Source organism: Achromobacter aegrifaciens (assembly GCF_902859735.1).
Lineage (GTDB): Bacteria > Pseudomonadota > Gammaproteobacteria > Burkholderiales > Burkholderiaceae_B > Achromobacter > Achromobacter aegrifaciens.
Genome location: NZ_CADIJY010000017.1, coordinates 56,490 through 100,272 on the forward strand (window position 1 = coordinate 56,490; position 43,783 = coordinate 100,272).

General features: G+C 65.8%; 38 protein-coding genes, 1 rRNA gene and 1 other RNA gene (1 of these 40 running past the window's edge). 9 read left to right on the forward strand and 31 right to left on the reverse strand.

What is annotated here, in order from left to right; genetic code table 11:
- Window positions 1-549, reverse strand: partial view of an AMP-binding protein gene (locus HV766_RS27190; RefSeq protein ID WP_054457581.1) — the start only. It extends 1,152 nt beyond the left edge of the window; only the first 549 of its 1,701 coding nucleotides appear in the window; the start codon lies at window positions 547-549; its stop codon lies off the left edge, out of view.
- A 75-nt stretch (window positions 550-624) separates the two neighbouring features.
- On the opposite strand from HV766_RS27190, the gene HV766_RS27195 reads away from it, so the two are divergent.
- Window positions 625-1,821 carry a M20 aminoacylase family protein gene (locus HV766_RS27195; protein WP_054457582.1) on the forward strand — a complete coding sequence of 399 codons (1,197 nt, stop codon included), beginning with the start codon at window positions 625-627 and terminating at the stop codon, window positions 1,819-1,821.
- Window positions 1,822-1,824: 3 nt separating this feature from the next.
- On the opposite strand, the gene HV766_RS27200 is transcribed toward HV766_RS27195, so the two are convergent.
- Window positions 1,825-2,718, reverse strand: coding sequence for a LysR family transcriptional regulator (locus tag HV766_RS27200; RefSeq protein ID WP_054457583.1), 894 nt, complete (start codon window positions 2,716-2,718; stop codon window positions 1,825-1,827).
- A gap of 120 nt (window positions 2,719-2,838) precedes the next feature.
- Here HV766_RS27200 and HV766_RS27205 point away from each other — a divergent pair, with 120 nt between their 5' ends.
- The 4 genes from HV766_RS27205 to pagP all read left to right on the forward strand — a co-directional run bounded on the left by HV766_RS27205 (window position 2,839) and on the right by pagP (window position 6,607).
- Window positions 2,839-3,924 carry a YeiH family protein gene (locus HV766_RS27205; RefSeq protein WP_054457584.1) on the forward strand — a complete coding sequence of 362 codons (1,086 nt, stop codon included), beginning with the start codon at window positions 2,839-2,841 and terminating at the stop codon, window positions 3,922-3,924.
- A 105-nt stretch (window positions 3,925-4,029) separates the two neighbouring features.
- Complete coding sequence (locus tag HV766_RS27210; RefSeq protein WP_054457585.1) at window positions 4,030-4,440, forward strand: acyl-CoA thioesterase; 411 nt, start codon at window positions 4,030-4,032, stop codon at window positions 4,438-4,440.
- A gap of 10 nt (window positions 4,441-4,450) precedes the next feature.
- Window positions 4,451-5,923 carry a magnesium transporter gene (gene mgtE, locus HV766_RS27215; RefSeq protein WP_175182176.1) on the forward strand — a complete coding sequence of 491 codons (1,473 nt, stop codon included), beginning with the start codon at window positions 4,451-4,453 and terminating at the stop codon, window positions 5,921-5,923.
- Between the two features lie 129 nt (window positions 5,924-6,052).
- Window positions 6,053-6,607 (forward strand): lipid IV(A) palmitoyltransferase PagP, encoded by a 555-nt coding sequence (gene pagP, locus HV766_RS27220; RefSeq protein WP_054457587.1) that lies wholly within the window; start codon window positions 6,053-6,055, stop codon window positions 6,605-6,607.
- 13 nt (window positions 6,608-6,620) lie between these two features.
- On the opposite strand, the gene HV766_RS27225 is transcribed toward pagP, so the two are convergent.
- The 3 genes from HV766_RS27225 to HV766_RS27235 form a co-directional block, all read right to left on the reverse strand.
- Window positions 6,621-7,232, reverse strand: a complete 612-nt coding sequence (locus HV766_RS27225; RefSeq protein WP_054457588.1) for a gamma-glutamylcyclotransferase — start codon at window positions 7,230-7,232, stop codon at window positions 6,621-6,623.
- 160 nt (window positions 7,233-7,392) lie between these two features.
- On the reverse strand, window positions 7,393-7,851 hold the full coding sequence (locus tag HV766_RS27230; RefSeq protein ID WP_042796425.1) for an Lrp/AsnC family transcriptional regulator: 459 nt from the start codon (window positions 7,849-7,851) through the stop codon (window positions 7,393-7,395).
- 83 nt (window positions 7,852-7,934) lie between these two features.
- Window positions 7,935-8,717, reverse strand: a complete 783-nt coding sequence (locus HV766_RS27235) for an SDR family oxidoreductase (protein ID WP_054457590.1) — start codon at window positions 8,715-8,717, stop codon at window positions 7,935-7,937.
- Between the two features lie 181 nt (window positions 8,718-8,898).
- Here HV766_RS27235 and HV766_RS27240 point away from each other — a divergent pair, with 181 nt between their 5' ends.
- Window positions 8,899-9,441 carry a cysteine dioxygenase family protein gene (locus HV766_RS27240; protein WP_175182177.1) on the forward strand — a complete coding sequence of 181 codons (543 nt, stop codon included), beginning with the start codon at window positions 8,899-8,901 and terminating at the stop codon, window positions 9,439-9,441.
- Here the strand turns inward: HV766_RS27240 and HV766_RS27245 are convergent.
- The 6 genes from HV766_RS27245 to HV766_RS27270 all read right to left on the reverse strand — a co-directional run bounded on the left by HV766_RS27245 (window position 9,422) and on the right by HV766_RS27270 (window position 17,747).
- Window positions 9,422-11,116 (reverse strand): thiamine pyrophosphate-binding protein, encoded by a 1,695-nt coding sequence (locus HV766_RS27245; RefSeq protein ID WP_082401227.1) that lies wholly within the window; start codon window positions 11,114-11,116, stop codon window positions 9,422-9,424. The genes HV766_RS27240 and HV766_RS27245 overlap by 20 nt on opposite strands.
- A gap of 62 nt (window positions 11,117-11,178) precedes the next feature.
- Window positions 11,179-12,165: a tripartite tricarboxylate transporter substrate binding protein gene (locus HV766_RS27250; RefSeq protein WP_054457592.1), complete on the reverse strand. Its 987-nt coding sequence runs from the start codon at window positions 12,163-12,165 to the stop codon at window positions 11,179-11,181.
- Window positions 12,162-12,917: a GntR family transcriptional regulator gene (locus HV766_RS27255; RefSeq protein ID WP_054457593.1), complete on the reverse strand. Its 756-nt coding sequence runs from the start codon at window positions 12,915-12,917 to the stop codon at window positions 12,162-12,164. Before HV766_RS27255 ends, HV766_RS27250 begins: the two co-directional genes overlap by 4 nt.
- Before the next feature lie 198 nt (window positions 12,918-13,115).
- Complete coding sequence (locus HV766_RS27260) at window positions 13,116-13,835, reverse strand: VOC family protein (RefSeq protein ID WP_175182184.1); 720 nt, start codon at window positions 13,833-13,835, stop codon at window positions 13,116-13,118.
- 13 nt (window positions 13,836-13,848) lie between these two features.
- Window positions 13,849-16,584: a preprotein translocase subunit SecA gene (gene secA / locus HV766_RS27265; RefSeq protein ID WP_175182178.1), complete on the reverse strand. Its 2,736-nt coding sequence runs from the start codon at window positions 16,582-16,584 to the stop codon at window positions 13,849-13,851.
- A gap of 191 nt (window positions 16,585-16,775) precedes the next feature.
- The gene (locus HV766_RS27270; protein ID WP_054457596.1) at window positions 16,776-17,747 is read right to left on the reverse strand and encodes a M23 family metallopeptidase; all 972 of its coding nucleotides are present in this window, start codon (window positions 17,745-17,747) and stop codon (window positions 16,776-16,778) included.
- A 127-nt stretch (window positions 17,748-17,874) separates the two neighbouring features.
- Here HV766_RS27270 and HV766_RS27275 point away from each other — a divergent pair, with 127 nt between their 5' ends.
- Window positions 17,875-18,282, forward strand: coding sequence for a DciA family protein (locus HV766_RS27275; protein ID WP_082401228.1), 408 nt, complete (start codon window positions 17,875-17,877; stop codon window positions 18,280-18,282).
- 301 nt (window positions 18,283-18,583) lie between these two features.
- Here the strand turns inward: HV766_RS27275 and lpxC are convergent, their stop codons facing one another.
- The 16 genes from lpxC to rnpB all read right to left on the reverse strand — a co-directional run bounded on the left by lpxC (window position 18,584) and on the right by rnpB (window position 37,649).
- Entirely contained in the window at window positions 18,584-19,507 is a 924-nt protein-coding gene (gene lpxC, locus HV766_RS27280; RefSeq protein ID WP_008160097.1) for a UDP-3-O-acyl-N-acetylglucosamine deacetylase, read from the reverse strand.
- 240 nt (window positions 19,508-19,747) lie between these two features.
- Window positions 19,748-20,932, reverse strand: a complete 1,185-nt coding sequence (ftsZ, locus tag HV766_RS27285) for a cell division protein FtsZ (RefSeq protein WP_054457598.1) — start codon at window positions 20,930-20,932, stop codon at window positions 19,748-19,750.
- Between the two features lie 189 nt (window positions 20,933-21,121).
- On the reverse strand, window positions 21,122-22,348 hold the full coding sequence (gene ftsA / locus HV766_RS27290) for a cell division protein FtsA (RefSeq protein WP_006217473.1): 1,227 nt from the start codon (window positions 22,346-22,348) through the stop codon (window positions 21,122-21,124).
- A gap of 4 nt (window positions 22,349-22,352) precedes the next feature.
- On the reverse strand, window positions 22,353-23,177 hold the full coding sequence (locus HV766_RS27295) for a cell division protein FtsQ/DivIB (RefSeq protein ID WP_054457599.1): 825 nt from the start codon (window positions 23,175-23,177) through the stop codon (window positions 22,353-22,355).
- 12 nt (window positions 23,178-23,189) lie between these two features.
- Window positions 23,190-24,140: a D-alanine--D-alanine ligase gene (locus tag HV766_RS27300; RefSeq protein ID WP_054457600.1), complete on the reverse strand. Its 951-nt coding sequence runs from the start codon at window positions 24,138-24,140 to the stop codon at window positions 23,190-23,192.
- Window positions 24,137-25,543: a UDP-N-acetylmuramate--L-alanine ligase gene (murC, locus tag HV766_RS27305; RefSeq protein WP_054457601.1), complete on the reverse strand. Its 1,407-nt coding sequence runs from the start codon at window positions 25,541-25,543 to the stop codon at window positions 24,137-24,139. The genes HV766_RS27300 and murC overlap by 4 nt, the downstream gene beginning before the upstream one ends.
- Window positions 25,540-26,616, reverse strand: a complete 1,077-nt coding sequence (gene murG / locus HV766_RS27310) for an undecaprenyldiphospho-muramoylpentapeptide beta-N-acetylglucosaminyltransferase (RefSeq protein WP_054457602.1) — start codon at window positions 26,614-26,616, stop codon at window positions 25,540-25,542. The genes murC and murG overlap by 4 nt, the downstream gene beginning before the upstream one ends.
- The gene (gene ftsW, locus HV766_RS27315; RefSeq protein ID WP_175182179.1) at window positions 26,613-27,806 is read right to left on the reverse strand and encodes a putative lipid II flippase FtsW; all 1,194 of its coding nucleotides are present in this window, start codon (window positions 27,804-27,806) and stop codon (window positions 26,613-26,615) included. The genes murG and ftsW overlap by 4 nt, the downstream gene beginning before the upstream one ends.
- On the reverse strand, window positions 27,803-29,335 hold the full coding sequence (gene murD / locus HV766_RS27320) for a UDP-N-acetylmuramoyl-L-alanine--D-glutamate ligase (protein WP_175182180.1): 1,533 nt from the start codon (window positions 29,333-29,335) through the stop codon (window positions 27,803-27,805). Before murD ends, ftsW begins: the two co-directional genes overlap by 4 nt.
- Window positions 29,332-30,501: a phospho-N-acetylmuramoyl-pentapeptide-transferase gene (gene mraY / locus HV766_RS27325; RefSeq protein ID WP_042796413.1), complete on the reverse strand. Its 1,170-nt coding sequence runs from the start codon at window positions 30,499-30,501 to the stop codon at window positions 29,332-29,334. Before mraY ends, murD begins: the two co-directional genes overlap by 4 nt.
- Window positions 30,491-33,346 carry a bifunctional UDP-N-acetylmuramoyl-L-alanyl-D-glutamate--2,6-diaminopimelate ligase MurE/UDP-N-acetylmuramoyl-tripeptide--D-alanyl-D-alanine ligase MurF gene (gene murF, locus HV766_RS27330; RefSeq protein WP_175182181.1) on the reverse strand — a complete coding sequence of 952 codons (2,856 nt, stop codon included), beginning with the start codon at window positions 33,344-33,346 and terminating at the stop codon, window positions 30,491-30,493. The genes mraY and murF overlap by 11 nt, the downstream gene beginning before the upstream one ends.
- The gene (locus HV766_RS27335) at window positions 33,343-35,073 is read right to left on the reverse strand and encodes a peptidoglycan D,D-transpeptidase FtsI family protein (protein ID WP_054457606.1); all 1,731 of its coding nucleotides are present in this window, start codon (window positions 35,071-35,073) and stop codon (window positions 33,343-33,345) included. The genes murF and HV766_RS27335 overlap by 4 nt, the downstream gene beginning before the upstream one ends.
- Window positions 35,070-35,360 (reverse strand): cell division protein FtsL, encoded by a 291-nt coding sequence (gene ftsL, locus HV766_RS27340; RefSeq protein ID WP_054457607.1) that lies wholly within the window; start codon window positions 35,358-35,360, stop codon window positions 35,070-35,072. The genes HV766_RS27335 and ftsL overlap by 4 nt, the downstream gene beginning before the upstream one ends.
- Window positions 35,360-36,454, reverse strand: a complete 1,095-nt coding sequence (gene rsmH / locus HV766_RS27345) for a 16S rRNA (cytosine(1402)-N(4))-methyltransferase RsmH (protein WP_054457608.1) — start codon at window positions 36,452-36,454, stop codon at window positions 35,360-35,362. The genes ftsL and rsmH overlap by 1 nt, the downstream gene beginning before the upstream one ends.
- A gap of 7 nt (window positions 36,455-36,461) precedes the next feature.
- Window positions 36,462-36,890 carry a division/cell wall cluster transcriptional repressor MraZ gene (mraZ, locus tag HV766_RS27350; protein ID WP_006226256.1) on the reverse strand — a complete coding sequence of 143 codons (429 nt, stop codon included), beginning with the start codon at window positions 36,888-36,890 and terminating at the stop codon, window positions 36,462-36,464.
- Between the two features lie 354 nt (window positions 36,891-37,244).
- Window positions 37,245-37,649, reverse strand: an RNA gene (gene rnpB, locus HV766_RS27355) — RNase P RNA component class A.
- A 133-nt stretch (window positions 37,650-37,782) separates the two neighbouring features.
- On the opposite strand from rnpB, the gene HV766_RS27360 reads away from it, so the two are divergent.
- Window positions 37,783-39,609 carry an ATP-binding cassette domain-containing protein gene (locus tag HV766_RS27360; RefSeq protein ID WP_175182182.1) on the forward strand — a complete coding sequence of 609 codons (1,827 nt, stop codon included), beginning with the start codon at window positions 37,783-37,785 and terminating at the stop codon, window positions 39,607-39,609.
- Window positions 39,610-39,706: 97 nt separating this feature from the next.
- On the opposite strand, the gene pyrC is transcribed toward HV766_RS27360, so the two are convergent.
- Both pyrC and HV766_RS27370 read right to left on the reverse strand, forming a co-directional pair.
- Entirely contained in the window at window positions 39,707-40,771 is a 1,065-nt protein-coding gene (pyrC, locus tag HV766_RS27365; protein ID WP_054457610.1) for a dihydroorotase, read from the reverse strand.
- Window positions 40,772-40,782: 11 nt separating this feature from the next.
- Window positions 40,783-41,976: a M20 aminoacylase family protein gene (locus HV766_RS27370; protein WP_054457611.1), complete on the reverse strand. Its 1,194-nt coding sequence runs from the start codon at window positions 41,974-41,976 to the stop codon at window positions 40,783-40,785.
- 147 nt (window positions 41,977-42,123) lie between these two features.
- On the opposite strand from HV766_RS27370, the gene HV766_RS27375 reads away from it, so the two are divergent.
- On the forward strand, window positions 42,124-42,402 hold the full coding sequence (locus HV766_RS27375) for an SWIB/MDM2 domain-containing protein (protein ID WP_006217453.1): 279 nt from the start codon (window positions 42,124-42,126) through the stop codon (window positions 42,400-42,402).
- Window positions 42,403-42,849: 447 nt separating this feature from the next.
- On the opposite strand, the gene HV766_RS27380 is transcribed toward HV766_RS27375, so the two are convergent.
- Window positions 42,850-43,215, reverse strand: coding sequence for a DUF4870 family protein (locus tag HV766_RS27380; protein ID WP_013391517.1), 366 nt, complete (start codon window positions 43,213-43,215; stop codon window positions 42,850-42,852).
- A 237-nt stretch (window positions 43,216-43,452) separates the two neighbouring features.
- Window positions 43,453-43,565, reverse strand: a 5S ribosomal RNA gene (gene rrf, locus HV766_RS27385).
- Between the last annotated feature and the right edge of the window lie 218 nt (window positions 43,566-43,783).

Consider the following 43,783-nt stretch of genomic DNA (forward strand, 5'->3'; position numbering starts at 1 on the left):
GCGGGCGCCATCGATCTGCCACGCGGGCACGATCTTCTTGACATAGCGCGCGGCCAGGTTGACCAGCGGCGCCTTCAGGCCGCCGAGCAGATCGCCCGGACCGGTCACGACGATATGCTTGAGCTGCCCGCGATCCGTGACGCGCTGCAAGGTGTGCGCAAAATTCTCCAGGATGACGATGGCCGACGCGCCGCTGTCCAGCAATTGGCGCTGCAGCTCTTCGGCGGTGTAGAGCGGATTCACGTTCACCACCACCAGCCCCGCGCGCAGCGTGCCCAGCATGCTGACCAGATAGGCGGGCACGTTGGGCATCATCAGTGCCACGCGCTCGCCCTTGGACAGGCCGACGCTTTGCAGCCAGCTGGCGAACGCCTGCGCGTGCGCATCGAGTTGCGCATAAGTGATGTTGCTGCCCATCGCGGTGCACGCGATGCGCGAGGCGTACTGCTTGCAGGCCCGGTCCAGCAAGTCAGTCAGGGAGGCATAACCGTCTGTCGATATCTCCGCCGGAACCCCCTGCGGATAATGGGCAAGCCACGGACGCGTCATGGTATTTGTCTCCATTAAATTGGTTTTTGATTGATGATACCCTTGTTGCGTTCCCTTTTTTCGCCCGAGAGCCCCATGAAACTGCTCGAACCCATCGTCGCGTGGCATCACGACATTTCCAAGATCCGACGCGACATCCACGCGCATCCCGAACTGGCGTTCGAGGAGTTCCGCACCGCCGATGTGGTGGCGGCGAAGCTTGAAGAATGGGGCATCGAAATCGACCGCGGCCTGGGCGGCACCGGCGTGGTCGGCATCATCCGCGGCAATCTGCCGGGCGACCGCGCCGTGGGCCTGCGCGCCGACATGGACGCGCTGCCCATGCAAGAAGCCAATACCTTCGAGCATGCCAGCACTAACGCCGGCAAGATGCACGCCTGCGGCCACGACGGCCACACGGCCATGCTGCTGGCCGCTGCGCAATATCTGTCGCAGCACCGCGATTTCGCCGGCACGGTCTACGTGATCTTCCAGCCCGCGGAAGAAGGCGGCGGCGGCGCCAAGCGCATGATCGACGACGGCCTGTTCAAGCGCTTCCCCATGGAAGCGGTATTCGGCATGCACAACTGGCCCGGCATGAAAGCCGGCCAGTTCGGCCTGACCGCCGGCCCCATCATGGCTTCCAGCAACGAGTTCTCCATCATCGTGAAGGGCAAGGGTACCCACGCCGGCATGCCCAACCTGGGCATCGATCCCGTCATGGCGGCCGTGCAGCTGGCGCAATCGCTGCAGACCATCATCACGCGCAACCGCAATCCGCTGGACGCGGCAGTGCTCAGCATCACGCAGATCCACGCCGGCAGCGCCGACAACGTCGTGCCCAACCACGCCGAATTGCGCGGCACGGTGCGCACCTTCACGCTGGACGTGCTGGACCTGATCGAACGCCGTATGGAAGAGATCGCGCGCCACACCTGCGCAGCGATGGACTGCGAAGTGCAGTTCACGTTCCAGCGCAACTATCCGCCGACCATCAACCACGCCGAGGAAGCCGCGTTCTGCGCCGACGTGCTGCGCGACATCGTGGGCGAGGCCAACGTCAACGATCACGTGCAGCCCACCATGGGCGCGGAAGACTTCGCCTTCATGCTGCAGGAACTGCCGGGCTGTTATGTGTGGATCGGCAACGGCACCGGCGAACATCGCGACAGCGGCCACGGCCTGGGCCCCTGCATGCTGCACAACGGCAGCTACGACTTCAACGACGAACTGCTGCCGCTGGGCGGCACATACTGGGTCCAGCTGGCGCTCAAGCGCCTGGCCAAGGACTGACCCTCAAACGCCGTCCGCCGCCCCGACCGCCAGGCACATCGCCAGGAAGCGTTCGGCGGCGCGGGCGGCCGCGTCCGCGTGCGGCACCAGGATGCTCAGGGTCCGCGTCAGCGGCTTGGGCAACAGGCGCAAGGCCGCCAGCGCGCCATCCTCATGGCGCATCGACATGACGGACACGAAGCCCACGCCCAGCCCGGCACGCACTGCCTGCTTCACGCCCTCCACGCCGGCCAGCTCCAGCCCCACGGACGGTGCCAGGCCCGCATCCGCAAACGCACGCTCCACCAGCCGGCGCACGCCCGAACCGGGTTCGCGCATGACCAGCGCTGAAGCCGCCAGATCGCGCAGCGTGACCGCCCCCTTGCCGGCCAGCGCGTGGTCCGCACGCACCACCGCCACCACTTCGTCCTGCCGCCAGGCATGCACGGCCGTGTCGGCGGGCAGTCCTGCGGGCACGTCGCCCTCGATGAACGCCAGGTCCAGGGCCGGCAGGCGCTCGACGATTTCGCGCGTGTTGCCGTCCGACAGATGCAGGCTGACCGCCGGGAAGGCCAGGCGGAAATCCGCCACCAGGCTGGGCAGCAGGTAGCTGGCGGGGGTGGTGCTGGCGCCCAGGCGCAGATCGCCGGTTTCCAGCCCGCGCCAGGATTCGCGCACCGCCTGGGCCTGCCGGTACACCTGGCGCAGCTGGCGCGCCTGCTCGGCCAGGCGCTCGCCGGCTTCGGTCAGCGCGATGCCGTGGCCGCTGCGGCGGTACAGGGGTTCGCCGAACCATTCCTGCAGCATCCGTAGCTGGCCGGAAACGGCAGGCTGGGACAGGTTCAGCAACTGCGCTGCGCGGCTGATATTGCCGGCGTCGGCCACGGCGGCGAAGGTAAGCAGCTGGTCAGGAGTCATGGTCGCTAAATTATCAGAATTCCTGATATTACATATCTGAAATAAAGATTTTTCAAATAGTAGGCGGGAAATTAATATTTCGTGAAGTTATTTAGATATGCCTCCGCCAAAAGGCCAGCCATGAGTACCTCTTCCAGCACCGCCGTCCCCCTGCCCGCCACCCCGGCTTCGCCCGCCGCCACTCCCGCCGCTACGCCGTGGCGGGACAAACTCAACGGCGTACTGTTCGTCGGCCTGATGGCCGCCGCGGTGATGCAGCTGGCGGACCTGCCCGCGATCCGCCAGTTGGGTTTCTCGCCGCTGGTCGTGGGCATCGTCTGCGGCATGCTCTACGGCAACTTCCTGCGCGGCACCATGCCCGCCGACTGGGGCGCGGGCGTGAACTTCACCGCGCGGCGCCTGCTGCGCATCGCCGTGGCCTTCTACGGCCTGAACATCAGCATCCAGCAGATCGCCGCCGTGGGCCTGCCCGGGCTGGCGGTTTCGGTGGCGGTAGTGGTGGGCACCCTGCTGCTGGGCACCGTGGTGGGCCAGCGCCTGTTGGGCCTGGACCGCGACACCGCCATGCTCACCGCCGCTGGCAGTGCCATCTGCGGCGCCGCCGCGGTGCTGGCCTTCGAGCCCACGCTGCGGGCCGCGCCGCACAAGAGCGCGGTGGCCGTGGCGACCGTAGTGCTGTTCGGCACCTTGTCCATGTTCCTGTACCCGGTGCTCTATCACGCGGGCTGGCTGAACCTCGACACCCAGGCCCTGGGCATCTATATCGGCGGCACCATCCATGAAGTGGCCCAGGTCGTCGGCGCAGCCAGCAATGTCGATCCCGCCACCACCGAAGTCGCCACCATCGTGAAGATGACCCGCGTGGCCCTGCTGGTGCCGGTCCTGCTGATCCTGGGCATGTATCTGCGCAGCGCGGCCTCGCATGCCGGCGGCCAGGGCAAAGGCGCCAAGCTGCCCATTCCCTGGTTCGCGGTGGGATTCCTGGTGCTGGCCATCATCAATTCGCTGAACATCATCCCCGCCGATGCCGTCGCCGCCATCCGCCGCCTGGACGTCTTCGCCCTGACCATGGCCATGACCGCCCTGGGCATCGAAACCCGCTTCGCCCAGATCCGCAAGGCCGGTCCCCGGGTGATGGCGCTGGGCCTGATCCTGTACCTCTGGCTGCTGGTCGGCGGCTACGGCATCGTCAAGCTGGCAGCCTGATCCCCGGCCCGCCGCGCCCAAGGCAGCGGCGGGCTTTGCGCATGCACGCCGCTGTCTCGTTTTTCCTGCATAATCGGCTGGTTCCCTAGCAGTGGAGTCGGCCGCATGACCTCCAGCACCAAAACCCCGTTTACGACTTTGCCCGCCGATCGCGACGCGGTATTGCGCGTCATGCCGATGCCGGCGGACGCGAATATCCACGGGGACGTCTTTGGCGGCTGGATCATGTCCCAGGTCGACATCGCCGGATCCATCCCCGCCGCGCGCCGCGCCGCCGGACGCGTGGCCACCGTGGCGGTCAACGCCTTCCAGTTCAAAGAACCGGTGTTCGTGGGCGACCTGCTCAGTTTCTACGCAGCCATCATCAAGACCGGCACGACGTCGGTCACGGTGTCCGTCGAGGTCTACGCGGAGCGCCAGCGGCTGGACGCCGAGATCGTCAAGGTCACCGAGGCCACGCTGACCTACGTCGCCACCGACGAAGCCCGCCGCCGCCGTCCCCTCCCCACTCTTTGAGCCGTAACGCATGACGCAGTCCGCCGCCGCGCAGAAACCGCCCGCGACGCCCCGCCGCCTCGACCCGGAAGACGCCCAACACGCCCTGGCGGAAGTGCAGGAACGCCTGCGCCGCCAGCAACTGGTTGCCGACCTGGTGCATCGCCAGGAGGAAGGCGACTCCAAGGCCTCGCTGGTCGAGGACCTGGTGCACCGCCAGCACGAGGCCGAACTCAAGACCCTGCTGGACGGATTGCATCCGGCCGACATCGCTTTCATCCTGGAGTCGCTGCCCAAGGACGAACGGCAAGCCATCTGGAAGCTGGTCAGCCCCGAGCACGACGCGGACGTGCTGCTGGAAGTCGAAGACTGGGTGCGGGAATCGCTGATCGAGGCGATGGACCGCCAGGACCTGGTTGCCGCCACCGGCAACATGGACGCCGACGAGCTGGCCGACCTGGCGCCCGACCTGCCGCCCGACGTGGTGGCCGAAGTCCAGAAGGGCCTGACCGAAGAGGAACGCGCACAGCTGCTGGAAGCCATGGGCTATCCGGAAGACAGCGTGGGCGCGATCATGGACTTCGAGATGGTCCGGGTGCGCGAGGACGTCACGCTGGAAGTGGTGCTGCGCTACCTGCGCCGGCTGCACGAACTGCCCGACCACACCGACCAGATCTTCGTGGTGGACCGCCAGGACAAGCTGCAGGGCATCCTGCCGCTGTCCAAGCTGCTGGTCAGCGAGCCCGAAACCGAAGTGCGCGCCGTCATGAACTCGGACTTCCTGGCGCTCAACCCCCTGGACTCCGATGCTGACGCCGCCGGCGCCTTCGAACGCTACGACCTGGTCTCCGCGCCGGTCATGGACGACCAGGGCCGCCTGATCGGCCGCGTGACCATCGCCGACGTGGTGGACGTGATGCGCGAAGACTCGCAGGAGCAGGCGCTATCGCGCGCCGGTCTGCAGGAAGAGGATATCTTCGCGCCGGTGTCCACCGCCCTGCGCAACCGCGCCCCCTGGCTGCTGTTCAACCTCTGTACCGCCGCCACGGCATCCTTCGTGGCCTCCCAGTTCGAAGGCACGGTCAGCCAGATCGTCATTCTGGCGTTCCTGATGTCCATCGTGGCCGGCATCGGCGGCAACTCTGGCAACCAGACCATGACTCTGATCATCCGGGCCCTGGCCATGGGGCGCATCACGGGCCGCAACCTGTGGCAGCTGGTCAAGCGCGAACTCTTCGTCACCCTGATGGTGGGCCTGTGCGGCAGCCTGGTGGCGGCCCTGTTCGCCTGGGTCATCTCGCACTCGGTGTCGATCGCGCTGGTGATGATGGCCGCCATGGTCTGCAACATGCTGGTCGGCGCGTCGGTCGGCGTGCTGGTGCCGATGGTGCGCGCCCGCTTCGGCAAGGATCCTGCGATGGGTTCTTCCGTGCTCCTGACCTTCGCCACCGATTCGCTGGGCTTCTTCATCTTTCTGGGCCTGGCCACGATTTTCCTGCTGTAGTTCGCATACAACAGCAGGAAAAATCCGCTTCCCTCTGGCGACGCCCGCTTGACAGCTAGCTGACAGGGTGAAAGACGACTGTTCCATTACAGTAATGGGATTGTCATCTCCCCCTTTTCAGCGCCCACAATGACCGCAAGATTCCGGGCGGCAATCCTTTGCCTGCTGCTCGCCACCTTCGCCGCCACCGCCCAAGCCTGTGACAGCATGCCCTCATGGGCCAAGTCCGCCTGCAACCGCCTGGACCAGATCTGGACCGAAGGCGGCAATGACCTGTACTTCACCGGTTATTCCTGGCACAACCGGGCCACCTACAGCAAAGAGAAGATCGACAGCTTCAACGAACTGGCCTGGGGCGGCGGCTACGGCCGCAGCATCTACGACGAAGATGGCGACTGGCAAGGCCTGTACGCCATGGCCTTCCTGGATTCGCACAGCAAGATCGAGCCCATCGCGGGCTACGGCTTCCTGAAGATCGGACGCGTCAGCGAAAACGTCCGTCTGGGCGCGGGCTACACCGTCTTCCTGACGGCGCGCCACGACATCATGAGCTATGTGCCGTTTCCCGGCATCCTGCCGCTGGTGAGCGCCAGCTATAAGGACACGATGCTCTACGCGACCTACATCCCGGGGTCAGCTGGCGCGGGCAACGTGCTGTTCATGTTCGGCCGCTGGCACTTCTGACGCACCCCAGGCCTCAGAAGACCTGCCCCAGCCTGCGCACCAGATCGCCCAGGCGCCAATCGTCGATGCCATGCGCGCGCAAGGCTCTCTCGGTTTCCACGACATAGTCCAGGCACGGCCCCGAATGCCCCACGGCATTGCGCACCGACGCCAGCAGACGGTCGTCGCTCAGGCCGGCCGCGTATTCCTGGCAGGCCCGGTTCAGCAGGAACACCAGCCCGCGCACCGGCGCGGCTTCGGTATGGCAGGTGAGCCAGCGCGGCGTGTAGGCGCCAGTGACCATTTCCCGGCGCCACAGCGCCTGGAACACCGCAGGCACGTCGCAGGCGGCAATCTGGAAGGCGACGCCGCGGCAGCAGCCGCCGCGGTCCAGGCCAAACACCAGGCCAGGATTGTCGGGCGAGCCGCGATGGTCGTGCGACCACAGGCACAGGGACCGGTGGTAGCCGCGCACAGTCGCCAGCCGCCGTTCGCGCCAGGTGAAACCGGGATGCCATATCAGGGAGCCGTAGGCGAACACCCACAGGTCGTCGACGCCGTTCCAGCCGCCCAGCAGGTCATCCACCGAAAGCGCGCGCCGCGAATTTTCCGTACCGGCGCAGCCGGCGGGTACTGCCAACGACATAGGGTCCTCTGATATCCCGATTTGTCCCATGATGGGAGTGGGGAGTATCCTACGCCGTAGCCCGCGCAAAAGAATTGCGTGATGGGGGCCGGCCGGCAGGCCGAATGGAATTTGCATCCCCGCCGCCCCCTGCCATGGAAAAAAAATTGCGCGCGGCCGCCTATACCGCGTCCAGCGGCAATTCCGTGGTGCTTTTGATGACTTCCATCGAGAAGCTGGCGCTGACGTCCAGCAGGTCCACGGCGGCGATCAGACGCCGGTAGAAGCGGTCATAGGCCGCCATGTCCTCGACCACGACTTTGAGCAGGTAATCGACGTCGCCCGCCATGCGGTGGAACTCCACCACGTTGGGCAAGGCCATCACGGCATTGATCAGGCTCTGCGTCCATTTCTCGTTGTGCTGGCTGGTCTTGATGGAGACGAAGACCGTCAGGTTCAGGCCCAGCGCGCAGGGATCCAGCAAGATGGCGTTGCGGGCGATGACGCCGTCATCCTTCAGCTTCTGGATGCGGCGCCAGCAAGGGGTGACGGACAGATGCACCTGCTCGGCAATCTCGGCGACCGAACAGGTGGCGTCCTTCTGCAGCAAGGCCAGTATCTTGATGTCCGTCTGGTCCATGGGTTTCCTTGGCTGGATCGGCCCCAATGTTGCCTGTTCCGCCTGCCCGCGTCCAGCCTGCGCCCCCCCCGGGGCGCCGGACTTCAGTAGGTCCCGGGGTAGCCGCCGCCGTCGATCAGGATGTTCTGGGCGGTCATGTAGCCGGCCTGCGCGGAACAGACATAGGCGCACAGGGCGCCCAGCTCCTCGGGCTGGCCATAGCGGCCAGCCGGGTTGGCGCGTCCGCGCTCGTCCCAGAGCTGTTCGAAGCTCTTCCCGCCGGATTGCTCCAGCATGCCTTGTATGTGCCTGACCTGCGCATCCGTGGCGAAGGCGCCAGGCAGCAGGTTGTTGATGGTGACGTTGTGGCGCACGGTCTGCCGCGCCAGACCGCTGACGAAGCCGATCAGGCCCGAACGCGCGCCGTTGGACAGGCCCAGCTCGGCGTGCGGCGCCTTCACGCTGCGCGAGACGATGTTCACGATGCGCCCGAAGCGCCGTTCGATCATCCCGTCCACGACCCGCCGGATCATGTCGATGGGCCCCAGCATCATGCTGTCCAGCGCGGCGATCCAGTCGTCGTGGCTCCAGTTGCGGAAATCGCCCGGCAGCGGGCCGTCCGCATTGTTGACCAGGATGTCCGGATGGGGACAGGCGGCCATGGCCGCATCCCGCCCGTGCGCCTGCGTCAGGTCGGCCGACACCCAGCCGACTCCTATCCCGGTCTCATGCGATATCTCGGCCGCGGCCTGCTCCAGCGTGGCCGGGTTACGTGCGGCGATCGTCACCGCCACGCCCTCGCGCGCCAGTTGCAGGGCGCAGGCCCGGCCCATGCCGCGGCTGCCGCCGAATACCAGTGCCGTCTTGCCGCTGATCCCCAGATCCATGCCTGACTCCCCTGTCATTGCGCTGCCCGGCGCAGCTTTGCGCCAACGCGGACCAGTATAGGAGCGCGCAGCTGCCGGGCGGAATGGAATTTTTTTCCAATCTGCGGCCCTGGCGCGCCGAATTTGGCAAAGGCATTCCAGCGCAAGCTCCTACCATGGAAGCTCTGCCCGGAGGCCTGCCATGTCTTCCATCCAACTCGCCGGCGGCGACCTGCAATCGCTCTGCGCATCGGTGCAGTCCGCCCAATTGAACGCCGCGCGCGCCCTGCTGCGCGACCTGGCCGCCAGCGTCGCCAACGCCGGCGACATGCTGCAGAACCTGCCCGCGGAACTCCGCGGTGGACGGGCCGAGTCCTACAGCCGCCATATCGCCTACGCCGACCCGCATGGCGCCTTTACGATGGCCTACCTTATCTGGCGTCCGGGACAGTTCAGCCCGGTGCATGGCCACAAGACCTGGTGCACCTACCAGGTGCTACAGGGCAAACTCACCGAAACCCACTACCGCTGGGATCAGGAATCCGCCATCGCCCAGGCCTGCGGCACGGTGATCCGCCGCCCTGGCGACATCGTCACCGCGACGCAAGGCCTGCGCCAGATCCACCGTCTGGGCAATGCCGGCCCGGACATCGCCGTATCGCTGCACATCTACGGCGTGGCCCGGGACGACCTCTGCACCGGCGTCAACCACCTGGTCGACAGCGTCAACCCATCCACTGGCTGACCGGCGCGGCCGCGTCCTGCAAGGGCTGCGCCACCACGTCGATCAGCGCCGGGCCGTCATGCTCCATCGCAGCCTTGATGGCGGCATCCAGCTTGGACGGATCCTCGACTCGCCAGGCCTTCACGCCATAAGCCTCGGCGATGCGGGCATGGTCGGTGCGGTTGAAGTCCACGCTGTAGTAGCGCTTGTCGTAGCCCGCCTTCTGGCTGGCCTTGATCCAGCCATAGACGGAGTTCGAGAACACCACCATCAGCAGCGGCGCCTTGTGCCGCACGATGGTTTCCAGTTCGCCCACCGTGAAGCCGAAGCTGCCGTCGCCCATCACCGACACGCACTTGGACTGCGGCCGGCCCACCCAGGCGCCCAGGGCGGCCGACATGGAGAAGCCCAGCGCACCGTGGGCGCGGTTGGTGATGAAGTGCCGGCCGGGGCGCGACACGTCGTAATAGGCGGAAAAATACGGGCAAGGCGTGCCGGGGTCGGCGCAGACCACCGCGTCGTCGGGCAGCAGGCGGTTCAAGGACTGCACCACGCGCTCGGGGCGGATGGGCGCGTCCAGGCTGTGGGCCAGCGGCTCCAGCTGCGCGCGGCGCGCCTCCTTGGCGCGGCCGGCCAGCACCGCGCCGTCGGCGGCGTCGGACGGACGGTGCGCCAGGCGCGCAGCCACCTCCACGCCCAGGGCTTCCAGCGCCAGCTTGGCGTCGCCCACCATGCCGACCTCGGTCAGGTAATTGGCGCCGATCACCATGGGATCGATGTCGATGTGCAGGATGGGCACGTCGCGGTTGGGGAAGCGCCAGTGCTCGGTCGAGGTGGAGCCCGCGCGGCAGCCGACGAACAGCACCACGTCGGCCGCGGCCACCACGTCGCGCGTCGCCATCACGCCGCCGTTGGAGCCGACCACGCCCGCATTCAGGGGATGGGTGTCGGCCAGGCTACCCTGCCCGCTCACGGTCACGCAGACCGCGGCCTTGAGCGATTCAGCCAGCTCCTGCAAGGCGCCGCTGGCGCCGGCGATGACCACGCCGCCGCCGCAGATGATCACCGGCGCCCGCGCGCTGACCAGCCGCTGCGCGGCGCGCGCGACGTCCAGGGGATCCGGCGCGTAGCGCATGGACGGGAAACGCCCGTGCTCGGGCTGGGCCCAGACATCGGACGCGTCCACCTGCTGCTTCATCACGTCGTACGGAAAGCACAGATGGGCCGCGCCAGGCTTGCCGGTGGTCATGGCGCGGAAGGCCGCGCGCACCATGCCGGGAATCTGGTCCGCGCGGTCGATGGTACGGTTCCACTTGGTCAGTGGACGGTACAAGGCTTCCTGGTCCAGCTCGGTCAGCGGGTACTTGCCGCGCGAGCCCACCGCCACGTCCGAGGTAATGCCAAGGACCGGAATGGACGATTCGTTGGCCTCCACCAGCCCGGGCAGCAGATAGGTCGCGCCGCCGCCGCTGGGGCCTTCGCACACGCCGACCTTGCCGGTCACGCGGGCATAGGCATCCGCCATGTAGCCGGCGCTGCGCTCGTCGCGCGTCAGGATGTGCTGCATGCCGTGGTCCAGACGGTACAGCGCGTCGTAGAACGGCAGGCTGGTGTCGCCGCACAGGCCGAATATGTGCTTGACGCCGTTGTGCTGCAGCATGCGCACCATGGCTTCGGCGCCGGTCATGTTTTCCATGTCATCTCCACTTGTGTTGCACGCGTCGCGGCCGGGCGCCTCAGCGCCAGGCCGCGAGCCGTTCAGTTGTCCAGATTGATGTTGCTGCTCTTGATGAAGGCGCTCCACCGGTCGTATTCCGACTTCACGTAGGCATCCAGCGCCGGGCCGTCGGAGGCCACGATCTCAAAGCCCGCGTCGGTCACTTTCTTGCGGATTTCCGGGTCGGCCAGTACGGCCTTGAAGTCGGCCGTCAGCTTTTTGACGGTCGCTTCCGGCGTGCCCTTGGGCGCGAACATGCCGCTCCAGGAATAGGCGACAAAGCCGGGGAAGCCGGATTCCGCCACGGTCGGCACGTTGGGCAGATCCGGCAGGCGCTTGTCGCCCGCCACCGCCAGCGGCTTGATCTTGCCGGCCTGGATCTGGCCGCGCAGCGCCGCGAAGCTCAGCCAGGTCATGCTGGCCTGGCCTCCCACCACCGCCTGGATGGCCGGTCCGCCGCCGCCGTACGGCACGTGCAGCAACTCCACCTTCGACAAGCGCTTGAGCTCTTCGGGCGCCAGATGGTTCAGCGAACCCACGCCGGTGGATGCGTAGTTGAACTTGTTGGGCGGCTGCTTGGCGGCTGCGGCCAGGAACTCCTTCAGGTTGTCCCCCGGCACGCCGGGATTGGCGCCCAGCACCAACGGGAAGCGCACGGTCTGCGAAATGGCGACGAAGTCCTTGAATGTGTCGTAGGGCAGCTTGGGCTTCACGGCGGGGTTGATGCCGTGGTTGTCGAAGCTGACCAGCAGCGTGTTGCCGTCGGGTTCGGCGCGCGCCACAAAAGCCGTGGCGATCTGGCTGGCCGCCCCCGGCCGGTTCTCGACCACGACCGCGCGGCCGCCCAATTGCTGAGACAGGCGTGGCTGCAGGATGCGCGCCAGGATGTCGGTGCTGCCTCCGGGCGGATACGGCACGACCAGCACCAGCGGCCGCTCTTCGGCCGCGGCCGGTGCGGCAACGAAAGCCCCCGCCGTAGCGGACAGCATGCATAGCGCAGCCAGTCCGCGCTTTATCCCGTGATTCATAGCTTTTCCCCTGCTTGTATGGTGTTGGCCGGCGCTGCCGTGGCGGGTTCGGCCTGGTCCCGCATGTAAATCGTGGAAAAACCCGTACGTATGACGTCGGTGATCTGGTCCAGGCGGCGGCCGATATGCGCGCTCATCAGTGCCGGCAAAGCGTCGATGTCACGCCGCTCCAGCGCCTCGACGATGCGCAGATGCTCGCCCTGGGTATGACTGCGGCGCCCTTGCAGCATGTCGATCCAGCGCACGAAATGGATGCGGGCGTTGACGCTTTCCAGCGCGCGCACGAACTCCTCGTTGCGCGAATAGCGCGCCAGCGTCAGGTGAAAGGCCTCATCGAGTTCCAGCAGGCGGGTGGCGTCGCTGTCCTCGGGCACGTCGCGCGAACGCTCGACGAATTCCCGCAGGCTTGCCAGCTCCTGGTCGGTGGCGCGCTCGCAGGCCGCGCGCACGATGCCCGCCTCCAACACTGCGCGGTATTCGTAAAGGCTGTGGATCTGCTTGGCGTCGAGCAGGCGGGCGATGAAGCCCCGGTTGACCGAGCGGGTCAGGAAACCTTCGACCATCAGCTGGTTCAGCACCTCGCGCAGCGGCGTGCGGCTGACGTTCAGCCTGCGGGCCAGCTCGACCTCGTTGATGCGCTCACCTGGCTTGAATTCGAAGCGCACGGCCATCGCCTTGACCGCGCCATACAGCTCGGCCTGTGCTTCCTTGGTGCGCGCTGCAGGCCGGATTGCGACTGAGGGTTGCGTCATGCCGGATCACCTGGTCGGTTGGATCGTCGGGAATGAACTGCATACTAAAGTGCATACACTTTACCCAACAACCCCGGGTTTCCCCGGAAGCGGGCTCTTGCCAGCCGCGCTCACCATGCCTTTCGGGACAAAAAAAAGCCCGCAACGCGGACGTTGCGGGCGATTTTGTCCTTGTCAGCGGCATCTGCCGCCTGGCGCTTACAGGCCGGTATCCAGCGTGTAATGCGCGCCGTCCTTGTTTTCCAGAGTCAGCGTCGACAGCGTAGGCCCCGCCGCTGCGGCATCCTGGCTCACATGGATGCGCAGGTTGGCCAGCGGCACATCCCAGCCACCGCTGGCGGCTTCGGCCTGCACGCCGGCCACCAGCGCCAGGCGCTCGGCGACCGCGCGCGCATCGGGCGCGCGGGCATCGATGCGCAGCAAGCTGCGCGCGCCGTTGGGATGCGCCATGAGTTCGGGCGACCACACGCATTCGGGCGTCAGATGGCGACAGAAATACATGCGGATGCCGGGCAAGGGCTGCTCGGCGAAACGCACGGTGTGGAAACGGGCCTGGACTTCCTGGCCGTCCAGCATGGCGGGACGGCTCAGTTCCTGGACGGGATTGACGGCAAAACCTGCCGCCAGCAGGCGCTCGCGGGTGGCTTCGGCGTCATGGGTGCGGAACACCAGCGCCTCCAGCCCGAACGGGGAATCAGCGATTTCCTTGCGCTCCGGCGGCGCGCCGGGCGGCCAGCCCAGCAATTCGACGTACGTGCCTTCCAGCACGATCAGGCGGTTGCACGACCCCAGGTTGTGCACCGCCTTGTCGCTCAGGTGAAAACCCTGGCGCTCGAAATGCGGGGCCAGCGCATCCAGCCGGTCGCGCACCATGACCACGGCATGGTCGAATTCAGTGCGGCCGACGGAATGCAGCATCATGGCTCCTGGATCAGACGAGCTTGCCGTGGCACTGCTTGTACTTCTTGCCGCTGCCGCAAGGGCACGGGTCGTTGCGGCCGACCTTGGGCAAGGCATTGCGCACGGGCTGCGCACCGCTTTCCGGTTCAGACTGGGCCAGCGCTTCGTCGTAGTCGGAATGGTGGTATTGCACGTTCTGCACGTGCGGCTGCGCCGCTTCGGCTTCGGCCTGTTCGACCTGCTCCTGCGACTGCACGCGCACCGTCATCAGCACCCGGACCACGTCGTCGCGGATGCGATCCAGCATGCCCGAGAACAGCTCGAAGGCTTCGCGCTTGTATTCCTGCTTGGGGTTCTTCTGCGCATAACCGCGCAGATGGATGCCCTGACGCAGGTAGTCCAGCGCCGACAGGTGTTCGCGCCAGTGCGTGTCGATCGCCTGCAGCATGATCGAACGCTCGAACTGCGACCACGATTCCGTGCCCACCTGGTCGACCTTGGCCTGATAGGCCTCGCGCGCGGCGCTCACCACGCGTTCGCGCAGGTCGTCGTCGGTCAGGTTGGTTTCCTTTTCCAGCATTTCCGTCAGCGGCAGCTGCACATGCCAGTCAGCCTCCAGCGCCTTCTGCAGCGCCGGCACATCCCACTGTTCTTCCACCGATTCCGGCGGCACGTAGGTGTTGAACATCTCGGTCACGGCGGCGTCGCGCAGGTTCTGCACGGTGGCGCCCACGCTGGCGGCTTCCAGCACGTCATTGCGCTGCGAATACAGCACCTTGCGCTGGTCGTTGGCGACGTCGTCGTATTCCAGCAATTGCTTGCGGATGTCGAAGTTGCGGCCTTCCACCTTGCGTTGCGCAGTCTCGATCGAACGCGTCACCATGCCGGCCTCGATGGGTTCGCCCTCGGGCAGCTTCAGGCGTTCCATGATGGCGCGCACGCGGTCGCCCGCGAAGATGCGCATCAGCGAGTCTTCCAGCGACAGGTAGAAGCGCGACGAGCCCGGATCGCCCTGGCGGCCCGCACGGCCGCGCAACTGGTTGTCGATACGGCGCGATTCGTGGCGTTCGGTGCCGATGATGCGCAGGCCGCCGGCGGCCTTGACCTGCTCGTTCAGCGGCTTCCATTCGGCGCGCACCTTTTCGATGCGGGCGCTCTTCTCGGCATCGGACAGCGATTCGTCGGCGCGGATCAGGTCGACCTGCTTGTCGACGCTGCCGCCCAGCACGATGTCGGTGCCGCGGCCCGCCATGTTGGTGGCGATGGTGATGTGGCCAGGCTTGCCGGCCTCGGCGACGATCTCGGCTTCACGGGCGTGCTGCTTGGCGTTCAGCACTTCGTGCGGCAGCTTGGCTTTCTTCAGCAGGCCCGACAGCAGCTCGGAGTTCTCGATGCTGGTGGTACCCACCAGCACCGGCTGGCCGCGTTCGTGGCAGTCGCGGATGTCTTCGAGGATGGCGTTGTACTTTTCGCCGTCGGTCTTGAAGACCTGGTCGTTCTGGTCCTTGCGGACCATGGGCTTGTTGGTCGGGATGATGACCGTTTCAAGCCCGTAGATTTCCTGGAATTCGTAGGCTTCCGTGTCGGCCGTGCCGGTCATGCCGGACAGCTTTTCGTACATGCGGAAGTAATTCTGGAACGTGATCGACGCCAGCGTCTGGTTCTCGTGCTGGATCTTCACGCCTTCCTTGGCCTCGACCGCCTGGTGCAGGCCGTCGGACCAGCGGCGGCCCACCATCAGGCGGCCGGTGAATTCGTCGACGATGACCACTTCGCCGTCCTGCACCACGTACTGCTGGTCGCGGAAGAACAGCGTGTTGGCGCGCAGCGCCACCATCAGGTGGTGCATCAGCGCGATATGGCGCGGGTCGTACAGCGATTCGCCTTCCGGCAGGATGCCCAGGCGCGACAGGATGCCTTCGGCGTTTTCGTGCCCGGCTTCGGACAGGTAGACCTGCTGGCTCTTTTCGTCGACCCAGTAGTCGCCTTCGGGTTCCGGCTCCTGCGGCTTCGGCTCATGCGCCATGCGCTTGAGCAGCGGCGGCACCGCGTTCATGCGGACGTAGAGTTCGGTATGGTCTTCGGCCTGGCCGGAGATGATCAGCGGGGTACGGGCTTCGTCGATCAGGATCGAGTCCACTTCGTCGACGATGGCGTAGAACAAGCCGCGCTGGCGACGGTCTTCAACACGGTATTCCATGTTGTCGCGCAGGTAGTCGAAGCCGAACTCGTTATTGGTGCCGTAGGTGATGTCGGCCTGGTAGGCCGCCTTCTTTTCCTCGTTGGGCTGCTGCGGCACCACCACGCCCGTGCTCAGGCCCAGGAAGTGGTACAGGCGCCCCATCCATTCGGCGTCGCGGCGCGCCAGGTAGTCGTTCACCGTGACCACGTGCACGCCCTTGCCGGCGATCGCGTTCAGGTAGACCGGCAGCGTTGCCATCAGGGTCTTGCCTTCGCCCGTGCGCATTTCGGCGATCTTGCCGCTGTGCAGGGCGATGCCGCCCAGCATCTGCACGTCGAAGTGGCGCATGCCGAACACCCGCTTGCCGGCTTCGCGGACAACCGCGAAGGCTTCGGGCAGCAGATCGTCCAGGGACGTACCCTGGGCGTGACGGGACCGGAATTCCTCGGTTTTGGCCGCCAGCTCCGCGTCGGAAAGCGCGGAGATCTTGGGTTCGAGCCCATTGATCTGGGTTACCAGCTTGCGATACTGCTTAAGCAGCCGGTCGTTGCGGCTGCCTATGAGTTTTTTGAGCAGAGAAACCATGCGTATGTCGGCCGCACGAGCCACGCCGCGCCCACGAAAGGCCGGAGCAGCGTCACCCGTGACTTGATGTTATTGGTTGAGCGGGGGTCCGCTGGAAAACGAACCAGTTTAACGCACATGGAGCGCAATAGCCTGAACCTATGGCCAGGGTAGCGCTGCCGGCCGGTTTGACCGGCGCGGGCCGCCCAGGTTCACTGGGCGGCGTGAGCCACCGTGGAAGGCGGTGCGGTCTGGTGCGGCCCCAGGAACAGGCGCGGGTCCAGCGGCTGCCCCGCCAGACGGACTTCGAAGTGCAAATGCGGCCCCGTGGAACGGCCGGAGCTGCCCACGCGGGCCACTTGCTGGCCGCGTTCGACGAGCTGCCCCTGCTTCACCATCAGGGAGGAAGCGTGGGCGTAGCGGGTGATCAGGCCGTCGCCATGATCGATCTCGACCATGTTGCCGTAGCCCGGCTGGAACTTGGACTCCAGCACCACGCCACCCGAGGCCGCCAGGATGGGCGTACCCGGAGGCGCGGCGAAATCCAGGCCTTCGTGCATGGCGCTGCGGCCGGTCACGGGGTTGCGGCGCCAGCCATACGACGAACTGAGGTAGGGATAATCGGTGATCGGCATCGCGGTCGGCATGCGCGCCTGGTCCGCCGACCGCTTGGTCAGCGCCGCGTCCAGCAGTTTCAGATTGTCGGACTGCTGGGCCAGCCTGGCCTGGATCTCGTCGAGCTGGCGGCCCAGCGCCTCGGCCGAGGCCGCGCTGGGCGGCGGGTGGTCGGTGAACAGATCGTCCATGACCTGGGTGGCTTCGGGCTGGGTCAGCGCCTCGGGTTGCGCCACGGCCAGCTGCTTGGCCAATTCGGGGTCGGTATAGGCCACGCCGGCCACCTTGGCCACGCGCTGGCCCAAGCCGTCGATGCTTACCAGCTTGGCCTGCAACGCACCGACCTTGGCGGCCAGCAGATTCATGTTGCCCCGCAGGAAATCGGCATCGCGCCCGGGTTGGCCCGCCAGGGGCCAGCCCACGGCATGTACGGCCGGCAGGATCGGAGTAAGGTATCGTTGTAATGCGGCGCCAAAGATGGCGGCCGTGATCAAGGCGCCCCCCAGAAACAGCGCGAGGCGCGCGCCGCCCAGGGTGAAATGCCCGTCCTGCCCGTCGCGGGCGTGCATAATCACGATTTTCAAGGTTTGCTTCCTAATTCTTAGAGCCGGGATGAATAGACCCACTTCATACCGTCAACGTTCCAGTTCCAGCCGGCGGAAAGAAGATACCGCCCTGGGATGGCTGGGTCATGACATGCGGGGCGCCGGAGTTCTGGCGACCGCCCGCAAGCACCTGCAAATTCAGTACGCGGTGGCGGCGGTTCTGCCCGCCCCGCTGGGCGCCGTATGCCAGGTGGGCAAGCTGGAAAACCAGTGCCTCCACCTGGTGGTGCCGAGTGCCGCGCATGCGGCCAAGATGCGTCAATTGGCACCGCGCATCGCGCGGTCCCTGGCAGACCAAGGCTGGAACCTTAACGAAATCGCCGTCAAGGTACAAGCGGGTTTGCCCAAGCCCGGCGCCCGTCAGCCGCGCCCTCCCAAAGAGGCGCAACCGCTGGGCAATACCGCCCTGGGCGCGTTCGAGACACTGCACGGCAACCTGCGGCCCGGTCCTCTGGCCGACGCGGTCGCCAAGCTCTTGAAGCATCACAAGAGTAGCTGAAGCCGGCAGGGTTGTCCTTGATCCGGCGCACCCGGAAACGAAGCGAAACCAAGTTCTCGGACGGATCGATACTATGGTTTACCGCCGGTTTGCGCCTTAAGCGCTAGGGGATTACGACCGCAGCCATCCGTCGGGAACCGCACCGGGGAATTACCGCGAACGATCAGGAATCAAGCAAGAACCCCGTCGCGCAAGATGATAGCGCGGGCGCCGCGGAGCCGGCTTTACCGGTCCGCCAGCACCGCCCCTCAGGGGGCCCGCGTCAGGGGGTTGGGGTTGGGGATGGGCCTGGCCTTGCCGCTCAGGCCAGCTTCCACTCGTGGCGGAACGCCTGCGGCGCCTCCGCCTGCGATTCGTAGGTGATCAGTTCCCAGGCATCGCGCTGCTCCAGCAGCGCGCGGGCCAGCTGGTTGTTCAGGCCGTGGCCCGACTTGCACGCGACATAGCGCGCCACCAGGGGCTTGCCCAGCAGATACAGGTCGCCGATGGCGTCCAGGATCTTGTGTTTTACAAATTCGTCGTCGTAGCGCAGACCGTCGCTGTTGAGCACGCGGTACTCGTCCATGACGATGGCGTTGTCCAGGCTGCCGCCGCGGGCCAGGCCCATGGAGCGCAAGGCCTCGACTTCGTTGACGAAACCGAAGGTGCGCGCGCGGGCGATTTCACGCACGTACGAATGCGTGGCGAAATCGATCTCGGCGAAATTGGCCGTGGAGTCGATGGCGGGGTGGCGGAAATCAATCGAAAACGCCAGCGCATAGCCTTCGTGCGGTTCCAGCCGGGCCCACTTCTCGTTGCGGCCTTCGCCTTCGCGCACTTCCACCGGCTTCAGGACGCGGATGAATTGCTTGGGCGCGTTCTGTTCGACGATGCCTGCCGAGCGCAGCAGGTAGACAAACGTGGCCGCACTGCCGTCCATGATGGGGACTTCTTCGGCAGTGAGGTCGATATGCAGGTTGTCGATGCCCAAGCCGGCCAGCGCCGACATCAGGTGTTCCACCGTCGACACGCGGACATTGCCTTGCTGCAGCACCGATGCCATGCGCGTGTCGCCCACGCCCGTGGCCTGCGCGGGCAGGTCCACGACCTGCGGCAGGTCGACGCGGTGGAAAACGATGCCCGTATTCGGTTGTGCCGGGCGCAAGGTGAGCTCGACCCGCCGTCCAGAGTGGACGCCGACGCCTGTCGTGCGGACGAGATTTTGAATGCTGCGCTGTCGGAACATGAGACTTGGGTGTTTTGAGCCAGGAAGCCGGCAAGAAGACGAGCAGATTGCCGGCGTAACTGACGTATTGTAACTCTGTCCGATCCCTGGCGCCATTTGGCGTCCGGACCGACCGATACCTCCGTCCCTTATTGAAACCGTGCAAGGGAAACACGGACCGCTCCGCCTCCGGCCTGCCTGTGGGGACAGGCAAGCCGGAGATGAGGGAGTGCGTTTAGAGCCCGAAACGGGCTCTCAAGTTCAATCCGCCTGCTTGCGCAGGAATGCCGGGATGTCGAAATGATCCATGCCCGAGCTTTCCAGAGCACGCACCTGGGCCGACGCCTGGCTGCGCGGATTGCGCATGACAGACGGCATGTCCAGGTTGCGGTAATCGCCTTGACCGCCAGCCGGCATCGCGCCCATGGGCATGTTGTCGGTGCCGGTACGCAGCACTTCAGCGGTGTTCTGCACCAGCTGCGGACGCGCTTGCGCACGGCCCAGGCCGGTCGCAACCACGGTCACGCGCAGGTTTTCACCCATGGACTCGTCATAGGCGGTGCCGAAGATCACGGTCGCGTCGTCCGAAGCGTAGCTGCGGATCGTTTCCATGATTTCGCGCGTTTCGCGCATCTTCAGCGAGCGGCTGGCGGTGATGTTGACCAGCACGCCGCGAGCGCCGTTCAGGTCCACGCCTTCCAGCAGCGGGCAAGCAATCGCGTGCTCGGCAGCCACGCGGGCGCGGTCTGCGCCCGAAGCCGATGCCGTGCCCATCATGGCCTGGCCCTGCTCGCCCATGATCGTCTTGACGTCTTCGAAGTCGACGTTGACGTTGCCTTCGACGTTGATGATTTCGGCGATGCCCGCGCAAGCGTTGTGCAGGATGTCGTCGGCCGAACGGAAGCAGTCTTCCTGCGTCGCGTCCTCGTCCATCAGTTCATAGAGGTTCTCGTTGAGCACCACGATGAGCGAATGCACGTGCTTGGCCAGTTCCGAGATACCGTCCTCGGCCATCTTCAGGCGCTTGTTGCCTTCGAAGGTGAAAGGCTTGGTGACCACGCCCACGGTCAGGATGCCCAGTTCCTTGGCGACTTCGGCCACGACCGGACCTGCGCCGGTGCCGGTGCCACCGCCCATGCCGGCGGTGATGAAGACCATGTGCGCGCCGTTCAGCGCGGCACGGATCTCCTCGCGCGCGGTCTCAGCCGACGCGCGTCCCTGCTCGGGCTTGGCGCCCGCGCCCAGGCCGGTGCGGCCCAGACGGATCTGCACCGGGGCGTTGGTCGCCGCCAGTGCCTGCGCATCGGTGTTGGCGCAGATGAAATCCACGCCGTGCACACCGCTGCGAATCATGTGCGCCACGGCATTGCCGCCCGCACCGCCCACACCAACGACCTTGATAACGGTCCCTTTGGTGTTGTTCTCAAGCATCTCAAAGTTCATCATGATGACTCCCTCACAAGTCCGATTTCGCAAATCACAAAAATTCCCCAACCAACCTATGTTTTGTGAATCGCCTCAAACTCGTCGCCGGACGGGCCCGCAACGGGTTTGAAGCGCCTCCCCTCTTCTGGCCCGGTCCGCAATACCGCTGCGAACCGCACCAAGGACAGGCCCCAACCTGCCCTTTACAACTCAGTTCATGAACCATTCCTTCATGCGCGCCAGCAAGCTCTTGAAGTTGCCTGTCTGGGCGGCGACCTTGCGGCCGCGCACGCGCTGCATTCTTGCTTCCTGCAACAAGCCCATCACCGTCGAGAAGCGCGGATTGCGCATCACGTCGGCCAGGCTGCCTTCGTATTCGGGCACAGCCACGCGCACCGGCTTGAGGAACACGTCCTCCGCCAGTTCGATCATGCCGGGCAGTTGCGCCGAACCGCCGGTCAGGACCACGCCGGAAGCCAGCAGGTCCTCGTAGCCGGAGTCGCGCACGACCTGTTGCACCAGCGTGAACAGTTCTTCGACGCGCGGCTCGATCACGGCGCCCAGCGCCTGGCGCTTGACCTGGCGCGGGCCGCGGTCGCCCAGGCCGGGTACTTCCACGGACTCATCCGGGCTGGCCAGCACCTGCTTGGCCACGCCGTAGCGCAGCTTGATTTCCTCGGCATCGGGCGTCGGCGTGCGCAGCATCGCGGCGATGTCGTTGGTGATCTGGTCGCCGGCGATGGGCAGCACGGCGGTGTGGCGGATCGCGCCGCCGGTGAAGATGGCCACGTCGGTGGTGCCGCCGCCGATGTCGACCAGCACGACGCCGAGTTCCTTTTCATCGGCGGTCAGCACGGCCAGGCTCGAGGCCAGGGGCTGCAGGATCAGGTCCTGCACTTCCAGGCCGCAGCGGCGCACGCACTTCACGATGTTCTGGGCGGCGCTGACCGCGCCGGTCACGATGTGCACGCGCACTTCCAGGCGCAGGCCGCTCATGCCGATGGGCTCGCGGATGTCTTCCTGGCCGTCGACGATGAACTCCTGCGTCAGCACGTGCAGCACCTGCTGGTCGGTCGGGATGTTCACCGCCTTGGCGGTCTCGATGACGCGGGCAACGTCGGTGGCGGTGACTTCCTTGTCCTTCACGGCGACCATGCCGCTGGAATTGAAGCTGCGGATATGGCTGCCGGCAATGCCGGTGTAGACGTCGCGAATCTTGCAATCTGCCATCAGCTCGGCTTCTTCAAGCGCGCGCTGAATGGAATTCACAGTGGTCTCGATATTGACGACCACGCCCTTGCGCATGCCGCGCGATTCGTGCTGGCCGAGGCCCAGCACTTCGAATCGCCCTTCAGGCAAAATTTCAGCCACCACAGCCACCACCTTGCTGGTGCCGATATCGAGGGCGACGATAAGGTCCTTGATGTCACGGGTCATGGCGTTAGCGTTTCTTGGGAGGTTTCGGTATGGATTTGGATTTGGTTTCCGACGGCGGCAACGGGGCCAGCGCCAGGGCGAAACCATTGGGATAGCGCAAATCGGCCTGCGTCACGGTGCGCCCTTCCAGGCGCCCCGCCACGGCGGGCCACGCCTGCACAAAACGTTGAATGCGGGCCGCGAACGGCAGAGCGCCGGGCAGGCCATGCGGATCCGGCGCATCGGCGCCCGGATCGCGGCCCAGGTCCAGCGACATGCCGTTGGACAACACCACGCGCCAGGCGTAGCGCGGACTCAGGTCCAGCTGCGTGACGTGCATGTCCAGCGGGGCGAACCAGCGCGCCAATTCGGCGTAGCGCTGCACGACCAGCGACTCGGTGCCTTCCGGACCGGAGAACTGCGGCAGAACGGTCTCGTCGTCCACCTCGCCCGTGTTGGCCGTGAACGCCTCGCCCCAGGTGTTGATCATCTGGTTCTCGTTCCACAACGCCAGGGGCTGCTGTTCCTCGATCCGCACGCGCAACACATTGGGCCAGATCCGCCGCACGGTGGCGTGCCGGACCCACGGCACCGATTCGAAGATCTCGCGCGCTTCGTCCAGGTCCACCGTGAAGAAATTGCCCTTGAAGCGGCCCGCGATCGCCGATCGCACCGCCCCCGTGGACACGTAGTGCAGCTCGGTGTCCGGCATCGACTCCAGCTCGATGGCCTGCAGCGTGAAGAACGGGCGTTGCGCCACCCACACCACACCCGCGACGAGCATGGCGCAAACCGCCAGCACGGCCAGCGTGTTGGCGATCAGGTTGGTGGTGCGAGCGTCGTTCCACACAGAGTATCCGGGTCAAGCGTTGCGGGCCGGACTGCGCACTTTGCACGCAGCCTCGGACAAGATCGCCACGCACAGATCGGCGTAGCTGATTCCCACCGCCTTGGCGGCCATGGGAACGAGTGAATGGCTGGTCATGCCAGGCGAGGTATTCATTTCAAGCAGCCACGGCCGGTTGTCGCGGTCGAGGATGAAATCGGCGCGGCCCCAGCCTTCGCAGCCCAGCGCCTGATAAGCCTTGACCGCGATCTCGGCGACTTCCGCGGCCACTTCGGGCGGCAGCGTGGCCGGGCAGAAATACTGCGTGTCGTCGGAGAAGTACTTGTGCTCGTAGTCGTAGTTGCCGCCGGGCGCGGCGATCTCGATGACGGGCAGCGCGCGCGCGGTCTTGCCGCCGCCCAGCACCGCCACGGTCAGCTCGCGACCGGTGATGAACTGCTCGGCCAGCACTTCGGCGTCGAAACGCGCGGCCGCGGCATAGGCTTCCTTCATGTCGGAATAGCCCACCACCTTGGTAATGCCGACCGTCGAGCCTTCATGCGGCGGTTTGATGATCAGCGGCAGGCTCAGGCGGTCCGGCACCAGACGCAGCTCGGTGTCGGCGTCCAGCAATTCGAAGTCGGGCGTGGGCAGGCCGTGCTGCAGCCACACGCGCTTGGTCATGGTCTTGTCCATGGCAAGCGCGGAGGCCAGCGGACCGCTGCCGGTATAGGGGATGCCCAGCAGTTCCAGGGCGCCCTGGATGGTGCCGTCTTCGCCGTAGCGGCCGTGCAAGGCAATGAACACGCGGTCAAAACCCTGGGCGGCCAGCTCGGACAGGCTGCGCTCGCCCGTGTCGAACAGGTGCGCGTCGACGCCGGCGCTGAGCAGCGCCTGGTGCACGCCCGTGCCCGACATCAAGGACACTTCGCGCTCGGCGGATCGTCCGCCGTACAACACACCGACCTTGCCGAATTGCGTGTTCATGCCAGTTCTCCAACTTGAGCGGGGACCTTGCTGATCGAACCCGCTCCCATCACTATCACCACGTCGCCATCGCGCACGAAATCCACGATGGCCTGCGGCAGTTCCGTCACGTCCTCGACGAACACCGGCTCGACCTTGCCGGCCACACGCAGGGCGCGCGACAAGGCTCGGCCGTCCGCCGCCACCAGTGGCGGTTCGCCCGCGGCGTAGACCTCGGTCAGCAACACCGCGTCGGCCGTGCCCAGCACGCGCACGAAATCCTCGAAGCAGTCGCGGGTACGCGTGTAGCGGTGCGGCTGGAAGGCCAGCACGATGCGGCGGTCGGGCCAGGCGCCGCGCGCGGCGGCCAGCGTCGCGGCCATTTCCACCGGGTGATGGCCGTAATCGTCGATCACCGTGAAAGTGCCGCCGCCATGACTGGCCGGCACTGGGAATTCGCCCGTCTGCGTGAAGCGGCGGCCCACGCCATGGAAGGACGACAGCGCCTCGCAGATGGCTGCATCGGCCACGCCCAGCTCGGTCGCCACGGCGATCGCGGCCAGCGCGTTGCGCACGTTGTGCAGGCCCGGCAGATTCAGTTCGACCTGCAGCGGCGGCAGCAGGGTGTCGCGATGCGTGCGCTGCACGTTGAAGCGCATGCGCGTGCCTTCCGGCTGCACTTCATAGGCGCGCACCTGCGCCTCTTCGTTCAGGCCGTAGGTCGTGATGGGCCGCGAGACAAAAGGCATGATCTCGCGCACATTGGCGTCGTCCGAGCACAGCACCGCGCTGCCGTAGAACGGCAGGCGCTGCGTGAACTCGATGAAAGCGCTCTTCAGGCGCGCCACGTCGTGCCCGTAGGTGTCCATGTGATCGGCATCGATGTTGGTCACGATGGCCATCACCGGCAGCAGGTTCAGGAACGAGGCATCCGATTCATCGGCTTCGACCACGATGTAGTCGCCCTGCCCCAGCCGCGCATTGGCGCCGGCCGAATTCAGGCGGCCGCCGATCACGAAGGTCGGATCCAGGTCGCCAGCGGCGAGCACGCTGGCCACCAGGCTGGTCGTGGTCGTCTTGCCGTGCGTGCCGGCGACGGCAATGCCGCGCTTCAGGCGCATCAGCTCGGCCAGCATGATGGCGCGCGGCACCACCGGGATGCGGGCGGCGCGGGCGGCGATCACCTCGGGATTGTCGCCTGCCACCGCGGTGGACGTGACGATGGCGGCGGCGCCCGTGACGTTGCTGGCCACGTGGCCGATTGCGATCTTCATGCCCAGGCCGGCCAGGCGGCGCGTCACCGCCGACTCGTTCAGGTCGGAACCGCTGATGGTGTAGCCCAGGTTGAGCAGCACCTCGGCAATGCCGCTCATGCCCGAGCCGCCGATGCCTACGAAATGGATGTGTTGAATTCTGTGTTTCATGATGCGCGCCCCGCTGCTTGTTCACAGACGTCGGCGATATGGGCCGCGGCTTCGGGGCGCGCATGCGCGCGGGCCCGTTCGGCCACGGCTTGGAGTTCTTGTCGAGAGCGTTGGCCCAGCCACTGCGCCAGCCATTCGGGCGTCAGGCCGGTCTGCGGCTGCAGCCAGGCAGCCTGCGCATCGCTCAAAAAGCGCGCGTTGGCGGTCTGGTGGTCGTCGATGGCATGCGGGAACGGCACGAACAGGGCTGCGACGCCCGCCGCGGCCACTTCGGACACCGTCATGGCGCCCGCGCGGCAGATCAGCAGATCGGCTTCGCCCATGGCGCCCGCCATGTCATCGATAAATGCGCGGCAGTCGGCTTCCACGCCCGCCTGGGCGTAGGCCTGCTGCAGCGCGGGCAAATGTTGCTCGCCGGCCTGGTGCACCACCACCGGCCGGTTTTCCTGCGGCAGGCGCGCCAGCGCCTGCGGCAAAGTCGTGTTCAGCGCCTGGGCGCCCAGGCTGCCGCCCACGACCAGCACGCGCAGCGGGCCGCTGCGGCCGGCGTAGCGCGCGGCCGGGTCCGGCAACGCGCACAGGTCCGCGCGCACCGGATTGCCCATGGCCTCGCCCTTGGGCAGCACGCCGGGAAAGCCGCTCAGCACGCGGCGGGCCATCCTGGCCAGCCACTTGTTGGCAGTGCCGGCCACGGCATTCTGCTCATGCACCACCAGCGGCGTGCCGCGCAGCGCCGCAATGACGCCGCCCGGAAAAGCGACGTAGCCGCCCATGCCCAGCACCACGTCGGGCCGCACGTCGGACAGGCGCGACCACGCTTGCCCGAATGCGCGCAGCAACAGGAACGGCAGCTTCAGCAGCGCCGAAGCACCCTTGCCGCGCACGCCCTGGAAACGCAGCGGAACCAGCTCGATACCGCGCGGCGGCACCAGCCGGCCTTCCATCTTTTCAGGATTGCCCAGCCACAGCACGCGCCAGCCGCGCTCGCGCAGCACATCAGCCACGGCCAGGCCCGGCATGATGTGTCCGCCGGTACCGCCAGCCATGATCAGAATGGTGCGAGAGGCCGTCATACCCGCCCTCCACGCATCATGACGCGGTTTTCCACGTCGACCCGGATCAGCATGGCCAGCGCGCACAGGTTCATCACGATGCCCGAACCGCCATAGCTCATCAGGGGCAGGGTCAGGCCCTTGGTGGGCAGCAGGCCCAGGCAAACGCCCATGTTGATGAAGGCCTGCACGCCAAACCACATCGCCACGCCATGCGCAACCAGGCCCGCGAAGGTGCGTTCCATGGCGATGGCCTGGCGGCCAATGTCGAAACCGCGATAGACGATGATGGCGAACAGGGTGATGACCAGCATCACGCCGGCAAAGCCCAATTCCTCGCCCACCACCGCCATCAGGAAGTCTGTGTGCGCTTCCGGCAGGTAATGAAGCTTCTCGACGCTGGCGCCCAGTCCCACGCCCAGCCATTCGCCACGACCCAGAGCGATCAGCGAATGCGACAACTGGTAGGCGCTACCGTAGGCATTGTCTTCGTTCCAGGGATCCAGATACGCGAACAGGCGCGCCCGACGCCACGGCGACAGCCAGATCAACATCAGGAAAGTGCCGACCAGCACGGCCAGCAGGCTGCTGAAGTACTTGCCGTTGATGCCGCCCAGGAACAGGATGCCGATCGCGATCGCCACGATCACCATGAAAGCGCCCAGGTCAGGCTCCAGCAGCAGCAGCATGCCGACGCCGGCCAGCGCGAACGCCATCGGCAGGAAGCCGCGGGCAAAGGCCTGCATGTGCTCTTGCTTGCGCACGGTATAATCGGCAGCGTAGAGCAGCGCAGCCAGCTTCATCAGTTCGGAGGGCTGGAAGTTCAGCGGACCCAGCGGGATCCAGCGGTGCGCGCCGTTGACCTCGCGGCCGATGCCGGGGATCAGCACCGCCACCAGCAGCACCATCGCCACCACGAACATCGGCACCGCCAGGCGTTGCCACACGCGGATCGGCACCGCCAGCACCACCGCCGCGCCCACCAGGCCGGCGCTGATGAACAGGCCGTGGCGGATCACGAAGTAGTAGCGGCCATATGAGGCATAGCGCGGGCCGTCGGCCAGCGCGATCGACGCCGAATACACCATCAGCAGGCCGAGCAGCAGCAAGGTCGACGCCGCGATGACCAGCGGCAGATCGAAATTGCGCATGCGGGTACGGCCGGGCCGTACGGCGTTGACGCTGGCGGTGAGATCGGCGATCAGGCTCATGCGATCTCTCCACGGTCGCGGGCCAGGTCTTCGACCTCTTCCACGAACACCTGTCCGCGGTGCGGATAGTTGCGGAACATGTCCAGGCTGGCGCAAGCGGGCGACAGCAGCACGGCATCACCCGGCTGGGCCAATTCAGCGGCGCCGCGCACGGCGTCGCGCAGGGTTTCAACCGTCACGCACTGCACGCCGGTCGACGCCAGCACGCGGCCGATCTCGGGGCCGTCCTGGCCGATCAGCATCACGGCACGCGCATGCTGCGCCACCACGGGAATCAGCGGCGAGAAATCCTGGCCCTTGCCCTGGCCGCCGGCGATCAGCACGACTTGCTGGCCCAGGCCTTCCAGCGCGGCCACAGTGGCGCCCACGTTGGTGCCCTTGCTGTCATTGATGTAGTCGACGCCGCCGATCGTGCGCACGAAGGCCGCGCGATGCGGTTCGCCCGTGTACTCGCGCAAGGCGCGCAGCATCGGCCCCCAGCCCAGGTCCAGGCAGCGCGCCAACTGCAACGCGGCCAGCGCGTTCAAGGCATTGTGGATGCCGCGGATACGCAAGGCGTCCACCGGCATCAGGCGGCTCATGCGGCCCTTGGCGCGCGTCGGTTCGGGCGCGTCCTTCTTGCGGCGCACCGGCGGCGCGGGTTCATCGAAATCGTTGGGTTCGCAGGCCACCAGCCAGGCCACGCCCTGGCCCAGCTCCAGGCCCATGTCGCCGACCAGCTCCGGCACGTCACGGCCGAAGCTGCGCACGTTCAGCGCGTTCAGCGTGGCGACCATGTCCACGGTGTACGGATCGTCGCGGTTGACGATGGCCACGCGGGCCATCTTCAGCAGGCGGGCCTTGGCCTGCGCGTAGGCTTCCATGCCGCCGTGCCAGTCCAGGTGATCCTGGGTGACGTTCAGCACCACGGCCGCGTCGGCCATCAGCGAGCGCGTGGTTTCCAGCTGGAAGCTGGACAGCTCCAGCACCCAGACCTGCGGCAGCGATTCGGCGTCCAGCGCTTCCATCAGCGCGGCCAGCGCCGCGGGGCTGATATTGCCCGCAGCCACCGCCGACAGGCCGCTGGCCTCAACCAGCTGGCGCGTCAGCGCGGTGACTGTGGTCTTGCCGTTGGTGCCGGTCACGGTCAACAGGCGCGGCCGGTACTCGCGCGTCTCGGCCAGATCGGCCAAAGCGCGCGCAAACAATTCGATCTCGCCGACGACCTCGATGCCGCGGGCCTCGGCCTCGCGCAGCAACTCGGCCGCTGGCGCCTGGGAGGGCGCCAAGCCGGGGCTCAGCACGACCTGATGCACGCCGTCCAGCAGCGCCGTGTCGAAGGACTCGTCGCAGCCCAGGCGGTACTCCACTTCGCTTTGCGCCAGTGATTCGCGCAGCGCGGCCAGCCCGCCCGGTTCGGCGCGCGTGTCGGCCACGCGCAGGCGGGCACCCAGGCGGGCGCACCAGCGAGCGGCGGCGACACCCGTCTCGCCCAATCCGAGGATCAGGACGAGCGGCGCGTCTGCGCGGGAGGTTTCCATCGTATTCATCGCAACTTCAGGGTAGAGAGGCCAATCAGCACCAGCATCATGCTGATGATCCAGAAACGCACGACCACCTGGGTTTCTTTCCAGCCGCCCACTTCAAAGTGATGATGCAACGGGGCCATGCGGAAAATGCGTCTACCTGTTCCATAACGTCGCTTCGTGTACTTGAACCAAGTCACTTGCATCATCACGGAAAGGGTCTCGACCACGAACACGCCGCCCATGATGAAGAGCACGATTTCCTGGCGCACGATGACCGCGATGGTGCCCAGCGCGCCTCCCAAGGCAAGCGCGCCGACGTCGCCCATGAAGACCTGGGCCGGATACGCGTTGAACCATAAAAATGCCAGCCCGGCGCCGCCAATCGCGGCGCACAGCACCATCAATTCCGCCGCTCCCGGGATGTAGGGGAACAGCAGGTACTTGGAATAGTCCACGCGGCCGACCACGTAGGCGAAGATACCCAGTGCGCTGCCCACCATGACGGTAGGCATGATGGCCAGGCCGTCCAGGCCGTCGGTCAGGTTCACGGCATTGCTGGTGCCGACGATGACCGCCCAGGTCAGCGCCACGAAACCGAGCACGCCCAGCGGATAGCTCACGCTCTTGAAGAAAGGCACGATCAAGTCGGCGCGCGTCGGCAAGGACATCGTGAAACCGCTGCCCACCCAGGCCTTGAACAAGGGCCACAGTTCGGTATTGGCCGGCGCCGACACGGCAAACGCCAGATACACCGCGGCCACCATCCCGATGGTGGCCTGCCAGAAGAACTTCTGCCGCGCGGGCATGCCTTCCGGATCGCGATAGACCACCTTGCGATAGTCGTCCATCCAGCCGATCCAGCCGAAGCCGAAGGTCACCAGCAACACCACCCACACGAAGCGGTTTGTCCAGTCCGCCCACAGCAGCGTGCTGATGGCGATGGAAATGAGGATGAGCACACCGCCCATGGTGGGGGTGCCGGTCTTGACCAGATGGGTTTCCGGACCGTAGGAGCGCACGGCCTGGCCGATCTTCATCTCGGTCAGTTTGCGAATCACGCGCGGACCCGCCACCAGGCCAATCAACAGCGCGGTCGCGCATGCCAGAACAGCGCGCAGGGTGATGTATTCGAACACCCCCAGTGCGCGCACATCGTCAGACAGCATGCGGGCGATTTCAAGCAGCATTCTGCTCTCCCTGCCACTTGGCCGTCACACCTTCATTCGTAGAAAAAGCCGTCACTACCCGCTCCATGCGCATAAAGCGCGATCCCTTTACCAATACGCAGGACGCGCGCAAGCCGCGCATTGCGGCAACCACTTCGTCTACCGATGCGCAGGCGTGTGCGCCCACTCCGAATGCGGCCGCGGCCGCCCGGCTGGCTTCGCCTAGCGTGATGAGCGCGTCGAGCCCTTGCTCACGCGCGTAATTGCCCACCTCGACATGCATGGCGGGGCCGTTGTCCCCGACCTCGCCCATGTCGCCCAGCACCAGGACGCGCTTGCCGGCCATGCGGGCCAGCACGTCCACGGCTACGCGAACCGAGTCGGGGTTGGCATTGTAAGTGTCATCAATGAGCAACGTTCCGTCACTCATACTCTTGTGCTGCATGCGACCCGCGACCGGGCTGAAACCTGCCAGGGCGCGCACCGCGCCATCCAGCGGCGCCCCCGCCGCGATCGCGCTGGCAATGGCGGCCAGCGCATTGCGCAGGTTGTGCAGGCCCGGCACCGGCAGCGCCAGGTCGGCGACGCCCACCGGCGTCACCACACGGCAGCGGGTGGCGTTCACGTCAGCCAGGATCTGCTCGGCATACACGTCCAGGCCGGGCTGCAGGCCGAAACGCAACACGCGGCGCGGCTCGGCCAGGGCATCCCAGATCGCCGAATACGGTTCATCGCCGGGATATACGGCAACGCCATCCTCGGGCAGCGCCGCGATGGCGGCGCCGTTCTCGTGCGCCACCGCTTCCACGCTATGCATGAATTCCTGGTGTTCGCGCTGAGCATTGGTGACCAGCGCCACCGAGGGCGCCGCGATCGCGGCCAGTTGCGCGATCTCGCCGGGGTGGTTCATGCCCAGTTCGAATACGGCCGCGCGGTGCTCCGGCCGCAGGCGCAGCAGAGTCAGCGGCACGCCGATGTCGTTGTTCAGGTTGCCCGCGGTCGCCAGGCGGCCCGCTTCACCCTGCCACTCGGCCAGCATCGCCGAGATCATTTCCTTGGTCGTGGTCTTGCCGTTGCTGCCGGTCACCGCCACCACGGGCAGCGTGAACCGCGCGCGCCACGCGGCGCCGATGCGCATCAACGCGACGCGGGTGTCGCCCAGCACCAGCTGCGGCAGCTTGGCGTCGGGCACGGCGTGCGCCACCACGGCCGCGCACGCACCGCGCGCTTCGGCTTGATCCAGATAGTTATGGGCGTCGAAGTTCTCGCCCACCAGCGCCACGAACAATTCGCCTTCACCGATACGGCGGGTGTCGGTCGACACGCCCTTGACCTGCGGCAGCAGCAGCGCCAGCCGCGCCCATTCCCGGTCATCGAAAGGCAGCTTCTCGCCCCCGATGTCCTGGTAGGTTTCATGGCCCTTGCCGGCCAGCAGCACCACATCGTCGGGCGTCGCGGCCCAGATGGTCTGCATGATGGCGCGCGCGCGGTCCACTTGCACGTCGGGCTTCACGCTGTCCGGGATGCCCGTCAGGATCTGTTCGACGATGGCTTCAGGCGACTCGGTGCGCGGGTTGTCGCTGGACACGACCACATGGTCGGCCAGGTCCGCCGCGATGCGGCCCATCACGGGACGCTTGCCCGGATCCCGCTCGCCGCCGCAGCCGAACACGCAGATCAAGCGGCCCGATCGCGCGGTCGCAACGGCGCGCAAGGCGGTCAGCGCCCGCGACAACGCATCCGGGGTATGGGCATAGTCCACCACCACCAGCGGGCCGCGGCCCGTGCTGGCCTGGGTGCTGTGCGCCACCGGCTCGACGGTTTGCAGACGGCCGTCGACGGGGTCCGTCGCGGCCAGTTCGCGCGCGATCTGCGCAAACGGCAGGCCCAACTGATACAGCACGCCCGCTACCAGCAGCAGGTTCGATACATTGTGCGCGCCCAGCAGGCGCGTCACGATCTGGGCTTCGCCATGCGGCGACACCAGCGTGAAGATCTGACCCTGCGCGGTGGCCTGGAGATCGCGCGCGCGCATGGCGGCGGGAATGTCCTGCGCTTCGCTCAGGCTATAGCCCATTGCCATGCCTGCCGGCAGATCGGCAATCAGGCGGCGGCCGGCTTCGTCGTCGGCGTTGATCACGGCGGCGGTCAGGCCCGGCCAGCGGAACAGCCGCGCCTTGGCGGCTTCGTACCGTTCCATCGTGCCGTGGTAATCGAGGTGATCGCGCGTCAGGTTGGTGAAGGCGGCCAGCGCAACGCGCACGCCATCCATCCGGCCCTGCTCGATGCCGATGGAAGACGCTTCCATGGCCACGGCCTTGGCGCCGGCGTCGCGCATGGCGGCCAGCGTACGGTGCACGGTCAAGACGTCCGGCGTCGTCAGGTCGCCGCCCAGCGTCTGGCCGTCGGGCAGCACGGCGCCCAGGGTGCCGATGGTGCCGCAGGGCTTGTCATTGCGGCTCAGCGCGTGCGCAATCCATTGCACCGACGACGTCTTGCCGTTGGTGCCAGTCACCGCGACCACCGCCAGCTCGGCCGAGGGCCGGCCGTACCAAGTGTCGGCCAACTCGCCCAGCAGGGCGCGCAGGCCAGTCACCGGCAGCATCGCAGCCTGGTCCGCCACGGCCGCGACGGCATCGTTGGCGGGGGCTTCGAACAACACCGCGCTGGCGCCCAGCGCCAACGCCTTCTCTATATAGAGACGTCCGTCGCTGGACAGGCCCGGGCAGGCGACGAACACATCGCCCGGCTCGATATCGCGGGAGTCCAGTTTGAGGTGCGCGGTCAACGACACGCGCGAATGCAACCACGCCACGGTTTCGGCAACCGTGGCGACAGGGTTGGAGAGGAAGCCTTTGGCGCTCATCTGCCTGGCTCCTTGAGACCAGCAACAATTGTGGATTCGAAGGGCGCGTCCGGGCGCACCCCCATCAGCCGCAAGCTCCCCCCCACGATCTGGGAGAACACGGGCGCGGCGATGGCGCCGCCGTAATAGCCGCCGATCGTCGGCTCGTCGATGGACACGGCCACGACGATCTTCGGATCGGACACCGGAGCGAAGCCCACGTAGGAGCTCCGATAGCGCTGCATGCTGTATTTGCCGTCGACGATCTTGCGCGCCGTGCCGCTCTTGCCGGCGACGCGGTAGCCCTGCACCTGGGCAGCCTTGGTGCCTTCGGGGCCGGCAGCCGCTTCCAGCATGCCGCGCACCATTTCAGTCGTCTTGGGCGTGTAGATCTTGACGCTGGTGGGATCGCTGTCGCGCTTGACCAGGGTCAGCGACACCATGTCGCCGTTGCGGGCGAAAACGGTATAGGCGCGCGCCACCTGCAACAGCGACACCGACAGGCCGTAGCCGTAGGCCATGGTGGCCTTTTCGATCAGGCGCCAACGGTCCCAGGGACGCAGGCGTCCGGGCGCCGCGCCGGGAAATCCCACCTGGGGCGCCTGGCCCAGGCCAAGTTCGGTAAAGCGGTCCCACATTTCGCGGGATTCCAGCTTCTCGGAGATCATCGTCATGCCGATGTTGCTGGACTTGCGCAGCACGCCGGCCACGTCCAGCGTGCCGTTGCGGCTCACATCGCTGATCGTGCTGCCCTGATACTGGAACCGGCCGTTGCCGGTTTCGAACAGGGTCTTGGTGCTGATGCGACCCAGGTCCAGCGCCAACGCGGCGGTGAACGGCTTCATGATCGAGCCCGGCTCGAAGGTGTCGGTGATGGCCTGGTTGCGCAGCTTGGAACCGTGGAAGGTCTCGCGCTTGTTCGGATCGAAGGTCGGCACGTTGGCCAGGGCCAGGATCTCGCCCGTATGCACGTCCACGACCACGGCGGTCGCGCCCTTGGCCTGGTGCTTGTCCATGGCGTCCTTCAACGCCTTGAACACCAGATACTGCAGACGCGTGTCGATCGACAGGCGCAGGTCGCGGCCATCCACCGGCAGGGTCACGGCCTGCACATCTTCGATCACGCGGCCGAGCCGGTCCTTGATGACGCGACGGCTGCCGGGACGGCCGGACAACTGCTGGTTGAACGTCAGCTCGACGCCCTCCTGCCCCTGATCCTCGACGCTATTGAAACCCACCACGTGAGCCATCACGTCGCCGTCCGGGTAGTAGCGGCGGGTCTCGGGCTGCTGGTGCACGCCGGGCATGCCCAATTGTTTGATCTTGTCGGCCACGTCCATGGAGACCTGGCGCTTCAGGTAGACGAAGTTCTTGTCTTCGTCGACCAGGCGGTGACGCAGGTCGGCCGGCGGCGTTTCCAGCAGCTTCGCCAGCGTGTCCATCTGCGCCGGGGTAGCCTGCTTGGCGTCTTCCGGAATCGCCCAGATGGCGCGCGCCGGCACGCTGGAGGCCAGCACCGCGCCGTTGCGATCCATGATCTTGCCGCGCGTCGCGGCCAGGGTCAGCGTGCGCTCATAGCGCCGCTCGCCCTGCTGCTGCAGGAATTCGGTGGACAGCCCCTGCAGGAACAGGGCGCGGCCGGCCAGCACGGTGAACCCGCCGAACAGCAGGATCAGCACCAGGCGCGCGCGCCAGGTGGGCAATTGCCCGCGCAGCACGGGGTTATCGAAGAAGGGGACGCGTTTCATTGCGCGCCTCCGGTGGCGGAAGCGGGCGGCTGGTTCAAGTACAGCGTGCGATCCGGAACGATGGAGATCATCTTCAGGCCATCGCGCGCGATGGCGTCGACCCGCGCGTTGCGGGCCAGTTCGGCGCGGTCCAGCTGCAGGCGCCGCCAGTTGGTTTCCAGGTCGCGAGCCTGCGCCTGATCACGTCCCAGCTCGATGAAGAGCTGGCGCGACTGATACCGGCTGGTGACCAGGGAAATGGCCGACAGCATCAGCAAAGCCGCAACGATCAGGTTGACGCGACCCATTAGCGGCGCCCTCCCTTGCCGCGACGCGGCGGGGGTGCCAGGTCGCTGCCCGGCAGCGAACCGATCTTCACGAACGCGAAGCCGCCCTCGGCGGGCAGCGGCGTCTCGGTACGTTCGGCTACGCGCAAGACGGCGGAACGGGCGCGGGCGTTGGCCGAGACTTCGTCGTCTTCGGCCAGCACGCGGCCCAGGGAGCGCAGGACCGGCTGGGGCATTTCGCTTTCGCGCAGGGGCAGGCGCGCATGCGCGGCGGCCGGACGAGCCGCCGCCGCGATGCACTGCTTGACCATGCGGTCTTCAAGCGAATGAAAGCTGATCACCGCCAACCTCCCTCCCGGGGCGAGCAGGTCTAGAGCTGCCGCGAGGGTGCGCGCGAGCTCTTCGAGTTCCCGATTGATGTAAATCCGTAGAGCTTGAAAGGTGCGTGTGGCCGGATGTTGCCCCTTTTCGCGCGTGCGGACGGCGCTGGCGACGCACTCGGCAAGCTCGAGCGTGGTGCGCAGCGGCCTTGTTGCGCGGCGAGCAGCAATCGCCTTTGCAACCTGAAAAGCAAACCGTTCTTCGCCATAATCCGCTATGACCTCCCGCATCTCATCCACACTGGCTTGCGCCAGCCAATCCGCCACCGTGGGACCACGAGTGGTGTCCATCCGCATATCGAGCGGGCCGTCTCGCATGAACGAGAAACCACGCTCGGCGTCATCGATCTGAGGCGAGGAAACGCCCAGATCCAGCATCACGCCATCGACCTTGCCGATGCCGAGCTGCTCCAATTCTTCGGCCATGGTGGCAAAGCCGCCATGCACCACGGTGACCCTCGGGTCCGCTGCCGCCAGTTGCCTGGCTACGGCGATCGCCTCCGGATCCTTGTCGAACACCACCAGCCTGGCGCTCGGGCCCAGGCGGCCAAGCAGTTCGCGGCTGTGCCCGCCACGCCCGAAGGTGCCGTCGACGAAGACGCCGCCTTCCGCCCGCGTAGCCGCAGCCGGCCCGGCCTGCTGATGCGACCGTGCCGCGCCCTTGCCGCCGAAGTCAGGCAGCAATAGCGCGTCCACCGTCGGCTCCAGCAGAACGGGCCGATGTTCGAATTCCATAACTTTTTCAGAACGAAAACTGATTCAACACATCCGGCATACCCTTGGCCAGGTCCTCAGCCTCGCGGCTGGCCAGAGTAGCGGCGTCCCACAGCTCGAAGTGCGCGCCCAGACCGAGCAGCATCACATCGCGCGTCATACCGGAAGCGTTGCGCAGTTCAGGAGCGATCAGGACCCGGCCGGAGCCATCCAGTTCCACGTCCTGAGCGTTGCCCAGCAACAGCCGCTGCAACGCGCGCGCCGTCATGGGAAAGGCGGCAATCTGCTCGCGCTTCTTTTCCCACTCGGGCCGCGGGTAGACCAGCAAGCAGCCGTCAGGGTGGCGTGTCAGGGTCAGCCGGCCATCGGCCTGCGACATGAGCGCGTCACGGTGCCGGGTCGGAATCGAGATCCGTCCCTTGGCATCCAGCGTGAGCGCGCTGCTTCCCTGAAACACCACTTTTACCCCACTTAATTGCACAATTTCCTACTATTTCCCACTCTACGGTATGGGATCGGGGCGGTCAAGCGCGTGGTTGCAATTTTTTCAATCACAACAAGGACTTAGATCAATATGTAAATCCGCAAAAAGAAAAACCTCCCAATAAATCAGGAGGTTGCGGCACTATCTAAAAGTCCTTCTTCAGAAGTGGCGGCTAACAATGCCTTTGCATTGTTTTACGGTCGGTCGTTTGCTCCGGTTGGCAAGGCTTCCAGCCGGGCCCGCCGATTTGAGCGGCCCCAAAAATGGTCCGGCCCGGCCAGCGCGACGCCAGGTTCCAGCCAGGACCAGGCTCGCGTTGCGAATGAGTTGCAAGACGGGTCTATAGGCCGGATTCTGTACACCAGGTTTCCCTGGCGGACGATCATTCCTCTGGACGGATCATTGCTGAGCCGCTCTAGCCATCTACCCGCATGCTTGGACGGGCCGCCCTACGCGGTCCGAAGACCGCACGCATGCCTATTTGATGTTGCTCCGGATAGAGGTTGCCGCGTTTCACCCTGCGATGCCGCCGCCCGTTGCCGGACGGCGCGATACGGAGATGGCCGTATCTGTGCGCGCGATGCACGCCCGCCCCGCAGACTCGTCTCTGTGGCCCTATTCCTCAACCGCGCCCGAAGACGCGGCCGGACGGCCGTTAGCCGTTACCCTGCCCTGTGGAGTCCGGACCTTCCTCGATGGATTCGCATCCACCGCGATCGTCCGACCCGCCTTGCGGTGCGTATTCTATTACACCCGCCAGCTCCGTCCCCGAAGAAGCCGCGACACTAGCCGTGCAAACGGCGTTACGGGGTTCCTGCGACAATACGCCTTGATTCGCTCAGACGCCGCAGACAATACCCATCACATGGCCCTTGCTACTCTCATCACCCTTACCGACATCCAGCTGGCCTATGGCCACCACCCGCTGCTGGACCACGCTGATTTTGCCATCCAGGCCGGCGAGCGCATCGGCCTCATCGGCCGCAATGGCGCCGGCAAGTCCTCGCTGCTGAGACTGCTGGACGGCAGGACCCAGCCCGACGACGGCGACATCGCCCGCAGTTCGGGTCTGCGCGTGGCCACGGTCGAACAGGAACCCGAACTGGACGAAAACGCCACCGTCTTCGATGTGGTCTGCAATGTCGAGGGCGATCATGAAGACTGGCAGCGCCCCTCGCGCGTGCGCTCGGTGCTCGAAAAACTCGGCCTGCCCGCGGACGTACAGATCGCCGGCCTGTCCGGCGGCACGCGCAAGCGCGTCGCGCTGGCGCGCGCCCTGGTCGATGAGCCGGACCTGCTGCTGCTGGACGAACCCACCAACCACCTGGACTTCGAAGGCATCGCCTGGCTGGAAGACATGCTGCGCACCTGGAAAGGCGCCGCCGTCATCATCACCCACGACCGCCGCTTCCTGGACGCAGTGGCTACCCGCATCGTCGAACTCGACCGCGGGCGCCTGCTGAGTTTTCCCGGCAACTTTTCGCAGTGGCAGGAGCGCAAGGCCCAGTGGCTCGAATCCGAGCGCCTGGAACAAGCGCGCTTCGACAAGCTGCTGGCGCAGGAAGAAGTCTGGATCCGCAAGGGCGTCGAGGCCCGCCGCACCCGCAACGAAGGCCGCGTGCGCCGCCTGGAACGGCTGCGGGTCGAACGCGCCGAACGCCGCGAACGCGTCGGCGACGTCTCGCTCGCGCTGGCCGAGGGCCAGCGCTCCGGCAAGCTGGTCGCCGAACTCGACCACGTGAACAAGGCCTTCGGCGACAAGATCGTGGTGGACGACTATTCCACCACCATCCTGCGCGGCGACCGCATCGGCATCATCGGCCCCAACGGCGCCGGCAAGACCACCCTGCTCAAGCTGATCCTGGGCGAGATGCAACCCGACAGCGGCACGACGCGGCTGGGTACCAACGTTGCGGTCGCGTACTTCGACCAGATGCGCGCGCAGTTGGACGAAAACGCCACGCTCGTCGACATCATCAGCCCGGGCAGCGAATGGGTGGAAATCGGCGGTGCCCGCAAGCACGTCATGAGCTACCTCGGGGACTTCCTGTTCTCGCCCGCCCGCGCCGGCTCGCCCGTGCGCAGCCTGTCCGGCGGCGAACGCGCCCGCCTGCTGCTGGCGCGCCTGTTCGCCCGCCCTGCCAACGTGCTGGTGCTGGACGAACCCACCAACGACCTCGACATCGAAACGCTGGAACTGCTGGAAGAATTGCTGCAGGAGTACCAGGGCACGGTGCTGCTGGTCAGCCATGACCGCGCCTTCCTGAACAACGTCGTTACGCAGACCATCGCCTACGAAGGCAATGGCCGCTGGCGCGATTACGTGGGCGGCTACGATGAATGGGTCGCGCAGCGGCCCGCGCCCGCGGCCCCGGCCGAAGACGCAACCCCTGCCACCCGGCCTGTCGACGATGCCGCCGCGCGCGCCAAGGCCGCCAAGCCCAAACCGGCCAAGTCGGCCAAGATGAACTCCTGGGAACTGCGCGAACTGGAAGGCCTGCCGGACGCCATCGCCGCCCTGGAGGCGCAACAAGCGGAACTTGCCGGCAAGCTCGCCGATGGCAGCCTCTACCGCGACGCGCCCGCCGAAGTCGAACGCATCAACGGCGAACTGGCCAAGCTGGAAAGCGAACTCGAAGAGCGCTTCGCCCGCTGGGAACTGCTGGAAGCGCGCCGCGAAGGCACGCTGTAATCAGCTTGTCTCTATATACATATAGAGGCGCATGAAAAATGCCCCCGAAATCCGGGGGCATTTCTTTTGTTCCGGACTTGCCGGACGGCGCAATTGCCTAGCCCCGCGCGCGCCAGGTCAGCGCTTCACCCGCAGCCAGCGGAACCAGCGTCGTGTTGCCGAACGCGACTTCCTCGGGCACCTGGTAGGCCTCGCGCACCAGCGTCAGCGTGCCGGTGTTGCGCGGCAGGCCGTAGAAGTCCGGGCCATGGAAACTGGCGAAGCCTTCCAGCTTGTCCAGCTTGCCGACCGCGTCGAAGGCGGTGGCGTACAGCTCCATCGCGTGCAATGCCGTGTAGCAGCCGGCGCAACCGCAAGCATGCTCCTTCAACCCGCGCGCGTGCGGCGCGCTGTCGGTGCCCAGGAAAAAGCGCGGGCTGCCACTGGTCGCCGCCTCGACCAGCGCAAGGCGGTGCGTTTCGCGCTTAAGCACCGGCAGACAGTAGAAGTGCGGCCGCACGCCGCCTTGGAAAATCGCATTGCGGTTGTACAGCAGGTGCTGCGGCGTGATCGTGGCTGCGATGGGACCTTCCGCGTCGCGCACGTATTCCGCGCCCTCTTTCGTCGTGATGTGTTCGAACACCACCTTCAAGGCGGGGAAGGCGCGGCGCAGCGGCTTCATCACGCGCTCGACAAAGATTGCTTCGCGGTCGAACAGGTCGATCGACGGATCCGTCACTTCGCCGTGCACCAACAACGGCATGCCGCATTTTTCCAGCGCTTCCAGCGCCTTCGTGCATTTGCCCAGCAGATCGGTCACGCCGGCATCGGAGTTGGTCGTGGCGCCTGCCGGATAAAGTTTCACGGCGTAGACTTGGCCCGACTCGTAGGCGCGGAAAATCTCTTCCGACGTGGTGTTGTCGGTCAGATACAGCGTCATCAACGGCGTGAAGGCATCGGGATTGCCGCCCGCCTTTTTCAAGGCCTCCAGAATGCGGCCGCGATAGGCCAACGCCTGTTCGGTGGTCGTGACCGGCGGCTTCAGGTTGGGCATGATGATTGCGCGCGCGAACTGGCGCGCGGTATCCGCCACCACCGCCTCGAGGGCAGCGCCGTCGCGCAGATGCAGGTGCCAGTCGTCCGGCCGGGTGATGGTGAGCTGAGTCGTGTTTTGAGTAGACATGGAAAGGCTTCTTAATCTGCCAGCGGCATGCCCCGTTCGGCCAGCGCGCTGAACATCGCGCTGCCCAAGGGGATGACGGCATCGTTGAAATCAAAATGCGAGTTGTGCAGCACGCAGCCGGAATCGGCTCCGCCCTGGCCCAGGCGGAAGTATGCGCCAGGCTTGCTCTGCAACATGAAAGAGAAATCCTCGGAGCCCATCGACGGCGTCAGATCGCGCACGACGTTCTCCTTGCCTATCATCTCGGTGGCGATGTCGGCCACCAGATTGGCGTGCTGCGGCGTGTTCAAGGTCGCAGGGTAGATCCGTTCGTAAGTGACCTCGGCAGTGCCGCCGAAAGCGCCCGCAATCGCGGACACCAACTCGCGCATGCGGGTCTCCACCATTTCCTGGACGGACTTGCGGAACGTGCGCACCGTGCCGACCATTCTCGCTTCGCGCGGAATCACGCTCATGGCGCCGGGATGCCCGGCCTGCAGCGATCCGATGGACACCACCGCCGAATCCAGCGGATTGACGTTGCGCGACACGATGGTCTGCAACGCTGTAATGATCTGCCCTGCGATGGTGACCGGATCGATGGTCTGGTAAGGATGCGCGCCGTGGCCGCCGCGCCCTGTGATCAGGATCTCGAAGCGATCGGCCGCGGCCATCATCGGCCCGGGGTTGATGCCTATCGTGCCCGGCTTCAGGCCCGGCCAGTTATGCAGCGCGTAGATCGCGTCGCACGGAAAGGTATCGAACAGGCCATCTTCCAGCATGGCGCGCGCGCCGCCGCGCCCCTCTTCCGCGGGCTGGAAGATCAGAACCGCGGTGCCATCGAAATTGCGCGTCTGCGACAGGTACTTGGCCGCGCCGATCAGTACCGCGGTGTGACCGTCGTGGCCGCAACCGTGCATCAGGCCAGGCTTGGTCGACTTGTGCCCGAAGTCGTTGTCTTCGGTCATGGGCAAGGCGTCCATGTCGGCACGCAGGCCTATCATGCGCCCGCTATCGCAGCGTTTGCCGCGGATGACGCCCACCACGCCAGTCTTGCCGATGCCGCGGTGCACCTCGATCCCCAGCGCCTCCAGCGCGCCCGCCACGATTCCGGAGGTCCGGACTTCCTCGAAGCCCAACTCGGGGTGCGCGTGCAAATCGCGCCGCAGCGCCGTCAATTCGTCATGAAAGAGGCGAATTGATTCCAAAGGAGATCGTGCGTACATAGGAGGTTACAGAATGACGATATAGAGGGGACAGTCTGTGCATTTTAGTTGCTACAGAGGATAAATGCCTTTGTCTTTACGAGAGAGACACGTTATGCTCCGGCCGCAGGACAATTTTTCCAACAGCCAGAGAAGGAGCGCCGCATTATGGCCACAACCTCCAAACCCGCGACCGCGCGCAAGCCGAACGCTGCATTCATGAAGCCCCTGACCCCCAGCGCCGAACTGGCCGCCGTCATCGGCTCGGAAGCCGTGCCGCGTACCGAGGTCACCAAAAAGATCTGGGAATACATCAAGAAGCACAACCTGCAAGATGCCAGCAACAAGCGCAACATCAACGCCGATGCCAAGCTGCGCCCGATCTTCGGCAAAGATCAGGTCACGATGTTCGAACTGACCAAGCTGGTCAACGCACATCTGAAGTAAGCAGGCAAAGGGCGTACCCCGTACGTCCCTGCCTTCATATCGTCGCGACGCCCCGGTTCATTCCTGGGCGAGCTCGCCTCCCCAGCGCAGCTTTCTCTCACCGCGACAGCCTCGCCGCAACCTCGCCGGCACGGCCTGATTCCCACACCAGCATTCCCCGAAAGCCAAGCCTGGCGCGCCTCTTCAGGCAGTTGGCATGGCTTCCTCACGGTCCCACGGCCAGCATTCGGAAGCAACATGGATTGGCCCATGCGCGATGGCTGCACATGCTGCGGGCCCACGTGTCGTGCGTGAATAATCCTGCACCAGCAGAGGCCTTCGAAACGCTGAATTGCACTCAGCGCTTGTTCGCTGATGCCCGCACCCGCTGTCCAAGTACGGCGCCAAGATCAAACTCAACAAAGCAAAAGGCCGGCATATGCCGGCCTTCTGTTTGAACGCGAGCCTTCAGGCGTAGGTAGTCGGCGCGGAGCCTTCCAGCAACGACAGCCAGCCCTTGATCAGGCGATACAGCACCCAGATCACGGTCGCGGCCAGGCCGATCCAGCCGATGAAGATGAGCGTCGCGATGCCGCTGATGGCCAGCCACAGCAGGGCCCACCAGAAGGTCCGCAGCAGCCAGTCGAAATGAGCGGCATAGACGGTACCTGCGGCGTCCGAGCGCTTCAGGTACATCAGCACTACGGCCGCCAGCGTGGCGATGCCCAGGAAACCGCTCGTCAGGAAGCCCAGGGCGTACAAGCCATAGGCAACGTGGGTCAGCGTGCGCAGGTCTAACGTCGTTCCGGGCACGGGGGTCTGGGGATCACTCACGATAACGCTCCAACGAATTGACTCGGTCAATCTTACCGCACAAAGCTACCCCGCCCACGGCCGTTGTTATTTGTGCACATTCAATGCTGGCGCGGCTTGCAGCCTGATTGACGGTCCGCAACCACTCGCCCAAAAGCCCCAGCCGCCCGAAGCCGCGCCGACCGCTTGCTAGCTCATCGCAACAACACCGCAAAAGAAAAACCCCGCAGCGCGAGCTGCGGGGTTCCTGGAATCAAAGCCTGACAATGACCTACTTTCACGGACGTCCGTCCACTATCATCGGCGCAAAGGCGTTTCACTGTCCTGTTCGGGATGGGAAGGAGTGGGACCACCTTGCTATGGTTGTCAGGCGTAACTGCTTGAGTGCCTGCCCTATCGTGGGCAAACGCTCCAATCCTGTAGCGAGACCGATGCGCGTGCCTGGAGCAGATCTCGACAGGCGCCCGCAATGGGCTCTCACAAAGACAAAACCCCACAGGGGTTACCTGTGGGGTTCTGCGGAATAAAAGCTTGACGATGACCTACTTTCACAGACGTCCGTCCACTATCATCGGCGCAAAGTCGTTTC

What these genes read in the sequence shown, in the direction of transcription:
- HV766_RS27195 (WP_054457582.1), top strand. Translation starts at nt 625, where the DNA reads ATGAAACTGCTCGAACCCATCGTCGCGTGGCATCACGACATTTCCAAG.
- HV766_RS27200 (WP_054457583.1), bottom strand. Translation starts at nt 2,718, where the DNA reads ATGACTCCTGACCAGCTGCTTACCTTCGCCGCCGTGGCCGACGCCGGC.
- HV766_RS27205 (WP_054457584.1), top strand. Translation starts at nt 2,839, where the DNA reads ATGAGTACCTCTTCCAGCACCGCCGTCCCCCTGCCCGCCACCCCGGCT.
- HV766_RS27210 (WP_054457585.1), top strand. Translation starts at nt 4,030, where the DNA reads ATGACCTCCAGCACCAAAACCCCGTTTACGACTTTGCCCGCCGATCGC.
- mgtE (WP_175182176.1), top strand. Translation starts at nt 4,451, where the DNA reads ATGACGCAGTCCGCCGCCGCGCAGAAACCGCCCGCGACGCCCCGCCGC.
- pagP (WP_054457587.1), top strand. Translation starts at nt 6,053, where the DNA reads ATGACCGCAAGATTCCGGGCGGCAATCCTTTGCCTGCTGCTCGCCACC.
- HV766_RS27225 (WP_054457588.1), bottom strand. Translation starts at nt 7,232, where the DNA reads ATGTCGTTGGCAGTACCCGCCGGCTGCGCCGGTACGGAAAATTCGCGG.
- HV766_RS27230 (WP_042796425.1), bottom strand. Translation starts at nt 7,851, where the DNA reads ATGGACCAGACGGACATCAAGATACTGGCCTTGCTGCAGAAGGACGCC.
- HV766_RS27235 (WP_054457590.1), bottom strand. Translation starts at nt 8,717, where the DNA reads ATGGATCTGGGGATCAGCGGCAAGACGGCACTGGTATTCGGCGGCAGC.
- HV766_RS27240 (WP_175182177.1), top strand. Translation starts at nt 8,899, where the DNA reads ATGTCTTCCATCCAACTCGCCGGCGGCGACCTGCAATCGCTCTGCGCA.
- HV766_RS27245 (WP_082401227.1), bottom strand. Translation starts at nt 11,116, where the DNA reads ATGGAAAACATGACCGGCGCCGAAGCCATGGTGCGCATGCTGCAGCAC.
- HV766_RS27250 (WP_054457592.1), bottom strand. Translation starts at nt 12,165, where the DNA reads ATGAATCACGGGATAAAGCGCGGACTGGCTGCGCTATGCATGCTGTCC.
- HV766_RS27255 (WP_054457593.1), bottom strand. Translation starts at nt 12,917, where the DNA reads ATGACGCAACCCTCAGTCGCAATCCGGCCTGCAGCGCGCACCAAGGAA.
- HV766_RS27260 (WP_175182184.1), bottom strand. Translation starts at nt 13,835, where the DNA reads ATGCTGCATTCCGTCGGCCGCACTGAATTCGACCATGCCGTGGTCATG.
- secA (WP_175182178.1), bottom strand. Translation starts at nt 16,584, where the DNA reads ATGGTTTCTCTGCTCAAAAAACTCATAGGCAGCCGCAACGACCGGCTG.
- HV766_RS27270 (WP_054457596.1), bottom strand. Translation starts at nt 17,747, where the DNA reads ATGCACGCCCGCGACGGGCAGGACGGGCATTTCACCCTGGGCGGCGCG.
- HV766_RS27275 (WP_082401228.1), top strand. Translation starts at nt 17,875, where the DNA reads ATGCGGGGCGCCGGAGTTCTGGCGACCGCCCGCAAGCACCTGCAAATT.
- lpxC (WP_008160097.1), bottom strand. Translation starts at nt 19,507, where the DNA reads ATGTTCCGACAGCGCAGCATTCAAAATCTCGTCCGCACGACAGGCGTC.
- ftsZ (WP_054457598.1), bottom strand. Translation starts at nt 20,932, where the DNA reads ATGATGAACTTTGAGATGCTTGAGAACAACACCAAAGGGACCGTTATC.
- ftsA (WP_006217473.1), bottom strand. Translation starts at nt 22,348, where the DNA reads ATGACCCGTGACATCAAGGACCTTATCGTCGCCCTCGATATCGGCACC.
- HV766_RS27300 (WP_054457600.1), bottom strand. Translation starts at nt 24,140, where the DNA reads ATGAACACGCAATTCGGCAAGGTCGGTGTGTTGTACGGCGGACGATCC.
- murC (WP_054457601.1), bottom strand. Translation starts at nt 25,543, where the DNA reads ATGAAACACAGAATTCAACACATCCATTTCGTAGGCATCGGCGGCTCG.
- murG (WP_054457602.1), bottom strand. Translation starts at nt 26,616, where the DNA reads ATGACGGCCTCTCGCACCATTCTGATCATGGCTGGCGGTACCGGCGGA.
- ftsW (WP_175182179.1), bottom strand. Translation starts at nt 27,806, where the DNA reads ATGAGCCTGATCGCCGATCTCACCGCCAGCGTCAACGCCGTACGGCCC.
- murD (WP_175182180.1), bottom strand. Translation starts at nt 29,335, where the DNA reads ATGAATACGATGGAAACCTCCCGCGCAGACGCGCCGCTCGTCCTGATC.
- mraY (WP_042796413.1), bottom strand. Translation starts at nt 30,501, where the DNA reads ATGCTGCTTGAAATCGCCCGCATGCTGTCTGACGATGTGCGCGCACTG.
- murF (WP_175182181.1), bottom strand. Translation starts at nt 33,346, where the DNA reads ATGAGCGCCAAAGGCTTCCTCTCCAACCCTGTCGCCACGGTTGCCGAA.
- HV766_RS27335 (WP_054457606.1), bottom strand. Translation starts at nt 35,073, where the DNA reads ATGAAACGCGTCCCCTTCTTCGATAACCCCGTGCTGCGCGGGCAATTG.
- ftsL (WP_054457607.1), bottom strand. Translation starts at nt 35,360, where the DNA reads ATGGGTCGCGTCAACCTGATCGTTGCGGCTTTGCTGATGCTGTCGGCC.
- rsmH (WP_054457608.1), bottom strand. Translation starts at nt 36,454, where the DNA reads ATGGAATTCGAACATCGGCCCGTTCTGCTGGAGCCGACGGTGGACGCG.
- HV766_RS27360 (WP_175182182.1), top strand. Translation starts at nt 37,783, where the DNA reads ATGGCCCTTGCTACTCTCATCACCCTTACCGACATCCAGCTGGCCTAT.
- pyrC (WP_054457610.1), bottom strand. Translation starts at nt 40,771, where the DNA reads ATGTCTACTCAAAACACGACTCAGCTCACCATCACCCGGCCGGACGAC.
- HV766_RS27370 (WP_054457611.1), bottom strand. Translation starts at nt 41,976, where the DNA reads ATGTACGCACGATCTCCTTTGGAATCAATTCGCCTCTTTCATGACGAA.
- HV766_RS27375 (WP_006217453.1), top strand. Translation starts at nt 42,124, where the DNA reads ATGGCCACAACCTCCAAACCCGCGACCGCGCGCAAGCCGAACGCTGCA.